Genomic DNA, 57,671 nt, shown 5'->3' on the forward strand with positions numbered 1-57,671 from the left:
CCCTGCCAGTAGACTGCAATTTTTAGTTTGCTGTTATTTTTGATCTTAAATGAGAGTGATACTGGGGTGTCGGGCTCATAAACGCGTCTAAAATTTTGCATACCAAACCATAACTTTTGCTGTATTTTGGTTGTTAATGACATTGCTTGGTTGTAATCATTACTAACAATTTCAGCGTGTTCTGTATTTTCAATCAGCCATTGGCGTTCTTCGGTTTCGAACGTGGCAAAGTTTTCAAAATCACTGCCATTAATTAAATTAGTGCCTAATCGGTAGGGGACAAGGGTATTGTTAACATGTACTGCCATTGGGCAGGCTTGCCAACCCAGTTTTTTGGTATTTATTATTGTTGTTTCTAATTTACTGAGTGAATGATACTTGGTGCTAGTTACCTTGCTTTGTAGGTTTTTACTTAAAACGGCATGCGCCCCTGAAGCGGTTAATAGTGTATTACGTCGTTTAGATAATGCACTTATACGTTGCAGTGTTTGGTGTTTGTGTTCGCCTACCGCAGGGGTTGGTTTGTAGCCTTTTAAGTAAATAGGTACCAATTCCGCGCGATGAAATTGCCCGTTATCCATCCATACGTATAAAATAAAGCTATGCTGTGTTGCTGAAAAGTTTTGATCAAAGATCAAATTACCCAGTGAATAGGCAAGTAGCTTATCGTTATAAAGCTCGATCCCCTGTGGTACGTGTGGATGATGAGCAATTGCTAATGCAGCCCCTGAGTCAAGTGCGTGTTTTAATCTTTGCTCTGTCACTAGGGTTGGTTCATCTGTGTATTCTTGACTGCCATGATACTGAATTATGGCGCTTGCTTGATTTTTTGTTGCAAGGTTAAGTGATTCAAGCAAGTTATTTAAATTGCCTAGTGTAGCTCCACCTTGACTGTGCGTAGCGACTTCTGTTGACTTTGATGTACCCGGCCAACCAACAAACCCTGAAAATGCGAATAGCTGATTATTTATGCGCTCAATATGTGGTTGAATAGCGTCTTTGCTATTTAACCCTGCCCCTGAATATGCAATGTCTGATGAGTCTAAATATTTAAACGTTTGTTCCAGCCCTTGTTGCTGAAAGTCATAGATATGGTTATTGCCTAAGGTTACATAGTCAACACCGGCCCATTTTAAGGCACTAAGCGTCTTTGGGTGAGATACAAAATTGATTGATTTGTCGGCCCTTGAGTCCATAACTTGCTCAGCGATAGTGGTCTCTAAATTTACAGATGTGAAGTCTGCAATTTCTAAGTACGGCTTCATTGCTCTGACAATATTTTTACTGTCTGCAAGTAAGCTTTCGGTGTGGAGTAAAGTCGGGTGATTAAAATAAGGCTGGTAATAGCGCCTAGTCATCATAGTATCTCCCGCAAAAGCGAGCATTACACGATCTTGTTGTTTTTTTACTAGTACAATGGGGATTAATTGGCCTTGAGAGTCATTAATTTCAGAATATGAAAAAGTGTGGATACTTTTATAAAAACCTTTTTTCTCAATTGTAAGTTGGTAGATATCCTGAGTTTTTAATTTAAGTGTAAAAGTGCCATTGTTTGTGGTCGTTACATATTCTGTTGCGCTGGTAATACTGACGCCAGTAAGGGGAATGTTAGCTTCGTCTGTTACTTTACTTGTTATAGATAACGCGTAAGCATAAGAGAAGTTAGTGAGGTAAATTAATATAGCGAACAGGATATTTTTCATTTTATTGCCTTAAGCTTTAAAGTAAAAAACACTCGTATTATTTCTTATAATGACGAGTGTTGTTTTGTTACTATTATTTGCCACCATTGCCCCACAAAAAGTGTGCTGGAATACTCATATAGCCTTGATCAAACAGCAGCCCATTTTCTCTGTCTTGACTAATTAATAGTGGGCCATCTAAGTCTACATATTTTGCTAGAGGAGCCAATAAGGCGATAGGTGCCATGGCTAAAGAGCTACCTACCATGCAACCTAGCATTATTTCAAATCCATGTTTCTCTGCTTGTTGTGCTAAATTGAGTGCTTCAGTTAGGCCGCCGGTTTTATCAAGTTTAATATTCACCACGTCATAACGATTTTTTAAATAAGTTAGATCCGCCGATGTATGGCAAGACTCATCTGCACATAAGGGAATGGGGGAGTTAAAGGTAATTAAATCGTGATCCTTACCAGCCGGTAAGGGCTGTTCAATTAAAATTACATTCATTGCTTTTAAATCATCCACACACTGTGCTAAATCGTCGAGACTCCAGCTTTCATTTGCATCTACTATAAACTGGCTATTAGGTGATGCTTGGTGAATTGAACGGATCTTTTCAATAATTCCTTCGTTGTCGAGTTTAATTTTTATGAGTGGGGCCGGTGTTATTTTTTTTATTGCGTTGGCCATAGCGCCAGCGCTATCGATACTTAAGGTTTGCGCTGTTATAAAAGGCTCAGAGCTGGGTAACTTAAGTAACTCAGCAACGTTCTTGCGTGTTTGCTTAGCCTTTAAATCCCATAATGCGCAATCTAATGCATTACGTGCTGAGCCCGCGGGTAATAGGCTAATTTGTTGCTCTAAATCGGATGCATACCGATTTTGAGAAAAAAACTGTTTTATTTGCTCAGAGACACTGCTAATCGATTCTCCATATCGAATGTACGGTACAACTTCAGCCCAGCCTGAGTGCACGCCATCGTAGATAGAGAGTTCAAGTACACTTGCTTCGGTGCGTGCGCCATGGGCTATACGAAAAACTTTCTTTAAAGGAAATAACCTATTTGTTAACGTAAAGGTGATTTGGTCGGCTTGTATTAATGCTTTCATAATAGTTGCAACTCATTCATGTTATCGACAATGGCTTTACTTGTATGGCGAATTGGGTCAATACAAGGCACCGCAAATTCTTCACTTAACTCTTCACAAAGCTTTTTGGCTTCGTCTTCTGATACCGATGAGGTGTTGATAGCAATGCCAAGAACTTTGGCCTCTGGGTTAGTGAGTTTAGCTGCTGTTAAATTTAAAGCTATGGTTTCACTGATACTCGGAAATGCGCTTTGCTCAATGCCACGCATATGGGTACGATTGAGTGCATGACAAATAATTAGCCCATCAGGTTGGCTGCCATGTAATAAGCCCAAGCTTACGCCAGCAAAAGCTGGATGTGATAACGAGCCCTGACCCTCTATTATATCCCAGTGGTCATGTTGATTATTCGGTGATAAGGATTCAGTGGCGCCAGAAATAAAGTCGGCAACTACACAGTCAATAGCAATACCTTCGCCTTTGATTAAAATCCCAGTTTGACCTGTGGCCCTAAAGTCTACATTGAGCCCTCGTTGTTGCATTTCTTTTGTTAAGCTTAACGACGCGTACATTTTACCCACTGAGCAATCAGTGCCAACGGTCAGTATGCGCTTGCCCGTACGTTTAATACCTGTGCCTGTGGTTAGCTTTTGAGTGGGATGGCGAATATCAAATAGTTGTCGATTATATTGCTTTGCTGTAGCGGCTATATCTGCATTATCAGCTAATTTTTGATGTAATCCGCTAACAATATCTAAGCCGTTTTTTAATGCCTCAATAATGTAAGGAACCCATTTAGGGTCTAAAATGCCACCACTGTTTGCCATACCTAATACAAATGATTTTGCGCCGTTTTCTACCGCTTGGGCAATATTCATTTGTGGTAGCCCAGTTGACACCGTGCAACCTTCGACACGATACTCTGCAATACACTTTTCAGGGGACCAATCGGCAGGCCCTTTGGCCATTTTTATGCTTAATACATCTGTGCTATCACCTAAAAAAAGTAAGTAAGGAAAAGAAATATTCATGCGTTTGTCCAATAATTAATAAAGATTAATATTGAGCTTATAGGTTGGCAGAAATTTGAAAAGTACGTTGTTTTCTGATGATTATAACCTAAGGTTATAATCGCATTTATAGGGTAAGATAGGGAATAAACTCGTCCATTACTTTGGTCTTTGTTTGGTTTTCTAAATGTACCGCACTGATATCAAAATAAATAGGCTCTTCAAATGATGCAAATGCAATGTTGTCATTAAGGTTACCCATTGCAGTATGTTTATCTACTATGCATATTCCCATGCCGTAACTGACCAGCCTGACAGCAATAAAGTAGGTCTGCACTTTTATAGATGAAGTTAAATTAACGTCATCTTGCATAACTTTAACCCACAATTTTTCTGCTAATGGGCCACTATCACGTATGTCAATGGTGTCTAAATCAGCTATATCAGCTAGAGATAGTGTGTTCGGCTGCTCTGGAAATAAGCTCTTGGGGTATACAATAACTAACTCAGATTGAGTTAATGGGGTAATGGTTAGCCCTGGTAAGGTGGGTGGAGAGAGCACAATAGCAAGATCACATTTATGCTCTAATAAAGACTGCATTACCGCATCATTATGGATAGTTTGTATATCAATATTAATATTGGGGTAATCTTTAATATAATTGGCAAGTACTCGCGGAATAGCATCAAATCCTAACGCAGGTGTGACGGCTAAACGCAGGCTGCCAAATTCTGATTTTTTAATATTCTTCGCTGTATTTTTTATAGAGTGCAGTTGTTGGTATATTTTGTCAACCTCACCAAACATCATCTCGGCTTCTTCCGTAGGAACTAAACGACCTTTAACTCGTTCGAATAATTTAAAACCAAGTTGCATTTCTGCATGCGACAACACTTTGCTAACAGAGGGTTGTGATACATGCAGAATTTTTGCCGCATTAGTGATTGAGCCTGTGGTGTAGATTGCGTGAAATATCTCTATATGCCGTAATCGCATTACTTTAGTCTTTGAAGCTTAATAAAAAGTTAAAAACAACTGTATAACTAAAGCATTAGTAATATCAATGAAAAAAGCACCGACTAAAGGCACAGTTAAAAACGCTTGGGGAGAAGGGCCGTAACGCGCTACGGATATTTCCATGTTAGCTACAGCGGTGGGGGNCCCCCCGCCATGATCGCTGAATCATAATTACTGCCCATTACGCGATAAGTAATAAAATAAGTGAATAATATTAAGACAATACATTGCATTAAAATCATAATTATTAGCGGCGCTGCGAGATTCAGTAATTCCCATACGCGTAACGACATGAGTGCCATTGTTAAAAAAATAGAGAGAGCCATGGTGCCCCATAAGTCAATACAAGTGCGACTTAATTTTATTTTAGGGAGTAGCTCGCTTACGTTGGTTAGTCCTACACCAATGAGTAGCGGGATTAAAAATGCCGGTAGAATAACACCAGCTTTGCTCAGTATTGTGTGGAGTTGTTGCCCTATAAACATACAGGTAAGAATAATGAGTAAGGTCTCTATCATTTTTTTTGGTGTGACAGTGTCTTTTTCGCTGGGGTTAAAGTGAAGGGCGGTTTTTAGTGTGTGGCTACTACTGGCTTTTAAGTTATGTTTTAACACCAGTCGCTTAGTAACTGGACCGCCTATGATACCACCGAGTATGAGGCCCAACGTTGCCGCGGCCATAGCAAGCTCAAATATGCTTTCGTCGGCATTATAGTGATTAATAAACAAATCCGCATAGGTGGCCGCGTTGCCATGTCCTCCAGAGAGGGTCACAGAGCCCCCAATCAGACCGTACAAATAATCAACACCTGCAACATGTGCTACACCTATTCCAACAATGTTTTGAATAAATAAATAGCCGGTTGCAAGGGCTAAAAATAAAATGACTTTAGGCCCTCCGAGTTTTAGAAGTTTTAGGCTGGCACCAAGGCCAACAGTGGTAAAAAATAAGATCATTAACGGGCTTTTTAACGTCATATCAAAATTAAAAGAGACATTGAAGTTACTATATGCAATCGCACTAATGATTGAAAAAACTAATCCTCCAACGACAGGCTCTGGAATATTATTGTTTTTTAAAAACATAACACGGCTGTTCAAAATATAGCCTAACAACAGAATGCCGAGTGTGATGATTAAGGTTTCATGCAATGTGAACTCAATTTTCATGATGGTAGACCTTTGTAATTTTTTGTTGGCTAAAGATATTAAAGAGAATTATGCATTATCAGCAGTTCAAAAATTTTAGTGAGCTATAACCTTAGGTTTTATGGATTATTTATTGGGGGGGGATATCTGAAGGTATAACTTATGGTTATACCCTATTAATAATTAGCTACTTTATAATTGATAGTTTGTTAGGCAATGTTGCAAAACAGTAAAATATTTATCTGTTGGCACAATAACATCATCAATGGGGATAGTTATGTATAAAAATAAACGTTGTAAGGTTAAGCATATTAATTTGTGTATTCTTGCTGCATTGGGCGGGCAGTATTTATTCACTAGCTCTGCAGTCGCTCAGACAGATGAGCTACAAAAAGATCTAGAACGAATTAGCGTTGTTGGTTCTAATATTAAACGAGCCACAGATATTGGTGCATTACCGGTTACGGCTTTAACTGAAAAAGATATTGAAAATACAGCTGCGATGACCGGCGATGAATTGTTGCGTTCTATCCCGCAAATTGGGGCTGTTAATTTTGGTGCAGCCACGGGTAATGGAGGGGTCAATGATGCCCGGGGTGATGTTGCTTCTATTAACTTACGCGGTGTAGGCTCAGGTAATACCTTAACATTACTTAATGGTCGTCGCTTAGTTAACCACCCTGGTACTCAGTCTGAAAACTTTGTTCCGGTCTCAACTGTTAATTCTAACACTTTGCCTGTTTCTGGATTGAGATCATTACAGGTTTTACGTGATGGAGCCGCTGCTATTTATGGTTCCGACGCTGTTGCTGGGGTTGTCAATTACCAGTTAAAAGATGATTACGAAGGTAACCAGGTAAAGCTGTCTCATGGTTTTTCTGAAGGTACTGAACTTAAAGAAACATCACTAAGCTTTTTAACAGGCTTTGATCTTAATGATGGGCGCTCACACTTAACAGCCTCGTTTAATTACTATAACCGAGACGGCATGATGGCATCTGAGCGTGATTATGCAAAAAGCCATGACTTACGTAATTATTCAACTTTGCCCGATGAGTTTATTGGTGATACCCAATTAGACAATCGTTCAACATCAACTCCTTGGGGTGAGTTTCAATCAGACAGTTTAGGGCGTTTTCATCTTCAGCCAAATGATGACAATTGTGTGGTAGCCCTTGACGGTGGGGTGTGCGCTGCAAGTGGTAGCCTATCAAGAGACTTACGTTTTGATAGAGGCACGACTCGCTCTTTGGTATCAGATGTAGAGCGAGTAAATTTTTATAGTTATTTTACTCATGAAATTAATCGCGATTTATCACTGTTTTCAGAACTGACTTATTATAGCGCTCAGGCTAACCGTACCCGTGAACAGACTCATAATTTAACCGCGCAACGTTTTACTATTAGTGCAGATGCCGCTTTTAATCCATTTAATGAAAGTGTTTTGCTAAGAAACTATAGGGCCGTAGACACCGGACCGCGCAATATTGAAGTTGATGATTTGAGCTATCGAGGTTTGATAGGGTTAAAAGGTGTTTATAAAGACTGGGATTGGGAGAGCGCTGTTTTTTATACCGAGGCAGAAACTAATGACGTTGCTAACCGTATTCAGGCAAGTAAATTTCAACAAGCTATAAACAGTACCGATCCGTCTTTGGCATACGATATATTCACCGGTGGTGATATTAATAACCCTAATAGTGGTGATTCTAGCCTGAATCCACAAACAGTTATTGCCCCATTTATGGTTAAAGTCAGTCGAGATTCTAAGACGAGCTTAGCCTCATTTGATTTTAAAGTTAGCAATGGCGCACTTTTTAGCTTACCGGCTGGTGATATTGGTGTGGCCATGGGTGTTGAGTATAGACGCGAAACGTTTGAGGATAACCGAGATCCTTTGCTTGATGGCAGTCAGCCTTTTATTGATCAAATAACTGGCGAGCTACTCTCTGGAAGTGATGTACTTGGTAGTAGCCCAACGCCAGATTCAAACGCTTCGCGAAATGTTGCTTCTGCCTATGTGGAGTTTATCGCCCCACTTATTGATTCAGGTTCTCAGTATGTGGAATTACAGCTAGCTGGTAGGTATGAACACTTTTCTGATGTTGGTAGTGCATTTAAACCAAAGATTGCGTTGTTTTGGGAGCCTGCCGATTGGGTTAGTGNGTGTGAGGGCATCCTATGCCGGTGGCTTCAGAGCGCCTGGTTTGCCGCAAGTGTCTGCCGAGGGAGTGCCACGCTCAAATACCCTTTATGATCCGGTGCTAGATAAAAGCTACAGTATAGTTGATGTGCGAAGTGGCTCAGATGATCTCTCACCTGAGGATGATCAGAACACGTCGATTGGGTTTATATTTCAACCCCTTGAAAACTTAACCTTTACTGTGGATGCGTGGAGAATTGAGCAAAAAGATTTAGTAGGTATTTTACCTGCTGCATCGCACCTTTTGTATGACTCATTATTACGCAGTGAGGGGTCGTCTAATAAGGCTGTTATACGTGATGCTAATAGTAATGAAGTTGTGCAAATTAATAATGAATACTTAAATCTAGGTGTTAGAAATATTGAAGGGCTTGATATTGGCCTTGTTTATGATGTGGATACTAATTTAGGTGATTGGCAATTTACTGTTAATGCTGCAAAACTCAGTAAATTTGAGCAGGCGGTTGACCCGATTTCAGCACAGTTAATTGCCGCTCAAAATGAGGGTAATGCTGCAGTACCTAGTGATAGAACAATTCAAGGTACGGGTGATTTAATTAAGCAAAATGGCCGACCGGAATGGCGTGTTCGTAGCTCCATTGATTGGCGTTTAAATAGTTGGGGCGCGGGGGTTAGTGCAAATTATGTCAGTAAGGTGACCGATACTAGCACTACAGCGACCGTTAACGATGAAGTAATAACATTACCAGTAGATAGCTTTACCCAAGTAGATATGTACACAGACTATCGTTTTACTGATGGTGACATATTATCAGGGACTAAAATGCGCTTAGGCGTCAGAAATGTAGGCGATAAAGAACCGCCACTAGCTGATGAGTTAGCACATGGTTATTTTGGCTCTCTGCATTCAAACAGAGGTCGCTATTTCTATCTGAATTTTTCATCTAACTTTTAATTAATGGCAAAAAATTAAATACGTTGTGTTGCATGCACAACGTATTTTTAGGAGTTTATATGCGCTATTTTTTTTATGCATCATTGTTCTTTATTATCTCTTGTAGTCAAACCAGGGAGGCTCCTGACGATAAAGCAAACGGCTGTATTAGCGACAACGTGTCTTTAACTAGCAGTTTTACAACCGGAAGAATGGATGAATGTGTACAGATTGAGAATAATCACTTTTTGATAACTTTAAAGCCTGAAAATGAACCGATTAATAACAGCCCTTGGTATGCATTTAAAGCTCAATCACAGGTGGAAAAAACAATTAAAGTGACGATTGCTGTCAGTGGTGACAGAGCTAATCGCTACTTACCTAAGTTTAGTTATGACAAACATACTTGGCATACGCTTACTGATTATCAGCAAGAAGAAAGGCTTAGCTTTTCTATACCGGTTTCAACTACACCTATTTACATTGCAGCGCAAGAAATTATTGATAATGATTACTATGTAAACTGGGCTAATAAACTGTCTTTATTATACAAAACAAAAGTGGATATTTTAGGCTACTCTTCGCAAAACAGACCAATCTATAAAATCCAAACTGGCGATGAAAATAAAGAGTGGGTGGTTGTTTTAGGACGTTTACACCCACCTGAGGTAACGGGGGCGCTGGCGTTGTTTCCGTTTGTAGAGAACTTACTGTCTGGGACTGAACTTGCGCAGCGTTTTCGCGATAAGTATAACTTGTTAGTTATTCCTAATCTAAACCCCGATGGTGTGGCACTAGGTAACTGGCGACATAACGCAAACGGCTTTGATTTAAATCGTGATTGGATCACATTAGCGCAACCTGAAACTAAGCTGGTACATAACTATCTGCAGGAGTTGGCTAAAAAAGGGCATAAAGTTAAATTTGCGTTGGACTTTCATTCCACCAAACATGATGTTTTTTATACTATGCCGGTCGATTATGGTGTTGCAGACAAATACTTTGTAAAACATTGGTTGGCAAATTTAGATGCTGCCACAGCTGACTTTACGGTAGTTCAAAAACCAGGCAACAAGCCTAATAACGGCGTGTCTAAGCAATATTTTGCCGATAATTATGCAGTCCACGCCGTTACCTATGAAATGGGGGATGAGACCAATCGCGATAAGATTACTAAAGTGGCATTAAAAGCAAGTGAGACTTTAATGCAAACAATTTTGAGTGATACCGAGCATGACAAAGAGTAGCGAATTATGAAAGATGTATTTAAAACTAAAAAGTTATTAGCGTTGGTCGGTTTAGTGATATTAAGCGGTTGTTCAAAAAAACAGCTTGAAGCTGATTATTTAATTATTAATGGTCAGGTTTATACCGCAGAGCAACCCCATGCTGAGGCGTTAGATATTGCTGTTTGTGGATCTAAAATTTGTGGCGTGTTTTTACAAGGCGAAAGTAACGTTATCGCTGAACAAACAATTGATGCTACAAATATGATTGTTAGTCCTGGGTTTATAGATCCGCATACACACACGCTTGAAGAGCTGTTAAGTAATGATAAGAATAATAACCTGAACTATTTAACTCAAGGTGTTACAACGGTTGTAAATGGTAATGACGGCGAGGGACCAGTAGATATTGCGGGTACAGCTAGTAAGTTACAAAAAAACAAAATAGGTACTAATGTTGCGTTATTAATAGGCCACGGCAGTGTACGTGAGCAAGTTATGGGCCGAGCACAACAACATGCCAGTGCTGAACAATTAGATGAGATGCAAAAATTGGTTGCTAAGGGCATGCAGGAGGGAGCGCTAGGATTATCGTCGGGGCTATATTACGTACCAGGAAGTTATGCAAATACTGAGGAAATTGTTTCACTGGCTAAGGTAGTTGCTGAGTATCAAGGTATATATGATACTCATATGCGTGATGAAAGTACCTTTAACATTGGTTTTTTAAATGGAATTAAAGAGTCGATTGAAATTGCTGAACAAGCACAGGTACATTTACATTTAGCGCATATTAAAGCGCTAGGCGTCGATGTGTGGGGGCAAAGCGAACAAGCTATAGAGTTAATTAAACAGGCTCAGCAAAAGGGTGTAAGTATCTCTGCAGATCAATATCCATGGCTGGCATCAGGCACTAAGCTGCATAGTGCTATTATGCCAAAGTGGGTAATGGCTGATTCCAGAGAGGCATTTATTGGCCGGTTAAACGATGCTATGTTAGCAGATCGCTTACACGCTGAAATAACTGAAAACATTAGGCGTCGAGGGGGGCCAGACTCTTTATTAATCACCGCATTTCAGGATGCTAATTTAGTGGGGAAAACCTTAAAAGAAGTTGCACAAGCTAGCAAGCAAAGTGTGGTTGATACTGCTATAGAGTTAGTAAAAAAAGGCGATGTAAGGGTTGCTTCATTTAATATGTCACAACAAGATGTTAATGCATTTATGCAACAACCTTGGGTTGTGACGTCGTCAGATGGCACTAATGGCCATCCGCGGAAATACGCCAGTTTCCCTCAAAAATACCAAGAGTACGTTGTAAATAAGCAGTTGTTAACAACATCTGAGTTTATAACGCAAAGCTCACGTAAAACCGCGGCTTATTTAGGGATCAAAGATAGAGGTGTACTTAGAGAAGGCTACGCGGCTGACATTATTATTTGGGATGCAAATAATTTTCAAGCGAATGCTGATTTTAGTCAATGGAATAAGTTCTCCACTGGCGTAAAGTATACGTTGGTAAATGGCCACTTAGTAATTGATAAATATAAATATCTAAATGAGTTACAAGGTGGATTTATCGCGCGGTAATGCTAGTGCAAACAACTAAAGCAGCGCCATTGTTGTTTTAGTTGTTTAAAGAATACCGAGCTGAATTAAAAAGTTTATATAGGCGGCTCGATAGTATTGGCTTACAAGTCTGAACTAATACATATGATTGAATATTTTTTGTGTAGCGAAAATTCAAAGCCACGGAGTGGCCTTGAATTACTGCCCGGATCCTAAAAATAAAGTGATATTTTAAATAGTGCTTTACTAACCAAATAAACCCCGTATTAAGCTCGTAGGTGTTTTTTATTATTTCAACGGGTTGTAAATAGGGGTAAGCTGGTTGTTTCTGTTTTTACACCCACTCTTGCTCTCAAATATCATATCTTTTTCTAACCAAATAGTATCAGAATAGCCTTGTAAAGGATGATGAAGAGCAATTTTAAACATTGGATATTTTGCTTCGATAACTCTCCCACAAAAAGTCTCATCACCAATTTTTAATATTTTTCGCCAGCTTGCTAGCTTTGCTAGCTCCAACCGACGTTTTTCTCTGCTTTCTTTTTGGTTACGTAATTTGGTTTTTTTCACAAACTTCTGTACTTTACCTACTAAATTCGCTTCATCTAGTCCTTCGTACTCTTTGATGAAATGTCTAGCAGAAGATAAGTCAGTTATAGCGTGGTATTCAGTTACTTGATTCTTAATATATAGTTTTTTTGACTTACTTAATTTTTCGTTAAACTCTGTTAACAAGGCAGTAGTTGAATTTGAATAATAATCTTGCATTTCTGCCTCAAGCTTTACCTTCAATGTATCAAGATCATCAAACGCTGACATTTCAATTTTATACGCATCAATACTCGCTAATTTCATTTTCTGGTAACGATTCAACACAGTTGTCTTTTTTGCTTTGAGTCGGTTCCACTTCCTAAAAAGGCGTTTATTTCTCTGTGATAGTTCCCCATAAGAGATGCTTGCGGAGGCCATGTAGTGAATGTAATTTTCCATTGAACCAAATTGTGCTTGGATCGCTTTTACTGTTTCTTCATAGAATGAATCGTGATTGAACTCGATCCAATTATTACTCCATACAGAACCGTGGCTCACTAAGTTTTTTGTACCTACTAGTAGAGCAAATGGTGTCCCCACTAAGATCGCTCCAGGAACACTTAGAAGATAAACGCCTCCTTTTGCTACATCAGTGGCAGAGATACCAGGCTTTTTACCATCTGCAACACGCTCCTGATAGGTGTCACCGTAATCACTTTTTGTTGAGTTTATTTTTAGAAATGGGGAGTTTACGTTGGTATATCGCTCACACTCATTTTTAGAAAGGTTACATTCGAATCGCTCAGATTTAAATGTAGGAAACAGAGTTTTCCCGTCAAATTGCCACTGAGTATTATCAAACATGCCTTTATTATTAACTTTTTCTATTGATAATTGTGGAGCAATAACAAAATTATCTTGTTGTCTTATCAAAGTAGCATTCAATTCTATTTGGTTTATTTTAGATTGAATTTCCATTGAAGCTTTTTTGTTTATGGCAGGGGTAGAGCTGCAACCAGCAAGTGTAATGAGCGAGATTACGCTAGCTAAAAGTTTTTTTTTCAATTTAATGACACTCCATGTTCTTAACTTATTCTTAAAAGCAGATTAAATGTAGAGGTTATTTGTGAGCTGGATCTCGGCAGGAGGCGGGGTTGATTTACACGCTGTTAATGAAGAAGCCAACACTGCAGCGGTCATTACTTTTTTAAACATACTTCGTCCTTTGTAGTAATAAAAAACTTGCACTTCCTGTGCCCTGTAGTTTGTGCAATAAAAGTACAAGTTATTAGATTTAAAATACATTCTAATAATATTTGACTACCTCATCAATAGATAAAGTGTATTTTTTCTTAGTAAAAGTCATAAATATTGTGGGTGCTGCATTGGCCTGTATTTCAACCTGTGAAGGCTATAACGCGTAATGGAATATCAAGCTACATGCAAAATACTTCCATTTACGAGAAGCTTGAGTAAGTCAAAAGTGTATTTTTACACATTTTTATCTCAGACTTTTGCGAGGTGGAAGTGTCTCAAAGAGCCATTTTCAGACGTTTTTATGTCTCATATGTAGAGTTAAATATGGCGGAAAGTCTTACTGTATAAGGGCTGTCTGGGAGGGGAGTGCTTTCTTCTAATAGCGGGAACTATCGGATCCGTTTGGAAGCGAGGAAGGTCTCTGATATTCATTAATATGTAAAATTGCCAGCCTTAAATGGGCTGGCAACAAAAATGGAATTAATAATCAATTTAGAATAATTATTTTAATTTAAAAGACGAATTTTCTTTAGTAAATAAATACATAGTGTTGTCATGAATTACATATGGTGCTGGAACAGTATATTTAATACCGCTTCCCCATACACCATAAGACTTTGGTACAACGGCAAAGCCGGCGGTCTTAACTGCAATACTATCATATCCCTCATAACCATTTAGAATTGTCATGGTTACAACCTCTTTATCTTCACCTTTATAATTGACTTTACCTGTAACCTCTATCTTTACAGCAGATGAGCACGAACCGTTAAATAACTCAGGGTCGTAATCTATAAATAAAGGGTGTGGTTCAGGCGACGTATAGTTGGCATGCACTCTTTCTGAGTGGCACAATTCCCCACCTTTGTAAAAATACATGAAATTATTCGTAAGATGTGAGCTTCTACTTCTGGCTATACCAACGTACTGAGTCCCCTCTATATTATTGAAGGTTTCAGTTAGTCCTTTTTCGACAATTTTTAAAGCATCAGCATCAACGGTTTTCTCATTTACATCACCTAAAAACACAAGCATAGGCTTCCAGTTAAAGGCTCTATCGGCCTGTGATTGAGCACCCATACTACCCGCTAAATCAACTAAGCCACCAGTTAAAAAAGACATAGCGTATTCAGCGCCTACTAAGCCACTATTAGCTTTGAATTGTGCATCTTCTGGTAGCTCTACATCTGATAACCCCGCTGTTTTACGTGTCATTTGAGCTACATTTAACGCAAAGCTCGCGTTATCATCAAATTGATAAACCTCGATTGACTCTTGTGTAATAACTGGAGGCTGGGTAGACATACATGCCGTAAGAGAAAGTACCGATAATGCCAAAAAAGAGTTTTTAATTGATTTCATGGTTGTATACCGCTTTTATGTGTTTTTCAAAAGTGAATGTATTTAAATATATTCTTAAAACTAGACTGCTGAATTATGAGTTAAGTTACCAAGTTTCATGTATTCGCCATACTTCTTCGGCAGTCATAGTCTCATCAGTATATGTATCTTTTAAAGCACCACATTCTTGCACAGAAAGAATTAAAACTCGGCGTAGGCCAATACTTTGTGGTTATTTTATGAATAGCGGGTTGTTGCCGTTGTCCCAAGTGAATAATACTCTTCAAGCCCTTCATCATTTCTTTTCTTACACACATCAGAGAAAAGTAGCTTTATGTTGAAGTCAGCCAGATCTTTGGTGCCCGAAAGGACATAGCACGCTGCCTTAATGTCGCTCGATTTTTGGGTAATGCTTTTTAACTGTGGCAATACCTTTTAATGCAGTGCTATGTAATACAAGCTCATTCACTGACTCTTCTAGATTTGTATAAGGATGATATCACCTTTAAAAAACGAGCATTTAAAGATTAGTCATCGCGCTACCTAGTAAATAAGAGTTTTACCGACGGTGTGACGGCGAGACTAATTTCCATACCTACGCTTTTCATGCTTCTAATGTTAACTTTTCTTTGCAAGTCAGCGCTCATTTTTATCGCGCGAACTAACATTGCCACGACAGGTTTTTCTTTAACTTTTTCTTCTAGTTCTTCCATTGATAGCGTCGTTTCACTGTTCATTTTAATAATTACATTCACTTTTGGTGATACACCGACTTCCATTTCAAGGTCTTCGATAATGTATCCTGCGTTCTCCAAATAGGGTATGGATGAATTTATTTGTACTACTGACTCTTGTAATTTTACCATGCCGATTGTTTGTGCTCTTTTTAGTTGCTCAAAGGCTACTTTTTGTGCTTTTTGTGTAAAAGCGTTCGAGTTAATAAAGCTAGGCGTTTGCTCTTCGACGACATACGCACCTGACACTAGATCATGAAACCCTCGACGCTTAGAGTTGAAGAAGATGCTTATCGCTGATATGAAGAAAAAAGCTAAGCCTACTAAGAAGGAAACGGATCTGATGAAGGCGTTAAGTAAGCTTGGTGGGGCTGAGTGCTCATCTACGACTTTTATTTTTAACAACCTTGCACCAACTGTTTGTCCGCCCGATACACTACTTGTCATTAGCGTGAAATAAATAAGGCTGAATATGAATCCAAGGTATTTTAGGCTTTCAATTGAGGGTGAGAATAAGGTCATTATTAAATACGTAATGACGAACGTAAATAGCATGGTGATCAGCTGATCAATACACACGGCTGCAATGCGTTTCCATGGTTTAGCTATTAGCAAGGTGTCTACGTTGGCGGTATCATTTTCCTGGGTGGCTTCTTGATCAGCAGCGGAGGCTGGAGCTGCCCCTATTGTCGAGATGTCTTCAACCACAGCAACGGTTTCAATTTCTTCTGTAGCTAAGTCATCTACTTCTTCAATTTTTTCAAGATCAAAAAGATCGTCATTATTATGTTTAAATTGAAGCTCAACTTTACCCCCAAACTTGATAATAGCGAGCTCAATTTTATTGGCTTTTTCTTCGTCTAGATCAGTAAATAGAAGGAGTTCATCTTGCTTTAAATAGTCGATTAGATCAGCTTTAGATGCGCCAGGAAAACAGCGCTTAAGAATGCTTGCAAGGCTAGCGATATTATTTTTATGACTGATCCCTTTGTAGATAACATCACATTTCATCATGTTTTTATATCCCTATAATATTTAGTTTGTAATCGAATTCTATTTGATTAATGCCTGAGTGAACCATGGCTCGTTGATTAACAAAGCATCGGCCAATTTTTTCTAAATCGCGATCATATGGGTACATCTTGGATAGGGATATTGGGAAATGACTATGCTTTACTTCCATGTTAACTCATCATCCAATTTGATAAGTACTACAACCGACTAGCCTTAAAATTGTATATATTTCTACTGCCTATTTCAAATTAAATTTATTCGGATAAACAATGTACTAGCTCTATTTCCGTCTAAAAAATAATAGGTTTTATATGGGGGTAGGTTTACGAAGGTCCGATCGCGATAAAAATCAACTCTGATTCTATCAATCCGTTTTAGAAAGAGCAGTTTTTAAACTAAGAAAACTAAGCCTGTGTGACTACTTACATTGTTATATCTATTATAATTTTACTAAACAAAGCAGATAGATACTGTTGATTTGTTAATTTTTTTTAATTAACATGGTAGGTTAATGTTAACTGAACGCAAGGGATTGCGTTAGTTGAAGGTCTTTGAAAAATTGTTTTCAAATTACGACTTTCTTGCGTTCATATAAAGGAAGATACACATGAAGTTCAAACAGCTATTTATATTGCCACTGTGTAGTTTAGCGTTGGCAGGTTGTGGAGGATCTGATGATAAACCTGCCACTCAAGTAGAGCCCCTCCAAGATACGACTCCCCCCACCATTACACTTACAAGTGGCGCTGAAATTGAAGTCGAAGTTCATACAGACTTTGTCGAGCCGGGATACTCCGTATCAGATGATACAGACACTGATGTAACAGTCTCAATTGATAGTAATGTTGATAGTAGTATTCTTGGTAGTTATACCATTACTTATTCAGCAACAGATAAAGCTGGAAATAGCATTGAAGTAGTAAGAACGGTTAGGGTCGTTGATACAACAGCCCCTGTTATAACCTTATTAAACGAAGAGCCGCTTACGCTTGAGCAAGGAACAGAATACCGCGAATATGGTGCACAGGCTGTCGACAATTACGATAATGAAGTTGAAGTTACAATTTCAAATAGCATTGATTTGGCACAACCTGGTAATTATACCGTTGTATATTCAGCCACCGATAGTTCAAACAATACCGCAACAGTTGAAAAACAAGTAAAAGTTTCACCTGTTACAGTCACAGTAACGATAGACTCATTTGGTGAGGGGAGTGTTGAACTATTAAATAATGCTAGCCCATTAATATGTTCAAGTAGTAATGTCTGTTCAATTGATATTGATCAAGGGACTGCGCTATCGCTAAAAGCTACTCCTACGAATGATTGGCAGTTTTTAAGTTGGCGAGGCTGCGAAACTGCGCAAGATGCTAATGTGTGTCAACTGACACCTCACCGCGATACTTCTTTATCTTTAACCTTCTCTCCGAATGAATCTGGTGTTGACTTAACTTTAGCCGACAACGTGGTTGTACTTGATGAGCAGCAAAAAGCGTCAATTAGAGATTACAATGAGACCACAGGGGTGATTACGTTCGATGGGAGCACAGATCTAAGTAACGTAGTTATTGGAAGTATTCTAGTATCAAACGGAATAAATGACGGGGAAGGATTAAAGCACTTCTTCTTAAAAAGAGTTGTTGAAATACTGGGTAACCAAGGCTCATTAAGGGTCATAAAGACTGAAGAAGCGACCTTGGATCAATTAATCACCGAAGGTACGATTGTTTATCAACAGGTATTAACAGCAGATAGTGTGCAACAGTCGACATTGCCGCAAGGTATGAAAGTACTACCAGTACAGCAGACAGCAGAACCACAAAATGAAGTAGCGAGTGCGACACCCATTGAATTTGCGGTTACTAACCTCATACTGCACGATGCTGACGGTGATATAGGTACTAAAGATGATCAGATCAGTGCAACAGGTGGGATAAAGTTAACGGTAAATCCGGACTTCTCTTTAAAAGTAGATTTTCCATCTACTATAAGTCACTTTCGAAGCGTTGCACACATAGATGTAGACAGTGAACTTGGTTTAGATATTGGGGGCCCCGTAAATGTGGCTGCTTTGAAAGAGAATGTGACATTGCCGATTCGGTTCTCACCGATTACGCTGGGTATTATTGTCATTCAGCCTGAAGTGCAATTATCTTTGGTTGCTGATGCATCCGTTGGAATGACACTGAAACCACGTTTAGTGGCTAAGTTAGACATCGTTGCTGGAGCACAATATACAGAAAGTAAAGGGTTTGAGGGGATTGAAGGGTTAGACTTTGATGTGGATGCAAATGATCCATTCACCACCGTTGAGTTTAAAGCAGAGGCGAAAGCAGGCCCAGAGGTTGCTTACTTTAGTCGCTTATATGGTATTGCAGGGCCAGGTGTTGGAAACTCATTAAAGCTAGGTGTCGAAGCGATCCCATTAGTAAATAATAATAACTGTGTTTTTGATGTGAATACTTTTCTTGAGCTGGATATAAGCTTTAAAGGCTCTTTTAGTCTGATCACAAAAAAGTTTGATTACACATCTAGCTTATTTAAATTTAAAAAACAGATAGACAGCCTTAGTCGTTCGTGTGGCACTACAGAGCTTAATGCGCCAACAGAGTTAACGGTAACTACAACAGGTAATGAGAGCTTTATTCTTGATTGGGACTTTATTGATAGTGATGCTGATATCAGCTACAAAATTTATAGAGATAGCGTATTTTTAGAAAATGGTATTTATGGCTCACAATATGAAGATTCAAATGTGGCTGCTAATAAGCAATATTGTTATTTTGTTATTGCAGAAGATGATTTAGGTAATGAGTCACCGGCGTCTAATGAAGTATGTGCGATTGTTACAGCGTTAGATAGTACGAAACCAACGGCACCAACGCAAGTATCAGCAGAGCCACTTTCATCAACAGCGATTAAATTAACATGGAGCGGAGCGACTGACGAAACGGGTGTTACAGGGTATACAGTCTATGCATACGACGGTGGTACGACGTATGCCAAAGAAGTATCTGTAGATCCTATGGCGACTATTTTGCAATTAGCACCAGATACTGAATATTGTTACTCTATCGCTGCTTTTGATGCACGAGGAAATCGCTCTGAGCTATCACAATCAGCTTGTGCAACAACAAATACGAAAGAAGAGTCTGAGTGGAGCATGTTTATTGCGTGTGCTGGTAGAGATTATGTTGTTGAGGAGCAATTCGATTTAGACCAGAACCTAACCTCAGAGGTTTTTGTTTTCGGCAAAGCGCAGGATTACGATGGCTCGCCAATGAACTATAGTTTATTTGGTGTGTACACAGATACATCAGGTACTTTTAATGGCGAAATAAACTGGTCTTTTGAGGATTCCAATAATCTTAGAAAAGATGAGTTCATAGTCGACTTATCTTCTGGTGACACAGGTGATGTTGCAATGGATCAGACTCTCGTGACTGGGTGTGATGCTGTGATCCGCTTTATGTCAATTAAAGAGCAAGAGCCTGCAAATATACCAGAGGTACGCTCGATGAAAAATAATAACCTAGGAGAGACAATTGGTGGACTTGGATACCAATAAGTCTACCCAGAGGGGCTCATTAGAGCCCCTTAATATGGGTGGAACACTTCATGTTACACACACTGCACAGGAGTCTGATGCACAATTAATACTCACACCGTCACGCTCAAGCAAATTAGCCTATACCAGCTGTTTATTTTTTGGCGCAGGTATATTAATTGCTAGCGTGTATACGCTTTTTGCCGTAGTTGATGTATTTGCTGCATGTGCTTTATTTATAGGAGGGGGTACATTAATTTGGCTAGGGGGGGTAGTTAAAAAAGGCAGTAAAGAATACAGGTTTATACAATCTGAAAAAAAATTAATAGGATTAGAGAAGACAATTCCATTTAAAGAAATCGCGGAAGTAGAGTTAATAAAAAAAATTGTAAATGCGAAACGTCAGGAAGAGCCGTTTCAAAGTGGTGAAATAAGAATTTTAACTAATCAAGGAACACGCTATCTACTTGCCGAAGGAGCGAATCGCACGCAGATGAAAAAAATTGCAACGTTAATCGCAGAATATATAAACGTCCCTTTAGTGAGTGATGAAACGCTTTATAGGGTCTGAAATTACCTCCATGCTTATCAGAGTCTGCGAAAAGCCACACAGTTTTCTGCACAGGAGTTGTCAAACTCCATTCAGCCACTATTTACCTATTAGCTGCTAGTTTATAGACACTTAATCACTTATAAAGGACTACCTATGAAAGCTGTAATTCCTGTTGCTGGGCTTGGCACGCGTATGCTGCCTATGACCAAAGCAATTCCAAAAGAGATGCTCCCCATTGTAGATAAACCGCTTATTCAATACATTGTTGCTGAATGTATTGCCGCGGGTATTAAAGAGATTGTACTGGTCACACATAGCTCTAAAAATGCAATTGAAAATCACTTTGACACAAGTTATGAGCTTGAAGCCACCCTTGAAAAGCGTGTTAAACGTGCCTTGCTTGAAGAAGTGCGCTCTATTTGCCCTGCTGATGTAACCATTATGAGTGTGCGCCAAGGTGAAGCAAAAGGCTTAGGGCATGCAATTTTATGTGCAAAGCCTATTGTGGGTGATGATGATTTTATTGTTTTATTGCCTGATGTAATACTAGATGCATATACGGCAGACCAAAAGACAGAGAATCTTGCAGCGATGTTAAAGCGCTTTAGCGAGACACGCGCAAGCCAAATTATGTTGGAGCCTGTAGCGCAAGAAGATGTAAGTAAATATGGTATTGCTGATATCGATGGTGTGCAGCTCACTCCTGGCAATAGTGCAGCTATTAAAACCATGGTTGAAAAACCGGATGCAGACAAAGCCCCCTCTAACCTAGCGGTGGTAGGGCGCTACGTACTGAGTAAAACTATTTGGCCACTACTTGCTAAAACACCGGTTGGCGCAGGTGGCGAAATACAGTTAACTGATTCAATTGATGAGCTAATGAAACAAGAAACGGTGGAAGCCTTTCATATGAGTGGTCGCTCGCACGACTGTGGTGATAAGCTGGGTTATTTAAAAGCGATTGTTGAATACGGTATGCGTGATGAAAAGTTAGGGAGAAATTTTTCTGATTATATCAAGCAACTCACAAAACACGATAAATAAGCGCTAAATACACATTCACGCTTTTTGCGATAACACACCCCAGGTACCGCTCGGGTGTGTTATAAAAGGGATATTTTTTAATTACGGTTTTGGTTGTTCGTTTTCCCTCCTCGCTCTGATAAAATAGTAAAAATATTTTTAAACATAAAGGAATACCATGAAAATTGCTGTGGTAGGGACGGGCTATGTAGGCCTTTCAAATGCAATGCTTTTAGCACAACACAATGAAGTGGTGGCATTAGACATTGATGAACACAAAATTGCGCTTTTAAACGATAAGACATCACCAATTGTTGATACTGAAATTAGTGAATTTTTACTGCGTGATGATTTAAACTTCACAGCAACCACCGATAAAAAAGTGGCCTATGAAAACGCAGATTTTGTTATCATCGCCACTCCAACGGATTATGATGTAGAAACAAACTACTTTAATACGCGCTCGGTTGAAGCGGTTATTAAAGATGCTGTGGCACATAATCCTAATGCGGTTATGGTGATTAAGTCGACTATTCCGGTTGGCTTTACGGCTGATATTAAAAAGCAGCTTAAGGCTGATAATTTACTATTCTCACCTGAGTTTTTACGTGAAGGTAAAGCGCTGTACGACAATTTGCATCCGTCACGCATTGTTGTGGGTGAGCAAAGTGAGCGCGCCACTATTTTTGCTAATTTACTGAAGCAAGGTGCAATTAAACAAGACGTTGAAGTGCTATTCACTGACTCAACGGAAGCGGAAGCGATTAAGTTATTTTCTAACACCTACCTTGCTATGCGAGTTGCTTACTTTAATGAACTTGATAGCTACGCAGAAGCACACGGCTTGAACTCAAAGCAAATTATCCAAGGTGTAGGTTTAGACCCACGTATAGGCAATCATTATAACAACCCGTCGTTTGGTTACGGTGGTTACTGTTTACCAAAAGACACCAAGCAATTACGCGCGAATTATCAAGATGTGCCAAATAATATTATAGGTGCGATTGTAGATGCAAACACCACCCGTAAGGATTTTATTGCAGGGTCAATATTAAAGCGCAATCCGCGTGTTGTGGGTATTTACCGCTTAGTTATGAAATCGGGCTCAGATAACTTCAGGGCTTCGTCTATTCAGGGGATAATGAAGCGTATAAAAGCCAAAGGCATTGAAGTGGTTGTGTATGAGCCGGTGCTTGAAGAAGAGGAATTTTATCACTCACGGGTAATTAAAGACTTAAACGAGTTTAAGCAACTCGCTGATGTGGTTGTATCAAACCGTATGGTGGAAGAGTTGAGTGATATAGCAGATAAAGTGTATACGCGCGATTTATTTGGTAGTGATTAAAAAATAGCACTATCAGGGTTTTAAATTATTCTATTTAGATGAAAGACTCCCTCAGTACGAAGCGCACCTAAAGAGCAGTTAAACTGCTCTTTAGGTGGAGTGAATCAATAGCTTTAAAAGTTAGCAAATACACTTAAGCGGGCAAATGTTTCGCCATAAACATCTTTACCTTGGTAAAGCTCTGCTCCCAAACTTTGTGCGCCCATGATTGGTTTTGCCAGTTTACGAGTATAGGCTGTTTGTAGTTCGTAGCCAGTTTTATAACCATCGTTTTTGTTTTCAAGCGAACGAATAGTCGTATTGAGTGTTTCTATTGGGCTTAACTGCCAATGCCAGTTGACGCTCATTGATTTAGCTGCTGTGTAATCAGTATATTCGTGCTCATCACCTGCCCAATGCCCAATGACATTCCCCGAGTTTCGGTTTCCATCAAGGTACAAGTGGTTACCATACCAACTCGGCTGCCAATTGCTGTGCTCAAATCGTAAGCTGTGGTCATTACTAATAAACGGTAGGTAGAGCCCAAAACTGTACGCGTTATTTCGGGTTCCGCCTAGTGTGTCTTCTAGGGCAATTTCACCATATAATTCAAATGGCAGTGAGTAGAGGCTATTATTGTATTCAAAGCTAATTGCCCCAAGCTGATCGCCCAGCTCGTATTCATCTCCTAGCTCATCTGCATCTGCAGTTGTTATGTTGTCTTTACTACCAGGGGTAAAAAAGCCTTCTGCAAAATCTTTAAGGGTGACAGTACGTGGCCCCCCTCCAAATTGCATTAAGCGGCTTAAACCAATAGTTAAATTATCGGTAGCAGCAAAGCTTGTATGAAGACCAAATAAGTAGGGTTTACCCGGCTCATAAACTCTTTCTACGCCTGTCTGCTGACCTTCTTTTAAAATCCCACGTTGCTCTGTCATTTGGCTGATAAACATATCATATCTAATGTTAAAGCTAGTGATAGGCTCTACGTTACTTATTGTTATAGAGGGCGTTGTTTTAGCTTGTGTGCTTAATAGCATGGCGCTGTCTTCAAAGGGAGAGTACCAATGTTCACGGTAGCCAATATCTAGTTGGGCGTATTTATAACCTAGGTAAACAAAGCTTTGTGTTGGCAGTATTTCGTCTTCATTGGCTATGCCAGCCACACTTACACCNAGTTAGCGTATGCTTCACCTTCAACAATTAAGTTGGTTTTTGTGGTTTGCCCGCGCTGGTTTGGCAGCGTTTTATCTTTCGTGCCTGCTGCAAGGGTTATTTTGGCAAAGGCGCCCGCGTCGCTTTGTACATACGGACTTAGCTGATACGACAGGGTTTGATATAGTGCAGGGTATGTATGTCTGATGGTTTGTAATACATTGTAAATATCATGCGCTTTATAGGGTTTGCTTATTATATGTGTATTTTTACTTACAGCTAAAAGACGTTGTATTTGATGTTCAAGCACAGGCGCTTGGTTTAATGGTAAGTAAGGAGAAACACCGCCTTTAGCCACTGCACTTGTACTCATTGCCATCCCGACAAGCAGTGATATTTTTTTTAGCATAATTATTCCGTTAGCAAAAAATTGTTTAAGTAAAAAACGTTAATGCGAGGTTAGCAATAATCGCATAAGTAATAAAGCGAAAAGCACGCATGCCCAGCAAGATAATTTCAGTGGGAAGCCCACCCGTAATGGCAAAATATGAAGGCAGCTTCATGAAGCCTATGGCTATTTTTCTTGCATAAATGTTGTTTTTTGTTAACCTACTGGCCTTCCTTCTTTTGCTTGTAGAGGTGTATATGGCGTTGTTATCTCGTGCGATATTGGCGTTGTGTTTTGCTTTTTCAAGTTCGAGTGTACTCGCTCAAACTCAATGTGATGTCGAGTTGAGCCATGGTTTAATCATTACCGACGATGTTATTCGTATTCTAGATAAAGGCCAAACCCGTGTACAAATTAATAATAATAACCAGCTTTTTATACGGGGCTATTGGGTCGATTTAAGTACTGAAGAAAGTAAAGTGCTTGAGCAATTTAGCAATGGTATTCGCCATACGGTGCCAGAGCTTGTAAATTTGGCGACCGATGGCGTTAATTTAGGTTTAAGCGCGATTGAACATGTGGTTGAGGGAATGTCTGACAAAGAGCCTGAGGTATTAAAAACCCAGCTCCAGTACGTAGAGCGCGCGCTGATGGACAAGTTTAAGCGCGGTGATGATTTCTTTTTTATCGCGCCACAGTCGCTCTCGCAAATAGATGATTTTTTCACTAAAGAAATTAGCCAGCAAATACACTCTGCCGTACATGGCTCGTTAGGAGCTATTTTAATGTCGCTTGGTGATGCGTTTAAATCACGCGAAGGTAATATTGAAGACCGCATTAACGATATGGGGCAACGTATGGATATTATCTCTAAAGAAATCGATAAATCACTACAAAAAAAAGCCCAGCAACTCGAGCTTAAAGCCTCTGAATATTGCGAATGTTTAAACGCACTCGATGTGACCGAATCGCGCCTGCAAGCGATTGTCCCAGGCATGGCTGATTTTGATTTAGTGCAGATAAAATCGTAAAGGAAAGTAGGAAGTTATTAGCTGTTAGCTATTTGGTCCGTTATCTGACCCCGATAAAGTAGACTCTAGGGTTTAATGAGCAATATCGAAATGCAAAATTGATAACACCTTTTTAATATTACATTGTTAGCGCGCGACTTGCCGGCGTTTTAAAAGTGATTATGTCACCACTGAGAGCCCAGAGAAGTAAAGGAGAAGAACTTTTTCTCAGTGCAGCGCGCAGCGCCTCAGTGCCCTCGGTGGTAAGTTTTTTAACAAACACCTAAAGTGGTTTTATCACCACAGAAAACATGCAGCAGTGAAGAAGTAATAATTAGTTGTAGACGCGCATCTTGCTGGCGTTTAAAAGCAGCGCTTTTACGTTGTGTTAAACCCCTTTGATAAAGCTATGAGAAGCTTCGCTTCTACGTGAGCAAGCTCTACGTCTCCATTAAAAAATTAGCGCGGTAGCAAAATTGTTTATAGGTGATTTGCCTGCTTGTGAAACAGGCAAAATTTATAAAGTATTTTTTAATTAGCTTTTATAACCATTAGGGTTATTTGATTGCCAACGCCATGTGTCTTCCATCATGGCATCTATTCCACGCACCGCTTTCCAGCCTAGCTCATTAAGTGCTTTTTCTGGCGCGGCGTAACATGCAGCAATATCGCCAGGGCGACGAGGCGATACTTGATAAGGAACGTCTTGGCCGCTGGCTTTTATAAAGGCGTTAACCATTTGCAGTACAGAGTAACCATTGCCTGTGCCAAGATTATATACAAGTGCGCCGGTATTGTCGGCAATTTTATCAAGCGCTTTTAAGTGCCCCATCGCTAAATCTACAACGTGAATATAGTCGCGCACACCAGTGCCATCAACGGTGTCGTAGTCATCACCAAATACAGCAAGCTGCTTTAATTTACCTACTGCAACTTGGGCAATAAATGGTAATAAGTTATTAGGAATACCATTTGGATCTTCGCCAATTAAGCCTGACTCATGTGCGCCCACTGGGTTAAAGTAGCGTAAAATAGCAAATGCAAAACGCTCATCTGATTTAGCAATATCTTGCAGCATCATCTCAACCATCAGTTTTGATGTGCCGTACGGATTAGTTGTGCCACCTACCGGGAAGTCTTCTTTAATCGGTAAGCTTGCAGGGTCGCCGTAAACTGTGGCTGATGAGCTAAATACTAATTTAAATACGCCTGCATCACGCATGGCATCTACAAGTGTAAGCGTACCTTGTACGTTTGTTTGATAGTACTCAACAGGTTTAGCTACCGACTCACCCACTGACTTTAAGCCTGCAAAATGAATAACGCTCTCTATGGTATGCCTTGTAAAAATGGCATCTAAAAAAACTTTATCAAGAATGTCGCCTTGGTAAAACGTGGCTTCTTTGCCTGTGATTTGCTTTACGCGTGCAAGCGACTCTTTTGATGCGTTACTTAAATTATCAACAACAACAACTTCGCTGCCTTGCTGTAAAAGTTCTAAAACGGTGTGTGAGCCTATGTAGCCTGCGCCGCCTGTTACTAAAATTGCCATGAATGCTCCGTGGATACCTTTTTCAATTATCTTAATTTCATCATATATTCTTACTATTTACATGCTTTATTTTAAAAGCGTATTAAAATAGGTTAATTAAGTAATGGTTAATAAACTAGTGTTAAACTTGTATGGTCTATTACTGGGCTAAGTCTAAATAATTAGTACTGCCCCTTTGGAGAATGCTATGAATTCAGTTAAAACAATCGCTATGGCAATGTGTATTACATTACCTGCATTTGCACACGCTGGAGAATCTGTAGTTAAGTGGCAAGATTTTAAAGACTACCGCGATGTGCGCGCTTCTAGTCAGGGTAAAGCGTCGTACCATAAACAAATTGCTACTCAGTTCGAAAAACATTTTTCTAAACTGGCCGAGCAATTGCCAAAAGGCTACAAGCTAAATTTAGAAATAACCGATATCGATTTAGCAGGGGACGTACGCTATGGCGGTATGGATGAAATACGCGTAGTAAAACCTATTTATTTTCCGCGCATTAAGCTCAATTACTCGCTAAGCGATAATAAAGGGAGTGTAGTGAGTGAAGAGGACGATGTAGAGCTTAAAGACATGGGCTTTATGGATAAAATTAAAATGGGTCGCGACGAGCCGTTTTTTTATGAAAAACGCTTAATAACCGAATGGTTTGGCGAGCAAATTTTAGCAAGCATTGATTAAATTAAACTTGCCACCAACAATGGCAAGTTACAAAATCAAAATGACTTAAAGTAAGCAACTATTGCAGACTAAAAAAGCGATTTATAGTTTTCCTTATTAAAATTAGTTTTATCAAGCGGAGCTTAAATATAAGTAGGCTTTTTTATCATTTTGATTATGCGTACAAAGAGAGTTATTAGCTTTTGCATTTCAAGCTGGCAATTAAGTGATTAAATTACTTTTTGATTGTGTTTTTATCAATATAGGGATGTACCCAACTTTACATTAAAAATTTTTGCTGCTAATTTAAACTAATGTCATCAGTGTAAGTGTTCTGGTTTATTGTTTTAAATTGAATGTGTTGTACTTGCGTTGACTTTTGATAGTTCACATGGAGAAGATTATGAAAAGTTTAAAATTACTAACGTTAGTAATGGGTTTAAGTTCTATTGGTATTGCACAAGCTGGTGAGTCTGCAGTTAAATGGCAAGATTTTGACAATTACCGCGATGTGCGTGCAGCAAATCAATCACCAACTTCTTTTGAAAAGCAAATTACTATTAACTTTGAAAAGCATTTTGCGAAGTTAGCTGAAAAATTACCAAGTGGATATAAATTAAATGTAGAGGTTGCAGATCTTGATTTAGCAGGTGCTATTGAGTTTTCTGGCGCTAAAAAAATAAGAGTAATTCAACCATTTCATTACCCACAAATTAAGCTGTCTTACACGGTAACTAATCCGCAGGGTGAAGTTGTGAACCACGCCACAGAAGTGTTATTAAAAGATAGAGGCTATTTAGATAAAATTAAGCGCTCAACCTCTAGATCATTTTATTATGAAAAACGCTTAGTAACTAACTGGTTTCATTCAAAAGTTTTATCTAATATAAGTTAAATACAGTTACAGAATAAATAAAAATGCCGATAAACATTATCGGCATTTTTTGTATTTGATGTTTACTAAATTAAACTTTAATTTTTAGCTACTTAAACGTAGCGAGCAGGGTAAGTAACTGTTGTAGCTTAATAACCGTTGTTTTAAGCTTTTCTTCATCAAAACCATCTGTGCTTAAGCTTTCTACATCGGCTGCTACATCAAGTACGTATGGCTTAAAGCGTTTAGCTTCAAAACTAAATCCGGCATCAGCTGGGAACAAGGCTTTAAATTTACCGTGGCCTTGTTGCTGTAGCTCATCTAGTTTTTTGTCGGCATCAAGTGCTTGGCGATAAACAATTTTTAAGTTAGCGTTGAGTTGTTCAATTATAGAATCCATGGTTTTCCTAAAGCTTTGTACTGCATTGCCGATATAGTACTTGGATTACATTTAAATGTCAGGTTGATTAAGGCTTATAACGATGAATATATCAGGTGGAAATCTACCCGCTATGTCTAGCTCTGGCCAAGGTGGTGAAGTATATACCGCTGCTTTGTCTAAAAAGCAGCAATTAGCAGATGGCGCAGCAGCACTTGCACTAATTGAAGGTGCTGCCCAGCCAACAAGTGCGCAATCACCGGCTCAGTCGGTCACTGCAACACTGGGTAACAATGTGAATATATACGTTTAAACTAACTTAAGGTCGATAGGTGTTTTGCTTTTTTGACCGCCTATTTCTCTTACTAATTTAGGCACTAAAAATCCAGGCAGGGCTTTTAATAGTTCTGCCATTATTTTTATTGCCTGTGGCTCTTCTATATCAAAGTGGCTTGCGCCTTCAACCTTATCTAGCAAATATAAATAGTAAGGCAGTACGTCTGCATCAAATAACGCCTCGCTTAAATTTATTTGTGCCTCAACGGTGTCGTTCACCTCTTTTAAAATAACTGCCTGGTTTAATAACGTCACGCCTGCTTGCTTTAGCTTTTGCATGGCGGCTTTAAACTCGTCATCTATTTCGTTGGCGTGATTTATATGGTTAATAAATATAATTTTTAGCGGTGATTGCTTTAGCCTCGCGCACAGCTCATCGGTAATTCGCGCAGGTATAACAACAGGCAAACGGCTGTGTATTCGCATGCGTTTAATTTGAGGTAATTGTTCAAGCTCATCTAAAAACCAGCTAATGGCATCGTCTTTGGCCATAAGTGGGTCGCCACCACTTAAAATCACTTCGTTTATGTTGGCATCTGATTTTATATAGCTCAGCGCATCAAGCAGGCTTTTTTTATTAAGCTGGTTTTCTTGATACGGGAAGTGGCGTCTAAAGCAGTAACGGCAATTTACTGCACAGCCAGTTTTAAACATAATTAAAACACGGGATTTATATTTATGTAAAAGCCCTGGCTGCTCGTTGTCTTGCTCTAGTAAAGGGTCTTTATTAAAACCTGTTTTGGTTAAAAACTCTTGATGGCGTGGCATAACTTGTAGCAATAAGGGGTCGTTTGCATCGCCCTTGCGTATTTTTTTTATAAAAGGGACTGGCACGCGTACCGGAAATAAACTGCGGGCTTTTAGGTCGTTTTCATGGGCTTGGCTCGATAAACCGACCATTTCAAGCAAGGTTTTTGGGCAGGTAACTACATTTGCTAATTCTTTTTGCCAGTTTTTATGCAAATTTGCTTCATTTCTTTGTATCATTGGCACGTAGATTACTCGAAAAAAATTAAATAGAGGAAACGATGGCGAATTATAGCACCAACGAGTTCAAGGGCGGCCTAAAAATTATGATGGACGGCGAACCTTGCAGTATTTTAGAAAATGAAATGGTAAAACCTGGTAAAGGCCAAGCGTTTAACCGTGTTCGTATCCGCAAACTTATCTCTGGTAAGGTGCTTGAAAAAACCTTTAAATCGGGTGAATCAGTTGAAGGCGCCGATGTAATGGATACCGACTTAGCGTACCTATACACAGACGGTGAGTTTTGGCATTTCATGAACAACGAAACATTCGAACAAATTGCCGCTGACGAAAAAGCACTTGGCGATGCCGTTAAATGGTTAGTTGAAAACGATGTATGTACTATTACATTATGGAACGGTAGCCCAATCGCGGTTACTCCACCTAACTTTGTTGAGCTTGAGATCACTGAAACTGATCCTGGTCTTAAAGGCGATACAGCGGGCACAGGCGGTAAACCTGCAACGCTTAGCACTGGTGCAGTAGTACGTGTTCCATTATTCGTACAAATTGGTGAAGTAATTAAAGTAGACACCCGTAGCGGTGAATACGTAGGCCGTGTTAAGTAAGCTTGAGTACGGTTTATAAAATCCCGGCTTAAGCTGGGATTTTTTTTGGAGAAAATATGTCAGCAACACCTTGGGCACCTAGTGCAAGCATAAACACCCTTAAGCAACGTGCAGCCATACTGCGAACCATTCGTGAGTTTTTTTATACGCGTAATGTAATGGAAGTAGAAACACCGAGCTTAAGCAGTGCCAGTGTAACCGATGTGCATTTAGCAAGTTTTAATACACAGTTTGTAGGCCCAGGCCACGCTGGTGGCTTGCCTCTTTATTTACAAACATCGCCTGAATTTGCAATGAAGCGTTTGCTAGCAGCAGGCTCAGGGCCCATATTTCAGCTTTGTAAGGCATTTAGAAACGAAGAAGCGGGGCGCCATCATAACCCCGAATTTACCATGCTTGAGTGGTATCGCCCTGGGTTTGATGAGTTTGCATTAATGGATGAAATGGATGAGCTAATGCAGCTCACTTTAAATGTAGAACCTGCAGAGCGACTGACTTACCAGCAAGCATTTGAGCAAGTGTTAGCGCTTGACCCATTAACAGCTACGCTTAGACAATTGCAAACACTTGCCTGCGATCACGGTTTTGCCGATATAGCCGAAAACGAAACCAATAAAGATACCTTGCTGCAGCTGTTATTTTGTATGAAAGTAGAGCCAACTATAGGGCAAACTAAGCCGTGTTTTGTGTATCACTTTCCGGCATCGCAAGCGGCACTGGCACAAATTTGTGAGCATGATAACCGCGTAGCAGGGCGCTTTGAGCTTTATTATAAAAATATGGAATTAGCGAACGGCTTTAATGAGCTAACTAATGCTAAAGAGCAGGCAAAGCGCTTTGATGAAGATAACGCCTATCGCGCTGCTAATGGGTTAAACCACGTGCCTATGGATACCCGGTTAATCGCCGCTCTTGAGCACGGCTTACCTCAATGTGCAGGCGTTGCTATGGGTATAGACAGGTTAGTTATGCTAGCCACCGCTAGAGATACAATAAAAGAAGTCATCGCGTTTGATGTAGATAGGGCGTGATACTAGGCCTGTAGGCGCCTTGCTGCTGGCGCCTTGATATAAAATCTATTTGCGCTTTTTATTTTTGGCGTGAGCAAGCTTCACGCCTACCAATAAAAAAGCACCGCAATTGTCACAAATGCGGTGCTTAATAATGTATGTTTGATTACTGAGTATACAGCTTACAGCTTGGCAAACACGTCTTGTAGTGGTGGCACTACTTGCTTTTTACGGCTTAATACGCCATCNTAGCCATACTTTATCTTCGCTCGGCTTTTCACCGTAAGCTTGCTCTACAAGGTTTGCATCATCTGAAGCGATCAGCATTTGTGAGCCTTCTTTCATGATGTCGGTAAGCAGTAAAAATACTGAGTGGCGGTTGCCTTCAATTTTTAGCTTAGCAATATCGGCTTCTAAGTCTGCTTTAATTTCGTCAAACACTGCAAGGTCAATAACCTCTAGCTGGCCAATACCCACTAGGTGACCGTTCATGTTGAAGTCTTTGAAGTCACGCATTACTAAGTCACGCACAGGGGTGTCTTCAACAGCTGACTTAACACGGAACATGTCCATGCCTAGTTCTTTAAAGTCTTCAATGCCGGCAATTTCTGCTAGGGCTTCTACACATTTAATATCAGCCGTTGTACAGGTCGGCGATTTAAAAATAACGGTATCGCTTAAAATTGCACATAGCATGATGCCAGCAATATCTTTAGGGATTTCTACGTTGTAGAAGTCATACATCATTTTAATAATGGTGTTTGAACAGCCTACCGGACGGATCCAGCACTCAAGCGGTGTAGATGACGTTAAATCGCCTAGTTTATGGTGATCGACTACGCCAACAACACGTGCTTGGTCTATATCATCTGGTGCTTGTGTTTTTTCTGTGTGGTCAACAATATATACATCTTCGCCAGCGTAGCTTAATTTAAGCTCAGGTGCTTCGAAGCCAAATTTATCTAGGATAAATTGAGTTTCTGGTGACACTTCACCAAGGCGTGTTGGAATTGCTGGCTCATCGATTTGGTTTTTTAAATAAGCAAGTGCAATTGCACCACAAATAGAATCTGAATCTGGGATTTTATGGCCCACTACATACATAGACATTGACGGAACTCCTTTAAATTTGCCGATATTCTACCAAAGTCTGTGGCCTTTAACATATAGACAGTGCAATTAAGTTTTAGTTACACTTTAAAATCTTGAATTTACTGGGTGTATAAATATGCGACTGGGCCGCAAAGGTTGGAACAACGTTATTATTTTTTCGATGTTGATTATGATCTTCTTTTTAAATGGCTGGCATAAACAGTTTTTAGGGGGCGAAGACGAGCCTACATTACAACCGGTACTGCCATTACAAAGTTTTGTGTTAACACTGAGCTTTGTTGATCAGAAAATTGAACGTATTGGTACAAGTTGGCGTACAACCGCATTAAAAGAAAATACGCCCGTGAGGTGGGATGCATCACAGCAGCAATTAGCTGAGCTAATTAACCATTGGCAAACGGCTGCATTGATGCAGGTAAATGAGTCTGTTGTATTTAATCCAAACTCACCATTGTACGTGGCCACCTTTGAGTTGGCTGGCGAGCGCTTACCTTGGGTTTATTTACTGTATAAAGGTAACGGTAAGTATTATTTGTTGGAAAAAAATAGCCAGCGCGTGATGGGGCTTGATTTAGCGACTGCAAAGCAGTTATTTCCAAGTGTTGATTTTTCAAAAAGTGAGTTGCATTAATGCCTGAATTACCAGAGGTAGAAGTAAGTAGACTGGGGATCACCCCGCATGTAGAAAACCAGGTAGTGACGAAGGTAAATATTTATAATGCCAGCATGCGATGGCCTGTGCCCGATGATGTTTATCAGTTAGAAGGGTTGAGGGTAGAGCGAATTGAGCGCCGTGCAAAGTATTTATTGCTGCACTGCGAATTAGGGAGTGCTATTTTACATTTGGGAATGTCGGGTAATTTGCGCGTTGTGGATAAACGCGAGCCGCTTAAAAAGCATGATCATGTTGAGTTTGTTCTTAGTAATGACAAGGCGCTGCGATTAAACGACCCTCGCCGGTTTGGTTGCTGTTTATGGCAAGCACCGGGGGATGTTCATAAGTTACTCTCAAAACTTGGCCCTGAGCCGCTAACGGATGATTTTTTTGCAAAGCGTGTATACGAGCAATCGCGAAATAAAAAAGTCCCCGTGAAGCAATTTATTATGGATAACGCGGTGGTGGTGGGCGTAGGTAATATTTATGCCAATGAGTCGTTATTTAAGGCGGGAATACACCCAAAACGCGAAGCAGGAAAAGTATCGCTAAAGCGATATCAAAACCTGATCCCTATTATTAAAGACACTCTAGCAGCGGCAATAACACAAGGCGGTACAACCCTTAAAGACTTTGCCCAAAGTGATGGCAAACCAGGTTATTTTGCACAGCAGTTGTTAGTGTACGGGCGAAAAGGAGAGGCGTGCGTAACGTGTAAAACGCCACTTGAAGAAATTAGGCTAGGGCAGCGCAGTACGGTGTTTTGTAAGCACTGCCAAAAATAGCCGTGTTATAGCTCAAATGGCGCCACGCCGACGGCTTTCATTTTATAGCCCACTTGGGCTATTTCACCAGACCAGGTTTCGGTACTGATAACGCCGGTAACAACAATCGCATCATACAGGCTCTCTATGGGTACGCCGCCTTTTACTGTTACATGAACGATTTGATTTGGCGGCGGGGGCGGTACGTGAATACACGCGCCAAAGTATGGCACAAGCAAAAACTCAGTAATAACTTCACTGTCGCCCTCAAGTGGGACAACAAACCCCGGTAAGCTCACTGATTGGCCATTTAATGCTTCAACCACAGGAGCATCTAGCTCTGGTTGCACCCAGTTTTGTTCACTGCCTTCGTGGTTAGCCTGTGCTTGGGTATCTATTTGTACATGCCCTTGTGGGATTAAGTCTTCCCAAAAAATTTCTTTCGGCGGGTTTGCACTACTGACAAAGCTAATAAGTAGGCAGCTTACTAGCGTGCAGTAATAAAGCGCGGATTTAAAAAGTATCATGAAATTCCTAAAGTTAAGTTTTTATACTCATACCATCGCTAAGCGAATAAAAGTAAGCGCGGGTGGCTGGTATTAAGCCAATTATAAACCCAGCGGCCATAATAACGCCTATTAAAGTGAGTTCATAGTAAGAGAGCATGGCAATATTAACGCTTATGCCTGCATGGCTTTGCAAATAGCTGCTACTGATAAGCATAACGCCATAATACAAACCACAGCCAACTAGGCAGCCTAATAACGTTGTAAATAACGACTCCATGCTTATTAGTGTAAATAGCTGCCATGGCCGTGCGCCGACTGAGCGCAATATAGCAAGTTCTCTTCGGCGTTGATTTAAATTGGCCAGTAGTGTGGTCAACATGCCCAATAAACTGACTAATATAACAACGCCTGAAAACAGTAAGAGTACTTTTTCGACAATGGCGAGCATTTGCCACAGCTCTTTTAAGGTCACTGTGGGCATAATGGCCAGAAGTGGCTCTTTTTTGTATTGGTTGATATTACGCCTAATTTGCAATGTGTATAAAGGCGAGTCGAATCCCATTAAAAACGCAGTAATTTGGCTTGGCTCACCGATTAGGTTGTTATGCTCATCGTGCTCATCGTGCTCATCGTGCTCATCGTGCTCATCGTGCTCATTATTCGCAGAATGTGAACCACCATGTATTAAATCAATAGCTGCTAGAGGTATGTGTAAGGTTTTATCTACTGGCGTGCCAGTGGCGTTTAAAATACCGATAACAGTAAACGGGTTGTCTTTATGATGATGAAAGCTCGTATTACCCATGCCGTGTGAGATTACTACGTTATCACCTAGTGTATACCCTAAACGGCTCGCTACATCGCTGCCAAGTACCACCTGGTTTAAATGCTCAAACGCGTGGCCTTGTTGAAAACTTAACGTTTGCTTTTTACCAAAGCGATAGTGGGTAAAGTAATCGCGGCTTGTACCTAGTACAGCTTGGCCTTTGTGGCTGTCGCCTAAACTAATAGGAATGCTCCATTTAACACCACGCTGAGCTGCGATGTACTGATAACTTTGCCAGCTCACCCCATTATTTGCGTAACCTATTCTAAATACAGAGGAAAGCAGTAATTGAATATCGCCGGTGCGGGCGCCTACAATTAGGTCTGTCCCAGAGATGGTATTACTAAAGCTGGTTTTTGCATCCACGCGAATTCGCTCAATACTTAGTAAAAGCATCACGCTAATGGCAATGGTAAACAATGTGAGCAGTACACTTGCTCGGCGATTTAGCAAACTTTTATAAGCTAACTTAGTCAGGATCATAACTGCTCCTGTAAGCTAACTAGGCTAATAGCACGATTAAATAGCGGTTTTAATGTTTCGTCATGGCTTACAAAAACTAACGTACTGTTGGCGCGCTTAGCCTGTTCGAATAACAGCTTTATAAAGCTTTCTCTATTTGCGGTATCGAGTGCCGAGGTGGGCTCATCAGCAATTATAAGCTCTGGGCTGCCAATAAATGCGCGAGCGGCGGCAACCCGCTGTTGCTGACCAATGCTGAGCGAGGCAACATCTTTACTATGATAAGACTCACTTAAGCCTAATGCTGTTAATAAGCGTATCGCTTCTTTTTGTAAGCTTGGCTTGGGCGCTGTTGTTTGCTGTAAGACTTTTTGTTTTCTGCTTTTTGAAAATTCACAGCCAAGCGTGACATTCTCAATGGGTGTTAAATACGGTAATAAATTAAAGTTTTGAAAAATATAGCCAATATTCTCCGCTCTAAATACATCTCTTTGCGTATTGCTAAGTGTATTTAAATCGCGATTTAAAATACGTATGTTGCCACTACTTGGTGTGTTTATACCTGCCAATAGCGCAAGCAGGGTTGATTTACCGACGCCGCTGGGACCATGTAAAAAAATATGCTCGCCTTTATCAATTCTAAGGGTTGGGATATTTAGCGTAGGCTTGGCATCATTTTTATGCCATTTAAAGGTTACATTATCAAGCTCAATCATACAGTGTGGTGTTACCAACCCCAATACTTGAGGTCTTTACGCATTTTAAAGCTTCTAATTATATTTATTGGCTTTGGTTTAAGTTTGTCGCTTTTGTGTAAAAACTCATTAGCTTCGTTAAGCACGCGTAAACTAGATTTACCGTCGCTATAAGGGTGAATATCTAGACAATAATTTTCAATATGCTGCATTAAATTTTTAGGTCTCGTTAATGCGTGCTCTATTGCTGCTTCTATTTTATCAGCCTCTGTCACATTGATTAAATGAGGCTGAGGCTTTTGATTTCGAAATGTAACAACGGGCTTTCTTAGTAATAAAAACATTAATAGCACCGATGATGTATCACACAGCATTATATCAGCCGCTTTGAGAAGAGGGATCACATTATCGGTTTCTATAAAGGTTAAGTTTTTATTATTTAATGCTTTATATTTATCTACCCATTCTTGGGGCATTTTAGGATGAAATTGCATTAAAATACGCCACTTCCCTTGCAGGCTAAATTGCTTTATTTGTTCATATAGTTTGGGAGCTAGTGACAGGTTTCGTGAAAAAGTAGAGCAAATTAGTAGTGTAGGACGTGGATCATTATTTACATAAGGGTTGTTTAGCGTATTACTAAAAAGAGGGTCTAATGTTGGCCAGCCTGTTTCTACTACTTTAAAAAAACCATATTGTCGCGCCAACTCTTTAAACTTGGTGGTGGTATTGGGACCCTGCGTACAGTATAAGTCGAAACACCCACGAATATTAAAGTGATCTTCTTTCCCTCTTCTATTTAGTTTTCCTGAATTAAAACCATGAAAAACAGCTACTTTTTTACCAGGAATAAAACTTGGAACAATATTACCAGGAATAAAAACTAAATCTGGATTCCATTTCTGGGTAGCGGGAATCGAGTTTAAACGCTTTTCATCATCATCTAAAAAGTCGGGGTTTACTTCATTACCCGCTAAAAACCACCGAACTTCTCCACCATGGGCTAAAATTTGCGCCTGAAGCGGCCTTAAAATAGCGTATGAATAATTTTGCGAAATATACATTAGGTATTTTTTATTTGCGGTCGCAGTTAGGTAGTCCAAGCGTTACTCCTCTAGTTAGCAAGCTAAGTTTACCGCATTATTACAGCCATATAAATATTGCGTGGCTATTTAACCTGAGCTCTGGGTAATAAACCTATCTCTAGCAGCTATTTTCAACGCTAACTGCGTTGAGTTTACTTACAATAGGCCAGCTATTGTAAGTAAATTCGCCTTGTTTTCATTGAAAATCTCTGGCTAGAGAAAATAAATTTAAATATCACCATAATACAACACGCCCTAGTCAGTCTCTTAACCAGAGTTCAGGTTATTTAGTTTTCAGTGCTGATTGAGCTTTAGGGCAGGCTGATTTATTATATAGCGCTTATAACCCCATACCATACTTTGCTCTATGAGCATCCCTAACCCCGGAGATAGCATGACTAGCTATAAAGTTTTAGACGTAAACGATGACTTACCCATTCGCACTAAAGGTGCTGTACACAGCGGTAAAGTTCGTTCGGTTTATTGGCTAACAGATGAAGACAGCGCACGCCTCATTAAAGAAAAAAACTATAAAGTTCCGCAAGGAACTGAGCTGGCAATTATGGTTATTTCAGACCGTATTTCTGCTTTTGATTGTATTTGGCAAGGCGAAAATGGCTTAAACGGCGTGCCGGGTAAAGGTATTGCGCTTAACTCTGTTGCATCTCATTGGTTTAAGTTATTTGATAAAGCTGGCCTTGCGGGTAACCACATTGTTGATATTCCACACCCTTATGTATGGATTGTACGCAAAGCAAGTACCGTAAAAGTAGAAGCGATTGCGCGCCAATATATAACCGGCAGCATGTGGCGTGATTACAGTAAGGGGGTTCGCAACTTTTGTGGCATAGACTTACCTGAGGGCTTAAGAGCAAACCAAAAGCTTGAAAACGTACTAATAACCCCTTCTACAAAAGGTATTATCGAAGGCGTGGTTGATATTCCACCTGTTGATGATGTGAATATTACGCGCGCTAATATCACTGATAATTTAGACGTATTTAATTTTAAATCGGCAGAGGATGTGACTAAATACGAAAAGCTATTGGTTGAGGGCTTTAAGCTAATTAGTGAAGAGCTGGCAAAGCTTGATCAAATATTTGTAGATACAAAATTTGAGTTTGGTTATGTAGAGGATTTAGACGGAAACCAACAGCTTATTTATATTGATGAAGTAGGCACCCCAGATTCTTCGCGCATATGGGATGGTGCGGCTTACCGCGATGGTAAAATAATCGAAAACTCTAAAGAAGGGTTCCGCCAGTTATTAATTTCTACTGTGCCAGAAAGTGACGTGCTGTTAAATAAAGACCGCATGGATGAGCGTGAGCAGCTTGCTAAAGACTTTATTTTACCAGAATCGGTCATGCTTGAGGTGTCTAACACTTATGTAGGCATTGCCAGTAAAATCATTGGTAAAGAGATTGTAATTCCAGAAGATCCTCGCCAAGAAGTAATTAATATTTTAGATACTGATTACGGTCTTATTGTAAAATAGTACAACTAAAGTATTAAAATAAACAAAGCCCAGTCTTTATTTTTAGTTACTGGGCTATATTCCTTGCAATTAGTGCTGGTCTCTAATTAACTTAACCTAAGATTAACTTTTAGGTATTGATATGTTTAGGCAAGTGCAGCAAGTTTTTAATAAAAGAGGTTATTTACTCGCCGCTACTTTATTTTTTAGCCAAGGCGTACTGGGTGCAAATATTGATTTAGTAATTCAAGACCAGCATGGTCAACCACTAAAAGACGCAGTCGTTGAGCTTTATAAGGCGACAAAGTCAGAGCGCACTACGTTACCCGTTGCGGTAATGGACCAAGTACATAAAGCGTTTTTGCCTGATTTACTGGTGGTGCAAAAAGGCCAGCAGGTTAACTTTCCTAACAGCGATAATATTCGCCATCATGTTTACTCTTTTTCTCAGGCTAAGCCCTTTCAGCTAAAACTCTATTCAGGCCAACCTAAAGAGCCTGTAATTTTTGATCAACAAGGTGTTGTTGTACTAGGCTGTAATATTCATGACTCTATGGTTGGCTATATTTATGTAGCCAATAGTGAACACGTTTATAAAACGAATAATACGGGTAAGTTATCCTTAGACATAACGCCGTTACCGACTACGCTGAGTGTGTGGCATGCGCTACAAACTGCACCGTTGGAAAATAAAAAAATGATAACAATAAACAATAATAATGAGTTACTAATTAAGGTTAATACCTCCACCCCAGCACCGCGAAATACTTTTGGTAGTAAGTTTAAGGGCGGTAATGACTAACAGTTTAAAAAACCGCATTATTGTTTTATGTGTAGGCTTAGTGTTACTGACCACTATGGTGAGCATTGTTAGCTTTTGGTGGTCTACAAGTAAATTTCAAGAAGAAAAAGTAAATCAAGATATTAGCGTAGCGCAAAATGTATATAAGCAATATCTGAGCGCAAAAGAAAGCCTACTGCTTACTGCTGCTAAAGTACTCACTGCCGACTTTGGCTTTAAGCAAGCGGTTGCCACTCGCGATGCAGGCACCATAAGTAGTGTGTTGTTTAATCACAGCCAGCGTATTGATGCAGAGCTTATGCTACTGATTGATTTATCAGGTAAATTAATTTCAGCCAATACTAATGCAGATTTGTACCCTCAAAATTTAAAGCCGTTACTGGATGAGTTATTAACTTCGCCAGAGCAATCGAGCTTTGTTGTTCTTAATAATCAGCTATATCAAGTTATTTTACTACCTGTAAGGGCGCCTAGAACCGTTGCATACAGCTTAGTGGGTTTTAAAATTGATGACGAAGTCGCCCTCGAGCTTAAAAATCTAACAGGAATGGATGTCAGCTTTATTGCTGAGCAGGACAACCTCGTAAGAAGCTCGTTGCTTAATCGCCCAGAGGTTTTTTCACCTAAAAACTACTTTAACACTACCACTACAACGCGTTTGTTTGGTGATTATCCTGTATATAAAAACCAAGATATTATGTTGCCCTCCCTACAAGGGGATGCGGTAACAATTTTGCTCAGTGCTGATTTAACGCAAAGCTATAACGATTTTGAAAACTTATTGTTTACGCTAATTATTATGGCCATTTTAACGATGCTGGTGGGGGTTATTACCAGTAGTTTACTGGCAAATAACTTAACAACCCCACTCTCACAGCTTGCAGTTATTGCCAGGCAATTTGCACAAGGTAATTACGCATTTGAATTTAATGCATCTAAACAAAGTACCGAAATAGCAACCCTTGCTAACGCCTTTGATAACATGGGTAACGATATTAACGAGCGTGAACAAAAAATTAGTTTTCAGGCACGCCATGATTCGCTTACAGGCTTTTATAACCGCTCGGCTATGCTTGAAGTACTCGATGGTGAGCTGACTCCCTCTACACAATACACCCTAGTTGCTATTGATATAAAAGGTTTACGGCATATAAACGATAAGCTAGGCCCACGCGTAGGCGATGAATGTTTAAAAGCGGTTGCCAATCGAATTAGTGGCTTTTCGGACGAACTTGGCGGCTTTCATGCGCGTATTGGTGGCGATGAGTTTTTAACTGTGTTTCCAAGTGCCGCTGCCAGAGAGAAAAAAAGCGGTATAGTTGGTTTAATGGCACAGCTATTAGCGTGTTATATCATTAAAACGTTAAAAATTAACTTACGCTTTAGCGCTGGGGTTGTCGAGTATCCTATGCAAGGCCTTGCCAGCGATGATTTAATGCGACGCGTACTTATTGCCGTAGACAATGCAACAGATAGCCAAGACAGTATTCATTATTACCAAAATGGTGAAGACGAAGCGCATTTAGAACGCCTTAAAATGTTAGATGAGCTTAAACAAGCCATTAGCGATGATGATGGGCAATTATTTATGACCTATCAGCCTAAACTGCATTTACACACACAAAAAATAAATAAAGTCGAATCACTGATCCGCTGGCAACGTAAAGATGGCAGCTGGGTAAACCCAGAACTGTTTATTGATTTAGCCGAGCAATCGGGGCTTATTGTTGAGCTTACATCATGGGTTGTTAACACTGTGGTTTCTCAGGTGGCTGATTGGCAGGCTAAAGGGATTGAAATGCAGGCAGCAATTAATGTATCAGCACAAGATATTGCCTCACCGAGTTTTCATTCAGCGTTAGTGCGTACTCTAAAAAAATACAATGTTGATCCAACCCTCATTACTGTTGAATTAACTGAGCGCGACATGATTGAAAATGAGGAAAAAGGCATAAAAGCATTACAAAACTTAAAAGCCATCGGTGTAAAAATTTCATTGGATGATTATGGCGTAGGGCAAACATCACTGGGGAGATTAAAAATGCTGCCTATTGATGAGCTAAAGTTAGATAAGTGCTTTATTTTAAAGTTAGATGAGTCGCGCAAGGATCAACACATAGTGCAGTCGTCTATTACCTTAGGGCATCAACTAGGCTTTAGCGTTGTTGCAGAGGGCGTTGAAAACAGAGATTCGTTAGACTTACTTAAACTTATGCATTGTGACCATGCTCAGGGTTACTACCTAAGTAGGCCTTTAAAAGCAGAATTATTAGAACAGTGGCTAAAGGAATATTATGAAAAAAGTTAAGTGTTTATTACTTGGGTTATTACTTAGCTCGAGCTTTTCTGGTTTAGCAAGCGATGGTAAATTATTAGCGACCCCCGGGGTTTCGCAAATAGAAGGCAGTGGGGGCGGCGGTATTGTGCCTTGGGCACAGCTTGCAGGTTACGCCAGCGAAGACGAGTTCTCTGTGAATGGCTTTTGTAGCCGTGCAGATGTAACAGACTACACTTTAGATGTATGTGGAGCACAAGTTAACCTATTTAATCGTGTAGAACTTAGCTACGCTCAACAACGTTTTGACGTGCCTGCACTTGATACCGAAATAGAGCAATCTATCACGGGCGCTAAAATTCGTTTATACGGCGATATAGTTTACAGTGACTGGCCGCAATTGAGTGTGGGTATACAGCATAAATCCCTTGATGATGGCGCTGTTGCGACCCTCGTAGGTGCACAAGATACTAGTGGCACTGATTACTACCTTGCAGCGAGTAAACTCCACTTAGGCGCTGTAGGGGGGCTTAACTGGTTTTGGAACGTCACAACTCGCTACAGTGAGGCTAATCAACTCGGTTTGCTTGGTTATGGTGGGGCAAATGATGATGCAAAAATTTTATTTGAAGGCAGCACGGCTGTGTTTTTGAGCCGAAGTGTTGCCGTAGGTATAGAGTATAGGCAAAAGTCTAATAACCTTAATTTGGGTGAACAAGACTGGAAAGATTTATTTGTTGCTTGGATGCCAAACAAGCACGTGAGTGTCACCGCCGCATACTTAGATTTAGGTAGCATTGCAGGTGCGAGCGATCAAACAGGGTGGTACTTATCGGTAACAGGGTATTGGTAATGAAAAACGTTGTCATTTTATGGTTGTGTTTAAGTGCCCTGGCAGGGTGTGCAAGCTCAACAAATTTATCGCTTTATCAACAGCTTGATGGCCGAGCGGGGCTTACGCGTATTGTAGACAGTTTTATTTACCAAATAGGTAATGATGAACAAGTACTGCATTATTTTGAACACAGCGACATAAGCCACTTTAGAGAAGGCTTTATTATGCATATGTGTATGCTAGTTGATGGCCCATGCAAGTACAAAGGAGATTCTATGGTAGATATTCATACTGGGATGCACATAACTGAGAAAGATTTTAACCATGTGGTGGACTTACTTGTCAATGCGATGGAAGAGCAAAATATTAGCCATAGCATACAAAATGAGATTCTATCTAGGATGGCACCGCTGCGTAGTAAAATAATAAGAATTTAGGTAACATCTGTAAATTATTTACTCGTAGCAGTGAACCTTACTTTTGTAATAGTGTCCACTTAGTATTATTTCCTATAAACAATAATTGGCGCGCACAGATTGTATGTCTTACCTATTTATATCCCGCAAAAATGTACACGCAAAGTACTATAAAAAAATAATCAAAAAGCTGAGTATGGATTGCCAACTGCATGTTATGGGGGCGCCAAAGCTTTCAGCTATACACTATTTAAGTAAAGCGTTTAAAGTTGATTTTAACGATGTTATTAATGCACAACTAAAACGTAAGCGCGCCCGTAATAACCTTTGGAACAATGCTTTAGTATCGGCGGTTTACAAAGTGGGGCTGTGCTTTTTTGAGCGTTTACGTTACGCAAAATATTTAGCTTTATTAACGGAAGTTAACCCTGATGTAATGGTGATATGGAATGGAAATAAACTGCCTAATACTACCGTTGCTATGGCTGCCAAGGCACTGGGTATTAAGCAATTTTATTATGAAAATGGTTTGCTTCCGGGTACCACCAGTTTAGACCCTCAAGGGATTAACTTTAATGCGTCGCTAAGTCGAGATCCTGATTTTTATTTAAATTTTAATGCAAATAATGCCTTAAACTTTGATGCACCGGCGCTTGTCCCACGAGAAAACCATAAAAAACGCTGTGATTTTGCAGCTGAAAATATACCTGAACGCTACATATTTGTGCCTTTTCAAGTGCCTCACGATACGCAATTAGCGAGCTTTTCGCCATGGATTGACTCAATGGAAATGCTATACGATGAAGTTGTTAGCGCAGTGAAAGCATTGAACGACCCTAGTTTAAAGGTCGTTTTTAAAGAACACCCGTCGTGGCACAAGCATTACACCCATTTATACGATAAAGACCCAATTGCACTATTTGCAAACGGCAATAAAACCTGTGAACTTATTGAATGCGCAGAAGCGGTGATCACTATCAACTCTACGGTCGGTTTAGAAGCACTGTTACTAAATAAGCGCGTAATTACTGTAGGGCAGGCTTGTTATAATATAGAAGGCTTAGTTAAGCATGCTGATACTCGTGAGGGCTTAGCTGCCCAAGTAGCAGATGTAGCTCAAGGATGGCAGTTTAATCCGCAGCTACGTGATAAGTTTTTTTGCTATTTAAAGCATGTGTATAGTGTGCCGGGCGTTTGGAAACACGCCGAAGAAGAGCATATCAAAGCAATTGAGTTACGTTTTAAAGGGGCGGATAAATTTGCACAATACAGCAACAATGTGCCCAACGAACTTATTTAACCGCGTATTGTATATCAACATGTTGTGATTTAGCTGTAAGGACAATTTTTACAGCCATTTTTACAGCATGTACCTCGCTTTAAAAAAAACCATTTACTAAACACCATGTAGCCATTTTGCATGGTGTAGTCTAGCCCTTCAATTAAATTGTCATTACCTCTAAATTTTTTAGCAAACTCAATTTGTGCTTTGATTGGCTGAGTATAAATATGCGCTAAATAAGCGTTTATTTTATTAAGCGTACATTGCGGGCATAAACAGCTTGTTGCTGACTCTTCAAGCGGTAAAATAGCAGGTAGTTGGTTACACCAGCATGCGTTTATATCGTTTACATTACAACTAAGCGCAGTGTGGCATTGTGAGCAGTTTAATCTCGTCATTTTAAGTCTTATCAGCAGTAGAACAGCAAGAATAACAAATATTATGAATATACAAAAAGCATTGGCCGAATTTATTACCTTTGGTGAGCAAAGAGATGATGCTATTAGCGTGATTATTTCTACTCCAGCAGAGGAAAGTGCTCCCGGTTATACACTCACAAAGCCGGTATTGATTGACGTGCTAACACGTTGTGTAAACCACGAAATAGAGATAGATGATTTAGAGTTATGGGCAAATGTGGTTGAATCGCGAGATGATATAAATTGCGCCGAACACGAAGGGGTTATTTTTGCGCTCAGTAATAGCGAGCAAATGGGTGAACTTGATAAGCGTAAGCTGACTATATTGTTGAAGCTGCTACAGAGCTAAGCGTAATTTAGTAATGATTGTATTTAAACCGTTTTAAATTATCATCAGGTGCAGCGAAATCAAACTTAGCTTATAGATTAACATTGCTCTGAACTCAAAACCGTGAACTACGAGAACAGAGCAATGTGATAAAACGTCTTTATTCAGAGGGCTTACAGCTCTTCACTTTCTTTAATTGTTGCAAATGCGGTGTTTAAACGCGTTACTGTTTCAGGCAGTTGGTCGTCTAAAATGTCTGCTTTATCAGCACCCCATGCTAGTACCACTGTTGAGCCTAGTTTAAAGCGGCCCATTTCTTCACCTTTTTTAAGGGTAATGGCGTTTTCGCCTTTAGTAGGGTAGTTCCAGCTAAACACATCGCTACCGGCGGGTGGTGTTACTGTGCCTGCCCAAACAGTTTCTATGCTAGCTACAATGGTTGCGCCTACTAGTACCATAGCAAGTGGGCCAATTTCGGTTTCAAAAATAGCCACTACACGTTCGTTACGAGCAAATAAATTAGGGACATTTCGCGCTGTAAGCGGGTTTACCGAAAATAAGTCGCCCGGTACGTAAATCATTTTACTTAGTGTGCCGTCTATAGGCATATGAATACGGTGGTAGTCTTTTGGCGCTAAATAAATGGTAGCAAATTTTCCGCCTAAAAATGGTGTTGTATCATCTTCAGAGCCACCTAATAGTGCTTGTAGACTGTAGTCATGACCTTTTGCTTGTATTAGCTGCCCATCAACAATGTCGCCCAGTTGGCTAATAGCACCATCAACAGGGTGAGTAATTACGTTCTCGCCTTGCGCCATTGGACGCACACCATCTTTTAATGGGCGAGTAAAAAATTCATTAAACGTTTTGTAGTGCGCTGGGTCTTCATACAAAGCCTCGTTCATGTCTACTTTATATTGTTTAATAAATAGTTTAATGAGCGTTGTAGTTAAAGCACCTGCTTTTGCTGCTGCTAATTTACCTACTACGCGTGAAATAAAGTGCTTTGGCATTGCATACTGCATTGCAATTTTAAATTTGTCTAAACTCACAGATTGTTTCCTAAATTAAACGCGAGGTGCGCGTGCACCAGCACGGCCATCGGCCATTGTTTCTAAAATACGGTGGTAGCTGTCGAATCGCAATTGCGAAATATCGCCATCGGCTACCGCTTGTTGAATTATACAGCCTGGGTCGTTTAAATGCTTACAGTCTCTAAAACGACATCCACCTATAAACTCTCTAAATTCTTTAAAGCACCAGGTTACCCGTTCAACATCTAAGTGCCATAAACCAAACTCACGTATTCCCGGTGAGTCAATTAGGTTACCACCACTTGGTAGGTGATGTAAGCGCGATACAGTGGTGGTATGTTGCCCTAAGCCACTGTTTTCTGATACTTCTTTAGTTAATATTTCGGCATCAGGAAGCACAGTGTTAACTAAGGTTGATTTACCTACGCCACTTTGACCAACAAAAATATTATTTTTATCAACCAGTACGTTTTTTAAATCATCTATGCCTTCGCCGGTTACACTACTTACAAGCAGTACCTGATAACCAAGGCCTCGATAAATATCGAGTACTTTTTGAATTTCATTTAGGCCTTCGTCGTCGATTAAATCGATTTTATTAAGTACTAAAATAGGTTCTATACCCATGTCTTCACAGGCAATTAAGTAACGGTCGATAATACTGGGCGTAAACTCTGGTAGTACCGCTGAGACCATTAAAATTTGATCAATATTTGCTGCGATTACTTTTACGCCATCGTAAAAGTCGGGACGCGTAAGCTGAGAGCGGCGCTCTTGTGTTGCTTCAATAACGCCTGCTAAGTCGCCTTCACTTACTTTTGCGCGGCGAAATAGTACTTCATCACCACACACTAAGTTAGTAACGGTACGGCGAATATTACAGCGTAATACGTCACCTTCTTGTGTTTCTACATCGGCGTGTTGGCCAAAACGGCTTATCACGACAGCGTTTTCGGTTGCGCCCAAATTATCTGTTTGCCACTCTTGTGCGCCACCTTTTGCCAATTTTGTATCGGCATTATTTAAGCGCTTTTGATGATTAGCCTTGATCCTGCGAGATTGGCCTTTACTTAATTTTTTCTGTTTTGCCACTTTTGGCCTATAACCTTGGTTTAAATGTCGGCTTTGCGTATAAAAAAGCTTTAGCTCGACGGTTGATGCTAATATGATATATCGAAATGCGTTGGATCTAAAGAAAAGCACTGTTTAAGGTTACTATGACTATTAATGAATCTAATTTAATTTGGCTTGATCTGGAAATGACTGGACTTGAGCCGGCCACAGATAAAATACTCGAAATTGCAACAGTAGTAACTGATGCCGATTTAAATATACTCGCGGAAGGGCCTACTATAGCTATTCACCAAAGTGATGAGCTGTTAGATGGCATGGACGAATGGTGTACTACACAGCATGGGAAATCAGGTTTGACGGCCCGTTGTAAAGCCAGTACATATGATGAGGCTTATGCGGTTGAACAAACGCTTAATTTTTTAAAGCAGTGGGTACCTGCGGGTAAATCACCTATGTGTGGTAACTCAATAGGTCAAGACAGACGCTTTATGAATAAGTATATGCGCGAGCTTGAAGACTTTTTTCATTATCGAAATTTAGATGTAAGCACAATTAAAGAGCTTGCCCGACGTTGGAAGCCTGAGGTACTAGAGCAGGTAAATAAAAAAGGCTCTCATTTAGCTCTCGATGACATTAAAGATTCTATTATGGAATTAAAGGTGTATAGAGAAAAATTCTTTAATTTGTAAAAAACACTTGCAAACACATTAGATTATTGTAGAATCCTGCCCCGCTCAAGACGATAACCCTCGCGGGGTTGGTGTGTTTGAGTGGTTTAAATACCATCAGTAAGTGCGGCTCTAGCTTAGTTGCCAGAACGTAGGACGCGACCTGTCGCGCATCAACGGACAAATTACTGACAATCTTTAAAGCGGCACTAGCTCAGTTGCCAGAACGTAGGACGCGACCTGTCGCGCACCAACGGACAAATTACTGACTAACTATGAAGCGGCACTAGCTCAGTTGGTAGAGCGCGACCTTGCCAAGGTCGAGGTCACGAGTTCGAGCCTCGTGTGCCGCTCCAATTTCTCACCAAAGAAATTGGAGTATTGAATGAAATGTAATGCGGCACTAGCTCAGTTGCCAGAACGTAGGACGCGGCCCGTCGCGCACCAACGGACAAATTACTGACTAACTATGAAGCGGCACTAGCTCAGTTGGTAGAGCGCGACCTTGCCAAGGTCGAGGTCACGAGTTCGAGCCTCGTGTGCCGCTCCAATTTCTCACCAAAAGAAATTGAAGTATCGAATAAAATATAAAGCGGCACTAGCTCAGTTGGTAGAGCGCGACCTTGCCAAGGTCGAGGTCACGAGTTCGAGCCTCGTGTGCCGCTCCAATCTCTCTAAATATCCCACTAAAATAAACACCTCTAAAACAATATTTTGATCTGATTTATACCTACGAAAATTATTTATAAATATTAAACGCACGAGTGGCCGCATGCCGCCGCGCGATATAAAGGGTTTTAATTAATGCGAGGTGAGGTGGGTAAAAGCAAGGGAGGAGAGGTCAATACAAGGTTAAAAGGTTTCGCCTTGCAAGGTCGCTATAATACGTCTTGCACCGCCAGCGTCGCGATGCTCGCCTAAGTAAATACCTTGCCATGTACCTAGCGCTAAGCGACCATTGCTTATAGGAATACTTAATTCACTCCCTAACGTACTGGTTTTTATATGGGCTGGCATATCATCATCACCTTCGTAATCGTGACGATAGTAAGGTTGGCGCTCGGGAACAAAATGGTTAAAGTGGCTTTCCATATCCATGCGGACTGTAGGATCGGCGTTTTCGTTTATGGTTAAACTTGCCGATGTGTGCTGAATAAACAAATGTAATAGGCCAACTTTATAATTAGCCAGCTCGCTCAGCTGCGCGAGTATTTCATCATCTATTAAATGAAATCCTCGAGCGCGCGGTTTTAAGGTTATTTGAGTTTGTTGCCAGCTCATAACTTATCAAAGCTAACTTCTATATTTGCATCGCCTGCATCACAGCTAAATGGCATAATTATTTTTTTGCCCTTACTTTTATGTGTGATGGTGTGGCCTTTACCTGCAACTACAATTGGCGTAGCCATATCAAAGTCATAGCCTTTTTCGCCGAGTAAGTTTTTAGCTCCACCGGTAACCATATTAGTAATTTCCCCAACCATATCAGTTACTTCATCGTCTATGTTGTCAGGGCGCTCACCAAGCATGCGTTCCATGATGGTCAGAGCTAAGTTTTCATCAAAGGTAATTGAAAATGAGCCACGAGTTTGCGCGCCTACCATGCCAATTAAACCAGATACATCGCCACAGGCGACTTCGTCTGTTTTTATACGCGGCTTACCTGGTTTTAACTCGGTTTGTGCCATTGTAGATAACACATTGATCAAAGAAGATAAAAATGGATTAATGAACTCAACATTCATGTTAGGTACTCTTAAAATTGGTGCTAAAGTGGCTATCTAAATATGAGTATAGCTTTAAAACAAACTTTGGGTTTAGCTTCTACAAGACTCACACTTACCGTGTGCTTCAATAGTTTGCCCTGATACAACAAAGCCGCTTTCTGCTGCTAAGTTGTTTAGCTCGTGAGAAATAACCGTAGAGTGCAGCTCTTTTACAAAACCACAACTGTCACAGATTAATAGCTGCACAGGATGAATATGATCAAAGTGATGGCAAAGCATAAATGCATTGGTGCTTTCTATTTTGTGAATAAAGCCCAGCTCTGATAAAAAGTCTAGCGCACGGTAAATTGTTGCAGGTTTTGCGCCTGTTTCTGTTACTTTTAATTGCTCAAGTAAATCGTACGCCCCAACGCCGCCTTGGGCGCTAGCTAATAGGCGAAATACTTTTTCGCGGATAGGCGTAAAACGCGCACCACGGTTGTCACAAACTTGTTTTGCTTTACTTACGAGTGATTCTATATTCATCATTCTCTTATCCTTACGCTACCGTGATATACTAACATACTGTGTTGTACTTGCAGCGTTTTTATTAAACACTTTTTATCTAGGAACCCCATTAATGCATGAACTGGTAGCTATATTTATTTTCTTTTTTGCGGTGATAGACCCTATAGGTACAGTGCCTGTATTTATTGCTGTGACACGTGGGGAAGATGAAAAGTTTAAACGAAAAGTTGTTTTTAAAGCCGTGGGTGTATCCGCTGTGGTTTTACTCTTTTTTGTTATTGCCGGTGAGCAGCTATTAAATGCAATTGAAATACCGCTGTCGGCGTTTCAAATAGCTGGGGGCATAGTCCTGCTTATTTTTGCGCTTTCAATGATTTTTGGTGAAAGTAAGCCCGAGTCTGAGATTAAAAGTGTGCGCGACAGCACAGAAACCGCGATTTTTCCGCTAGCCATTCCCTCTATAGCAAGCCCAGGCGCCATGCTTGGCGCAGTACTGATGACCCGTAACGAAGAATACTCGTGGGTTGAGCAAGTTACTACATCGTCGATGATGTTGGTTGTATTAGTTGTTGTGCTTGTGCTGTTGTTACTCGCAAATCATGTACATAAATTAATAGGCGACAGTGGCGCAAGTATTATAAGTAGAATCATGGGGTTAATTTTAAGCTCTGTGGCAGTTACAAATATACTCAACGGTATCGCGCATTATTTTGGTTTACAAATATACAGCTAACATTGATGCTAATTAGGCTTTTGTGTAAAATACAGCGCCTTTTTATGGGCGTATTTACTTATAATCCCCGAGGCTTTTACATTGCAAAAACGCACATTAGATAATCCAACGTTAAACAGACGTTTTTCTGTTGCACCCATGCTTGATTGGAATCATATATGCGAAAAATAACTTAAACCACTGATTTATTAGGATTTAATTTTTAATGGCAAATTTCGCTGTCTACTTATTGTCACTCCACTTTAATGAAATAAACAGAAATAGCTAGAAACCCACGCTAAATTAAGTCACTCATTTCTGTTATTTGATCCACTTCTGCACTTAACTCTTCAATCGATTCACCAATGATTTGAATACAGGTATCAACATGCTGTATTTCAGAATCAGTTAGCTGTTGTTTAAGCGTATCGGTTTTAGCTAAATCAACAGAGCTTTGCACTTGTTTGATCATTTGCCTCATTAACAATTGCAGACGCGCGAGTGATATTCCAAATTCTTGGGCAAAATCTGCCAACATATAAGCTGTAAACGGGTGATTAAAATTACCAGCACTGCCTGCACCATATTCACCTATCGACATCGCGAAATGGTTTGCCATGCCTGTAGCTATTGCCACATTAGATTTTTCATCAGCTTGCCTTGCCTGGATCTCTCGAATGATAGCTTCGATATTTACTAAATCGTAAAATGGCGTAAGACTTAGACCCTGTTTACCCACAAAGAAACTGATGTTCTTACCGTGAGCATCATAGTTACGCACTAAAATATTAAAGGTCATCCAGCGTATAAGTTGCGTTTGATACGCTTCGGCATTGGTTGTTTGTACATTAAACAGCTTCACAAAAGACACACCATCACGAATATAAATACCGTCGCCTTCATCGCCGTGTTGACGCTCGTATTTGTATGATGGAGGTAGGTTGGTTGCTTGGCAGCCATCGATAATGTGACGGCGCATAACACGCTGTTGTTCAGCTATTAACTTACGGTCAAAACGGTCAATGACAAACGCGCTGACTTCTCCATATTTTCGTACTGCCACCTCTGGTACATCAATACCCGAATGTTTTGCCAATAACATGGTAAATAACTCATTCACAGCAATAAAAGGCGCTTTTCCCGTTTCAAACTTAAAGATCTTATTGGAGCAAAGCTGGCCTTCACCAAATCCTAATTTGCCATCTATCTCTAATAAGTTAAGTTTATCTTGTACACCCGCGACTGATAGCCTTGTATGACCATCCCAATAGGTAATTGATTCTCCAGCATTCTTAAAACGAGCTAACTTTTCGATTAGTTCTTCATTAGTGACTTCTCGAAATGAAGTTTCAGTTTCTTCATTGCTTTTGGTTGTAAATGACAACGCGCCAGATGTGTCTGCGCCGATGATCTTGATGAGCCCAAAGGTATTATTTTTGGAGATAGTGGTATTACTGGTGATCTCTTCTAACCCTTTACCTTCAGGTAACAAGTTTTGTAGGAAGTTTCGAACCGCTCTGTGATCAAACTCACCATTCAAAGGTAAGTGTGGAGAGATAGCGAAACCCTCTCTAATCCAGTCATGATTATAAGTTAAGGTTAGTTCTGTTTCAGAGCCTACAGGAATGGCTATTGCCGCAATTTTACGATCATGACCGATATAAACGTTCAGGGTATTTCTATCAGTACCAGTCATCACTTACCCCTGTTTCTTCTTTGGAAGTAGCATCATCGGAAAGAAGGCTAAATGTAAGACCAAGGTATTCCATTACCTTGAGAAGGTTCGCTAACTTTACATTGGTATCGCCTTTTTCTATTTTCACCAGCGTTGGCTTTGAAATAGACAATGACTCAGATACATCTACGAGAGACAGCTTCATACCCGTTCGCTTTGCAGTGATCGCCTCAGCGAGCTGAGTAGGGGTAAAGCGTTTTGATAAGTTAGGCATCACTGTTGCCTTAACCGATTTACCTGTTCTGTTTGTCTTGGCAAGATTACTCATATAAGTTAACTATTATTTACTTTTAAATATAAAGTAATGCCGAAATAGATATAAGTCAAATATAATTAACTTATAGCCTCTAAAAGCCTTTTTCTCATTAAAAGTCACTTATAGTTTACTTTTAATGTTCTAGATAAGAGTCTAGGGAAGCTAGTTCATTTTTATAAACATTAACTATTCCCTTTGCTGGCATCTTTAAACTCACTGATATGCTTTTGGAGCTCTTTCGCGCTCGCTCTCGTTGCCGTTCGACTAACTCGGTCAGATCATCAACATGAACGAACAGTTTACCTTTTTGTGAATCCGCCAACCTAAAAGTTACAAATGGTAATCCACCAGATTTTATTTTTCTGGTGGCGACATCATGTGAGCAGCCAAGATGTTTTTGCCGAATATCATCAAAGTCGATGATTGCAGTGCCGTAAAACTCATAAAGTCCAATAAGCTTCAATAACAGATTGTTGATTACAGTGTACGCCAAGTAGTGACTTACCAATTCGAAGCACTTTTCTTATTAAGCTTACATCGATACTTATTGTTGCAGGGGAGGGATTATGTTCTGAATTTTTGCGTTGTAAACAAAACTGAACAATATCATGGCTCTGTATTTTAGAAGAAACTAACTCGGCAATAGGATGTTTTATAATCGTTTTATAGCCGTAACTAGCTGTACGACCCAGAGGGCGGTTCGATTTTTCTTTTCTTATCATATACTCATTAATTAGATCTCCTAATGTCATCTCTTTTGGTCCTGGGTGGTTCATCGCTTCATTTATTTCTAATTGACTGACTAAGTTTTTGGCCCACTTAGCAGCAGCCGTTTTAGATGAATGTGTTTTAGATTTTGAAAAAGTAATTATTCCTTTATTTTTCTGAATAACTGACGCACAAAATACAGGTTGATCTGCGCGAAATCGTTTTCGGATGGTATAATGAGCCATAGTTTTGTCTGCCTATTGTCTTCCTGAGGGTTAAAAATCAGCGGAAATAGCCAGAAATCGTCAGAATTTTAGAGAGTTAAAAAATTGTGAAATTTAACATAAGTCATTATAAATCAATGGGTTCAGAGTGATGGTCGCAAATGAAGTAGATCGCAGATTTTCTGTTGCACCCATGCTGGATTGGACTGATCGTCATTGTCGTACTTTTCATCGTAAGATGAGTAAGCACGCTGTTTTATACACTGAGATGATCACCACGGGGGCGATTTTATTTGGTCGCGGCGATTACCTACACTTTAATCAGCACGAGGGGCCGGTTGCTTTGCAGCTGGGGGGTTCTGATCCCGAGGCGCTAGCAAAGTGTGCAAAACTTGCGGGTGAGCGCGGTTACGATGAGATTAACTTAAATGTAGGCTGCCCTTCAGATAGAGTACAAAACGGGCGCTTTGGTGCATGCCTAATGGCCGAGCCTGAGCTGGTTGCACAGTGTGTTGCGGCAATGAAAAGCGAAGTTAGTATTCCTGTTACGGTAAAAACACGCATCGGTATTGATGAGCAAGACTCGTATGAGTTTTTATGCGCATTAATTGAAGCCAGCCATAAAGTTGGCTGTGATGACTTTATTATTCATGCCCGTAAAGCGTGGTTAAATGGTTTAAGCCCTAAAGAAAATCGTGAAGTACCGCCTCTTGATTACCCACGCGTTTACCAACTAAAAAAAGACTACCCACAGCTCGACTTAAGCATTAATGGCGGCGTTAAAACAATTGAAGAAAGCCTAGCGCATTTAGCGCATATAGACGGCGTTATGATTGGTCGCGAAGCATATAGTAATCCATTTATGCTTAATGAGGTGGATGAAAAGATTTACGGTGAGGTGGCCAATACTCAGACTCGTCACGATGTGGTGCGCGCTATGTATGATTACATAGAAGAAGAAATGCGTTTAGGTGCTAACTTTTGGCATATAGCACGCCATATGCTGGGGATTTTTCAGGGGCAGCCAGGGGCGCGCGGATTTAGACGTCACCTTTCAGAAAACGGTCACGGTAAACAGGCTGATTTGTCGGTAATGGATAAAGCATTAAGTTTTGTGCCTGAGTAATACTAAAGCATTGACCAGTTATAAAAAAACCACTTTTTAAAGTGGTTTTTTTATAACTAAAATTTAGTCAAAAGATAAATAAATTAGTGATTTTAGCTTATTAGCATTCAGTTTTTAGTTAGTTTAAAATAACTTATTACCTGTCTAACTAATTGAATATAAAGGATTATAAATAAATTTTTGTTACTTGGCATAACTCTTGGAATCCTGTTGTTGTTATCAATTAAAAACAACAGGACAAAACAATGAGTATATTTAATCGCGTAAATGATGTTATCCAATCCAATATTGCTGCCATGCTGGATAAAGCAGAAGACCCAGAAAAACTCCTCAACCTTATGCTAAGTGAAATGCAAGAAGCGCTTAACGAATGTAGAAGCACGGCCGCAGCCTTGCTGTGCGAAGAGAAAACGCTTAAACGCCAAATTGCACAAAAACAAAAAGACTTAACTTTGTGGCAAACAAAAGCTGAGCTGGCAGTTGCTAAAAACCGTGACGATTTAGCCAAGTCTGCGTTAGTAGAAAAACAGCGAGTAGATGAGCAAATTGCAGCAAAAAACACTCAGCTAAATACTCTAAAAGAGTCGATAGAGAAAATTACAGCAGATTGTGAGCGTTTACAGCAAAAAATGGCGCAAGCTAAAAGCAAACAAGCTCAATTAATAAAACGCCACGATATTGTTGCTGCACGTGAAAAAGTGAACATGCAATTACACAGCGACAACGTCGCAAATGCTTTGTCTCGCTTTGAAATGATAGAGCAAAAAGTGGAAGGCATAGAAGCACAGGTTGATGCTTATGAACTTACAAATACAGCGCAATCAACCGCTGAGCAAATTGAGTCTTTAGTTAAAAATGAAAAAATAGATGCAGAGCTGGCTCGTTTAAAAGCCAGTGTTAAGCAAAGTAATACCAATACAACTGCGCGAAGCGCTTAAGGAGTAGAGTATGAATAACTTTAAAACACAGCGTGGTTGGTACAAAGATTCACTGAATAAAAAAATATCGGGCGTATGCAGTGGGTTAGCGCGTCGCCTTGATTTTCCAGTGTGGTCAACACGCTTAGTAACAATTTTATTATTTATAAGTTTTCCGTTTGCAGTAGCGCTTGGTTATTTGATTGCTCACTGCTGCCTTAAAGAGCGTGCGTATTAGGAGAGGGATATGAAAACCTTAGCAATATGTGTTGTCGTATATGTGTTACTTTTTACTGATACTGTGTCGCTAATACATTTTGATTCATGGCAGTTTCCACTTTGGATTGCAGATATGAGCTGGGTGGGGCTTGAGCTGGCTGGCNGTGGTAGCCGTAATGGCTTTAGTGACCATGGGGTTAATAGGCGCAGGGATTGTCGCGCTGGTTGGCACCATTTTGGCACTGTTATTTGGTTCAGTGATGATAGCCTGGCCATTATTATTTGTAGCTGTACTGTGCTGGTTGGTGCTCGATAACAAAAAAGTAACCTCTTAAGCCTTAATTTAACTGACTATTATTAGTTAACTATGTTAAATTTAAAGTGAAATTTTATGCTTTCACAAGGAATAAAGCGATGATGAAGCAGTGCTTTTTTATGGCCTCGGCGTTAATGATTAATGTGTTTTCGTCATCGGTTGCTGCACATGCTGGGCACAGCCACGATACAGACGAAGCTAAGCTTGAAGTAAGCCATGCACAAGTAAGGGCATTTTTGCCTGGTAGTAAGTCGAGTGTTGGCTATTTAACAATTTCTAACCACGGTGGTGGTGTTGCTAAATTAACTAAAGCGACCATCGAAGGTTTAGGCCGTGTAGAAATACATGAGCACAAACATGTCAATGGCATGATGAAAATGCAA

The 57,671-nt window shown here is 40.0% G+C and carries 55 protein-coding genes, 3 tRNA genes and 2 pseudogenes (1 of these 60 running past the window's edge); 33 read left to right on the forward strand and 27 right to left on the reverse strand.

Annotation, left to right across the window (positions count from 1 at the left end):
- The 5 genes from L650_RS0111810 to gltS all read right to left on the reverse strand — a co-directional run.
- Positions 1–1,703 (reverse strand): CapA family protein (locus L650_RS0111810; RefSeq protein WP_029773248.1); only part of this gene is annotated, 1,703 nt, incomplete at its 3' end.
- A 73-nt stretch (positions 1,704–1,776) separates the two neighbouring features.
- Positions 1,777–2,793: an N-acetyl-D-Glu racemase DgcA gene (gene dgcA, locus L650_RS0111815; RefSeq protein ID WP_085065480.1), complete on the reverse strand. Its 1,017-nt coding sequence runs from the start codon at positions 2,791–2,793 to the stop codon at positions 1,777–1,779.
- On the reverse strand, positions 2,790–3,803 hold the full coding sequence (dgcN, locus tag L650_RS0111820; protein ID WP_029773250.1) for an N-acetyltransferase DgcN: 1,014 nt from the start codon (positions 3,801–3,803) through the stop codon (positions 2,790–2,792). Before dgcN ends, dgcA begins: the two co-directional genes overlap by 4 nt.
- Positions 3,804–3,909: 106 nt before the next feature.
- Positions 3,910–4,779, reverse strand: a complete 870-nt coding sequence (locus tag L650_RS0111825) for a LysR family transcriptional regulator (protein ID WP_029773251.1) — start codon at positions 4,777–4,779, stop codon at positions 3,910–3,912.
- Between the two features lie 149 nt (positions 4,780–4,928).
- Positions 4,929–5,969: a sodium/glutamate symporter gene (gltS, locus tag L650_RS0111830; RefSeq protein ID WP_223230576.1), complete on the reverse strand. Its 1,041-nt coding sequence runs from the start codon at positions 5,967–5,969 to the stop codon at positions 4,929–4,931.
- Positions 5,970–6,225: 256 nt separating this feature from the next.
- Between gltS and L650_RS0111840 the strand changes: the two genes are divergently transcribed.
- From L650_RS0111840 to L650_RS0111850, 4 genes are read left to right on the forward strand one after another with little or no spacing between them, the layout of a single operon-like run.
- Positions 6,226–8,205: a TonB-dependent receptor plug domain-containing protein gene (locus tag L650_RS0111840; RefSeq protein WP_223230577.1), complete on the forward strand. Its 1,980-nt coding sequence runs from the start codon at positions 6,226–6,228 to the stop codon at positions 8,203–8,205.
- Entirely contained in the window at positions 8,165–9,067 is a 903-nt protein-coding gene (locus tag L650_RS24560) for a hypothetical protein (RefSeq protein WP_223230578.1), read from the forward strand. Before L650_RS0111840 ends, L650_RS24560 begins: the two co-directional genes overlap by 41 nt.
- Positions 9,068–9,126: 59 nt before the next feature.
- The gene (locus L650_RS0111845) at positions 9,127–10,293 is read left to right on the forward strand and encodes a M14 family metallopeptidase (protein WP_029773252.1); all 1,167 of its coding nucleotides are present in this window, start codon (positions 9,127–9,129) and stop codon (positions 10,291–10,293) included.
- 6 nt (positions 10,294–10,299) lie between these two features.
- On the forward strand, positions 10,300–11,862 hold the full coding sequence (locus L650_RS0111850) for an N-acyl-D-amino-acid deacylase family protein (RefSeq protein WP_029773253.1): 1,563 nt from the start codon (positions 10,300–10,302) through the stop codon (positions 11,860–11,862).
- 267 nt (positions 11,863–12,129) lie between these two features.
- On the opposite strand, the gene L650_RS0111855 is transcribed toward L650_RS0111850, so the two are convergent.
- From L650_RS0111855 to L650_RS23785, 3 genes are all read right to left on the reverse strand, one after another.
- A complete protein-coding gene (locus tag L650_RS0111855; protein ID WP_128081064.1) occupies positions 12,130–13,437 on the reverse strand; it encodes a hypothetical protein in 1,308 nt (435 codons plus the stop codon).
- A gap of 693 nt (positions 13,438–14,130) precedes the next feature.
- A complete protein-coding gene (locus tag L650_RS0111870) occupies positions 14,131–14,934 on the reverse strand; it encodes a hypothetical protein (protein WP_223230579.1) in 804 nt (267 codons plus the stop codon).
- 575 nt (positions 14,935–15,509) lie between these two features.
- Positions 15,510–16,718, reverse strand: coding sequence for an RDD family protein (locus tag L650_RS23785; protein WP_085065482.1), 1,209 nt, complete (start codon positions 16,716–16,718; stop codon positions 15,510–15,512).
- A 607-nt stretch (positions 16,719–17,325) separates the two neighbouring features.
- Here L650_RS23785 and L650_RS0111890 point away from each other — a divergent pair.
- From L650_RS0111890 to L650_RS0111905, 4 genes are all read left to right on the forward strand, one after another.
- On the forward strand, positions 17,326–20,286 hold the full coding sequence (locus tag L650_RS0111890) for an immunoglobulin-like domain-containing protein (protein ID WP_029773257.1): 2,961 nt from the start codon (positions 17,326–17,328) through the stop codon (positions 20,284–20,286).
- 34 nt (positions 20,287–20,320) lie between these two features.
- Positions 20,321–20,836, forward strand: a complete 516-nt coding sequence (locus L650_RS0111895) for a hypothetical protein (protein WP_029773258.1) — start codon at positions 20,321–20,323, stop codon at positions 20,834–20,836.
- Positions 20,837–20,971: 135 nt separating this feature from the next.
- The gene (gene galU, locus L650_RS0111900) at positions 20,972–21,862 is read left to right on the forward strand and encodes a UTP--glucose-1-phosphate uridylyltransferase GalU (RefSeq protein ID WP_029773259.1); all 891 of its coding nucleotides are present in this window, start codon (positions 20,972–20,974) and stop codon (positions 21,860–21,862) included.
- A 157-nt stretch (positions 21,863–22,019) separates the two neighbouring features.
- Complete coding sequence (locus L650_RS0111905) at positions 22,020–23,186, forward strand: nucleotide sugar dehydrogenase (protein ID WP_029773260.1); 1,167 nt, start codon at positions 22,020–22,022, stop codon at positions 23,184–23,186.
- A gap of 113 nt (positions 23,187–23,299) precedes the next feature.
- Here L650_RS0111905 and L650_RS0111910 read toward each other — a convergent pair whose 3' ends face one another.
- Complete coding sequence (locus L650_RS0111910; protein ID WP_223230580.1) at positions 23,300–24,331, reverse strand: capsule assembly Wzi family protein; 1,032 nt, start codon at positions 24,329–24,331, stop codon at positions 23,300–23,302.
- A 634-nt stretch (positions 24,332–24,965) separates the two neighbouring features.
- Between L650_RS0111910 and L650_RS0111920 the strand changes: the two genes are divergently transcribed.
- The gene (locus L650_RS0111920; protein WP_029773261.1) at positions 24,966–25,739 is read left to right on the forward strand and encodes a YggN family protein; all 774 of its coding nucleotides are present in this window, start codon (positions 24,966–24,968) and stop codon (positions 25,737–25,739) included.
- Positions 25,740–26,253: 514 nt separating this feature from the next.
- Here L650_RS0111920 and galE read toward each other — a convergent pair.
- Entirely contained in the window at positions 26,254–27,270 is a 1,017-nt protein-coding gene (galE, locus tag L650_RS0111925) for a UDP-glucose 4-epimerase GalE (RefSeq protein ID WP_029773262.1), read from the reverse strand.
- Positions 27,271–27,457: 187 nt separating this feature from the next.
- Here galE and L650_RS0111930 point away from each other — a divergent pair, with 187 nt between their 5' ends.
- Both L650_RS0111930 and L650_RS0111935 read left to right on the forward strand, forming a co-directional pair.
- On the forward strand, positions 27,458–27,949 hold the full coding sequence (locus L650_RS0111930) for a DUF3016 domain-containing protein (protein ID WP_004587951.1): 492 nt from the start codon (positions 27,458–27,460) through the stop codon (positions 27,947–27,949).
- 382 nt (positions 27,950–28,331) lie between these two features.
- The gene (locus L650_RS0111935; protein WP_029773263.1) at positions 28,332–28,823 is read left to right on the forward strand and encodes a DUF3016 domain-containing protein; all 492 of its coding nucleotides are present in this window, start codon (positions 28,332–28,334) and stop codon (positions 28,821–28,823) included.
- Between the two features lie 88 nt (positions 28,824–28,911).
- Here the strand turns inward: L650_RS0111935 and L650_RS0111940 are convergent, their stop codons facing one another.
- Positions 28,912–29,202 (reverse strand): hypothetical protein, encoded by a 291-nt coding sequence (locus tag L650_RS0111940; protein WP_004587953.1) that lies wholly within the window; start codon positions 29,200–29,202, stop codon positions 28,912–28,914.
- An 82-nt stretch (positions 29,203–29,284) separates the two neighbouring features.
- On the opposite strand from L650_RS0111940, the gene L650_RS0111945 reads away from it, so the two are divergent.
- Positions 29,285–29,494, forward strand: a complete 210-nt coding sequence (locus tag L650_RS0111945; RefSeq protein WP_024031488.1) for a hypothetical protein — start codon at positions 29,285–29,287, stop codon at positions 29,492–29,494.
- Here the strand turns inward: L650_RS0111945 and epmB are convergent.
- The gene (gene epmB / locus L650_RS0111950; protein WP_029773264.1) at positions 29,491–30,504 is read right to left on the reverse strand and encodes an EF-P beta-lysylation protein EpmB; all 1,014 of its coding nucleotides are present in this window, start codon (positions 30,502–30,504) and stop codon (positions 29,491–29,493) included. The two genes, L650_RS0111945 and epmB, sit on opposite strands and share 4 nt — an antisense overlap.
- Positions 30,505–30,545: 41 nt before the next feature.
- Here epmB and efp point away from each other — a divergent pair, with 41 nt between their 5' ends.
- Positions 30,546–31,112 carry an elongation factor P gene (gene efp, locus L650_RS0111955; RefSeq protein WP_004587956.1) on the forward strand — a complete coding sequence of 189 codons (567 nt, stop codon included), beginning with the start codon at positions 30,546–30,548 and terminating at the stop codon, positions 31,110–31,112.
- Positions 31,113–31,168: 56 nt separating this feature from the next.
- Positions 31,169–32,143, forward strand: a complete 975-nt coding sequence (gene epmA, locus L650_RS0111960; RefSeq protein WP_029773265.1) for an elongation factor P--(R)-beta-lysine ligase — start codon at positions 31,169–31,171, stop codon at positions 32,141–32,143.
- 161 nt (positions 32,144–32,304) lie between these two features.
- Here the strand turns inward: epmA and L650_RS0111965 are convergent.
- Positions 32,305–33,232, reverse strand: a pseudogene (locus L650_RS0111965) (manganese-dependent inorganic pyrophosphatase).
- A gap of 118 nt (positions 33,233–33,350) precedes the next feature.
- On the opposite strand from L650_RS0111965, the gene L650_RS0111970 reads away from it, so the two are divergent.
- Positions 33,351–33,866: a hypothetical protein gene (locus tag L650_RS0111970; RefSeq protein WP_004589064.1), complete on the forward strand. Its 516-nt coding sequence runs from the start codon at positions 33,351–33,353 to the stop codon at positions 33,864–33,866.
- Positions 33,866–34,675 carry a bifunctional DNA-formamidopyrimidine glycosylase/DNA-(apurinic or apyrimidinic site) lyase gene (mutM, locus tag L650_RS0111975; RefSeq protein ID WP_029773266.1) on the forward strand — a complete coding sequence of 270 codons (810 nt, stop codon included), beginning with the start codon at positions 33,866–33,868 and terminating at the stop codon, positions 34,673–34,675. Before L650_RS0111970 ends, mutM begins: the two co-directional genes overlap by 1 nt.
- 5 nt (positions 34,676–34,680) lie before the next feature.
- On the opposite strand, the gene L650_RS0111980 is transcribed toward mutM, so the two are convergent.
- From L650_RS0111980 to L650_RS0111995, 4 genes are read right to left on the reverse strand one after another with little or no spacing between them, the layout of a single operon-like run.
- Complete coding sequence (locus tag L650_RS0111980) at positions 34,681–35,181, reverse strand: DUF3299 domain-containing protein (protein WP_004589066.1); 501 nt, start codon at positions 35,179–35,181, stop codon at positions 34,681–34,683.
- A 13-nt stretch (positions 35,182–35,194) separates the two neighbouring features.
- Complete coding sequence (locus L650_RS0111985) at positions 35,195–36,472, reverse strand: ABC transporter permease (RefSeq protein ID WP_029773267.1); 1,278 nt, start codon at positions 36,470–36,472, stop codon at positions 35,195–35,197.
- The gene (locus tag L650_RS0111990) at positions 36,469–37,167 is read right to left on the reverse strand and encodes an ABC transporter ATP-binding protein (RefSeq protein ID WP_029773268.1); all 699 of its coding nucleotides are present in this window, start codon (positions 37,165–37,167) and stop codon (positions 36,469–36,471) included. Before L650_RS0111990 ends, L650_RS0111985 begins: the two co-directional genes overlap by 4 nt.
- An 11-nt stretch (positions 37,168–37,178) precedes the next feature.
- A complete protein-coding gene (locus tag L650_RS0111995; RefSeq protein ID WP_029773269.1) occupies positions 37,179–38,249 on the reverse strand; it encodes a CDP-glycerol glycerophosphotransferase family protein in 1,071 nt (356 codons plus the stop codon).
- Positions 38,250–38,625: 376 nt separating this feature from the next.
- Between L650_RS0111995 and L650_RS0112000 the strand changes: the two genes are divergently transcribed.
- The 6 genes from L650_RS0112000 to L650_RS0112025 all read left to right on the forward strand — a co-directional run bounded on the left by L650_RS0112000 (position 38,626) and on the right by L650_RS0112025 (position 45,336).
- Positions 38,626–39,729: a phosphoribosylaminoimidazolesuccinocarboxamide synthase gene (locus L650_RS0112000; RefSeq protein ID WP_029773270.1), complete on the forward strand. Its 1,104-nt coding sequence runs from the start codon at positions 38,626–38,628 to the stop codon at positions 39,727–39,729.
- Positions 39,730–39,850: 121 nt separating this feature from the next.
- Positions 39,851–40,510, forward strand: a complete 660-nt coding sequence (locus L650_RS0112005; protein WP_029773271.1) for a methylamine utilization protein — start codon at positions 39,851–39,853, stop codon at positions 40,508–40,510.
- Complete coding sequence (locus L650_RS0112010; protein ID WP_029773272.1) at positions 40,503–42,818, forward strand: EAL domain-containing protein; 2,316 nt, start codon at positions 40,503–40,505, stop codon at positions 42,816–42,818. Before L650_RS0112005 ends, L650_RS0112010 begins: the two co-directional genes overlap by 8 nt.
- On the forward strand, positions 42,805–43,638 hold the full coding sequence (locus tag L650_RS0112015) for a DUF3034 family protein (RefSeq protein ID WP_029773273.1): 834 nt from the start codon (positions 42,805–42,807) through the stop codon (positions 43,636–43,638). The genes L650_RS0112010 and L650_RS0112015 overlap by 14 nt, the downstream gene beginning before the upstream one ends.
- Positions 43,638–44,057: a group I truncated hemoglobin gene (locus L650_RS0112020; RefSeq protein WP_029773274.1), complete on the forward strand. Its 420-nt coding sequence runs from the start codon at positions 43,638–43,640 to the stop codon at positions 44,055–44,057. The genes L650_RS0112015 and L650_RS0112020 overlap by 1 nt, the downstream gene beginning before the upstream one ends.
- A 175-nt stretch (positions 44,058–44,232) precedes the next feature.
- Positions 44,233–45,336: a capsular biosynthesis protein gene (locus tag L650_RS0112025; RefSeq protein ID WP_085065483.1), complete on the forward strand. Its 1,104-nt coding sequence runs from the start codon at positions 44,233–44,235 to the stop codon at positions 45,334–45,336.
- 29 nt (positions 45,337–45,365) lie between these two features.
- Here L650_RS0112025 and L650_RS0112030 read toward each other — a convergent pair whose 3' ends face one another.
- On the reverse strand, positions 45,366–45,716 hold the full coding sequence (locus tag L650_RS0112030; RefSeq protein WP_029773276.1) for a DUF5522 domain-containing protein: 351 nt from the start codon (positions 45,714–45,716) through the stop codon (positions 45,366–45,368).
- Positions 45,717–45,759: 43 nt separating this feature from the next.
- Between L650_RS0112030 and L650_RS0112035 the strand changes: the two genes are divergently transcribed.
- A complete protein-coding gene (locus tag L650_RS0112035) occupies positions 45,760–46,086 on the forward strand; it encodes a hypothetical protein (protein WP_029773277.1) in 327 nt (108 codons plus the stop codon).
- A 152-nt stretch (positions 46,087–46,238) separates the two neighbouring features.
- Here L650_RS0112035 and asd read toward each other — a convergent pair whose 3' ends face one another.
- Positions 46,239–47,117, reverse strand: a complete 879-nt coding sequence (gene asd / locus L650_RS0112040; protein ID WP_004589055.1) for an archaetidylserine decarboxylase — start codon at positions 47,115–47,117, stop codon at positions 46,239–46,241.
- A 15-nt stretch (positions 47,118–47,132) separates the two neighbouring features.
- Positions 47,133–48,191, reverse strand: a complete 1,059-nt coding sequence (rsgA, locus tag L650_RS0112045) for a small ribosomal subunit biogenesis GTPase RsgA (protein WP_004589056.1) — start codon at positions 48,189–48,191, stop codon at positions 47,133–47,135.
- A gap of 125 nt (positions 48,192–48,316) precedes the next feature.
- On the opposite strand from rsgA, the gene orn reads away from it, so the two are divergent.
- The 4 genes from orn to L650_RS0112065 all read left to right on the forward strand — a co-directional run bounded on the left by orn (position 48,317) and on the right by L650_RS0112065 (position 49,509).
- Positions 48,317–48,862 carry an oligoribonuclease gene (gene orn / locus L650_RS0112050; protein WP_004589057.1) on the forward strand — a complete coding sequence of 182 codons (546 nt, stop codon included), beginning with the start codon at positions 48,317–48,319 and terminating at the stop codon, positions 48,860–48,862.
- Between the two features lie 259 nt (positions 48,863–49,121).
- Positions 49,122–49,197: transfer RNA gene (locus L650_RS0112055), tRNA-Gly, on the forward strand.
- A 118-nt stretch (positions 49,198–49,315) separates the two neighbouring features.
- Positions 49,316–49,391 (forward strand) — tRNA-Gly (locus L650_RS0112060).
- A 42-nt stretch (positions 49,392–49,433) separates the two neighbouring features.
- Positions 49,434–49,509 (forward strand) — tRNA-Gly (locus L650_RS0112065).
- Between the two features lie 184 nt (positions 49,510–49,693).
- On the opposite strand, the gene L650_RS0112070 is transcribed toward L650_RS0112065, so the two are convergent.
- The 3 genes from L650_RS0112070 to L650_RS0112080 all read right to left on the reverse strand — a co-directional run bounded on the left by L650_RS0112070 (position 49,694) and on the right by L650_RS0112080 (position 51,093).
- Positions 49,694–50,122: a secondary thiamine-phosphate synthase enzyme YjbQ gene (locus tag L650_RS0112070; protein ID WP_029773278.1), complete on the reverse strand. Its 429-nt coding sequence runs from the start codon at positions 50,120–50,122 to the stop codon at positions 49,694–49,696.
- A complete protein-coding gene (locus tag L650_RS0112075) occupies positions 50,119–50,586 on the reverse strand; it encodes a chemotaxis protein CheX (protein ID WP_029773279.1) in 468 nt (155 codons plus the stop codon). Before L650_RS0112075 ends, L650_RS0112070 begins: the two co-directional genes overlap by 4 nt.
- 72 nt (positions 50,587–50,658) lie before the next feature.
- Positions 50,659–51,093 (reverse strand): transcriptional repressor, encoded by a 435-nt coding sequence (locus L650_RS0112080; RefSeq protein ID WP_029773280.1) that lies wholly within the window; start codon positions 51,091–51,093, stop codon positions 50,659–50,661.
- 94 nt (positions 51,094–51,187) lie between these two features.
- On the opposite strand from L650_RS0112080, the gene L650_RS0112085 reads away from it, so the two are divergent.
- Complete coding sequence (locus tag L650_RS0112085; protein WP_029773281.1) at positions 51,188–51,808, forward strand: MarC family protein; 621 nt, start codon at positions 51,188–51,190, stop codon at positions 51,806–51,808.
- 277 nt (positions 51,809–52,085) lie between these two features.
- On the opposite strand, the gene L650_RS0112090 is transcribed toward L650_RS0112085, so the two are convergent.
- From L650_RS0112090 to L650_RS0112105, 4 genes are all read right to left on the reverse strand, one after another.
- Positions 52,086–53,486 (reverse strand): HipA domain-containing protein, encoded by a 1,401-nt coding sequence (locus L650_RS0112090; protein ID WP_085065484.1) that lies wholly within the window; start codon positions 53,484–53,486, stop codon positions 52,086–52,088.
- Positions 53,470–53,790 (reverse strand): helix-turn-helix domain-containing protein, encoded by a 321-nt coding sequence (locus tag L650_RS0112095; protein ID WP_029773283.1) that lies wholly within the window; start codon positions 53,788–53,790, stop codon positions 53,470–53,472. The genes L650_RS0112090 and L650_RS0112095 overlap by 17 nt, the downstream gene beginning before the upstream one ends.
- 121 nt (positions 53,791–53,911) lie before the next feature.
- On the reverse strand, positions 53,912–54,241 hold the full coding sequence (locus L650_RS23790; protein ID WP_164835561.1) for a pyocin activator PrtN family protein: 330 nt from the start codon (positions 54,239–54,241) through the stop codon (positions 53,912–53,914).
- Positions 54,219–54,731 (reverse strand): hypothetical protein, encoded by a 513-nt coding sequence (locus L650_RS0112105; RefSeq protein ID WP_029773285.1) that lies wholly within the window; start codon positions 54,729–54,731, stop codon positions 54,219–54,221. The genes L650_RS23790 and L650_RS0112105 overlap by 23 nt, the downstream gene beginning before the upstream one ends.
- 130 nt (positions 54,732–54,861) lie before the next feature.
- Here L650_RS0112105 and dusA point away from each other — a divergent pair, with 130 nt between their 5' ends.
- The 5 genes and pseudogenes from dusA to L650_RS0112130 form a co-directional block, all read left to right on the forward strand.
- Positions 54,862–55,836: a tRNA dihydrouridine(20/20a) synthase DusA gene (gene dusA, locus L650_RS0112110; protein ID WP_029773286.1), complete on the forward strand. Its 975-nt coding sequence runs from the start codon at positions 54,862–54,864 to the stop codon at positions 55,834–55,836.
- Between the two features lie 245 nt (positions 55,837–56,081).
- Complete coding sequence (locus tag L650_RS0112115) at positions 56,082–56,774, forward strand: PspA/IM30 family protein (RefSeq protein WP_029773287.1); 693 nt, start codon at positions 56,082–56,084, stop codon at positions 56,772–56,774.
- 10 nt (positions 56,775–56,784) lie between these two features.
- A complete protein-coding gene (locus L650_RS0112120) occupies positions 56,785–56,991 on the forward strand; it encodes a PspC domain-containing protein (RefSeq protein WP_029773288.1) in 207 nt (68 codons plus the stop codon).
- Positions 56,992–57,000: 9 nt separating this feature from the next.
- Positions 57,001–57,307, forward strand: a pseudogene (locus L650_RS0112125) (hypothetical protein).
- 79 nt (positions 57,308–57,386) lie between these two features.
- A protein-coding gene (locus L650_RS0112130; protein ID WP_029773289.1) for a copper chaperone PCu(A)C crosses the window boundary here: on the forward strand, positions 57,387–57,671 show its 5' portion. It continues 228 nt past the right edge of the window; 285 of the gene's 513 nt are visible here — the first part of the coding sequence; the start codon lies at positions 57,387–57,389; the stop codon falls past the right edge of the window.

Origin of the sequence: Pseudoalteromonas sp. TB51, from assembly GCF_000498055.1 — a bacterium.
Classification (GTDB): domain Bacteria; phylum Pseudomonadota; class Gammaproteobacteria; order Enterobacterales; family Alteromonadaceae; genus Pseudoalteromonas; species Pseudoalteromonas atlantica.

What these genes read in the sequence shown, in the direction of transcription:
- dgcA (WP_085065480.1), bottom strand. Translation starts at nt 2,793, where the DNA reads ATGAAAGCATTAATACAAGCCGACCAAATCACCTTTACGTTAACAAAT.
- dgcN (WP_029773250.1), bottom strand. Translation starts at nt 3,803, where the DNA reads ATGAATATTTCTTTTCCTTACTTACTTTTTTTAGGTGATAGCACAGAT.
- L650_RS0111825 (WP_029773251.1), bottom strand. Translation starts at nt 4,779, where the DNA reads ATGCGATTACGGCATATAGAGATATTTCACGCAATCTACACCACAGGC.
- L650_RS0111845 (WP_029773252.1), top strand. Translation starts at nt 9,127, where the DNA reads ATGCGCTATTTTTTTTATGCATCATTGTTCTTTATTATCTCTTGTAGT.
- L650_RS0111850 (WP_029773253.1), top strand. Translation starts at nt 10,300, where the DNA reads ATGAAAGATGTATTTAAAACTAAAAAGTTATTAGCGTTGGTCGGTTTA.
- L650_RS0111870 (WP_223230579.1), bottom strand. Translation starts at nt 14,934, where the DNA reads ATGTCTACCCAGCCTCCAGTTATTACACAAGAGTCAATCGAGGTTTAT.
- L650_RS23785 (WP_085065482.1), bottom strand. Translation starts at nt 16,718, where the DNA reads ATGATGAAATGTGATGTTATCTACAAAGGGATCAGTCATAAAAATAAT.
- L650_RS0111890 (WP_029773257.1), top strand. Translation starts at nt 17,326, where the DNA reads ATGAAGTTCAAACAGCTATTTATATTGCCACTGTGTAGTTTAGCGTTG.
- L650_RS0111895 (WP_029773258.1), top strand. Translation starts at nt 20,321, where the DNA reads ATGGGTGGAACACTTCATGTTACACACACTGCACAGGAGTCTGATGCA.
- galU (WP_029773259.1), top strand. Translation starts at nt 20,972, where the DNA reads ATGAAAGCTGTAATTCCTGTTGCTGGGCTTGGCACGCGTATGCTGCCT.
- L650_RS0111905 (WP_029773260.1), top strand. Translation starts at nt 22,020, where the DNA reads ATGAAAATTGCTGTGGTAGGGACGGGCTATGTAGGCCTTTCAAATGCA.
- L650_RS0111920 (WP_029773261.1), top strand. Translation starts at nt 24,966, where the DNA reads ATGGCGTTGTTATCTCGTGCGATATTGGCGTTGTGTTTTGCTTTTTCA.
- galE (WP_029773262.1), bottom strand. Translation starts at nt 27,270, where the DNA reads ATGGCAATTTTAGTAACAGGCGGCGCAGGCTACATAGGCTCACACACC.
- L650_RS0111930 (WP_004587951.1), top strand. Translation starts at nt 27,458, where the DNA reads ATGAATTCAGTTAAAACAATCGCTATGGCAATGTGTATTACATTACCT.
- L650_RS0111935 (WP_029773263.1), top strand. Translation starts at nt 28,332, where the DNA reads ATGAAAAGTTTAAAATTACTAACGTTAGTAATGGGTTTAAGTTCTATT.
- L650_RS0111940 (WP_004587953.1), bottom strand. Translation starts at nt 29,202, where the DNA reads ATGGATTCTATAATTGAACAACTCAACGCTAACTTAAAAATTGTTTAT.
- L650_RS0111945 (WP_024031488.1), top strand. Translation starts at nt 29,285, where the DNA reads ATGAATATATCAGGTGGAAATCTACCCGCTATGTCTAGCTCTGGCCAA.
- epmB (WP_029773264.1), bottom strand. Translation starts at nt 30,504, where the DNA reads ATGATACAAAGAAATGAAGCAAATTTGCATAAAAACTGGCAAAAAGAA.
- efp (WP_004587956.1), top strand. Translation starts at nt 30,546, where the DNA reads ATGGCGAATTATAGCACCAACGAGTTCAAGGGCGGCCTAAAAATTATG.
- epmA (WP_029773265.1), top strand. Translation starts at nt 31,169, where the DNA reads ATGTCAGCAACACCTTGGGCACCTAGTGCAAGCATAAACACCCTTAAG.
- L650_RS0111970 (WP_004589064.1), top strand. Translation starts at nt 33,351, where the DNA reads ATGCGACTGGGCCGCAAAGGTTGGAACAACGTTATTATTTTTTCGATG.
- mutM (WP_029773266.1), top strand. Translation starts at nt 33,866, where the DNA reads ATGCCTGAATTACCAGAGGTAGAAGTAAGTAGACTGGGGATCACCCCG.
- L650_RS0111980 (WP_004589066.1), bottom strand. Translation starts at nt 35,181, where the DNA reads ATGATACTTTTTAAATCCGCGCTTTATTACTGCACGCTAGTAAGCTGC.
- L650_RS0111985 (WP_029773267.1), bottom strand. Translation starts at nt 36,472, where the DNA reads ATGATCCTGACTAAGTTAGCTTATAAAAGTTTGCTAAATCGCCGAGCA.
- L650_RS0111990 (WP_029773268.1), bottom strand. Translation starts at nt 37,167, where the DNA reads ATGATTGAGCTTGATAATGTAACCTTTAAATGGCATAAAAATGATGCC.
- L650_RS0112000 (WP_029773270.1), top strand. Translation starts at nt 38,626, where the DNA reads ATGACTAGCTATAAAGTTTTAGACGTAAACGATGACTTACCCATTCGC.
- L650_RS0112005 (WP_029773271.1), top strand. Translation starts at nt 39,851, where the DNA reads ATGTTTAGGCAAGTGCAGCAAGTTTTTAATAAAAGAGGTTATTTACTC.
- L650_RS0112010 (WP_029773272.1), top strand. Translation starts at nt 40,503, where the DNA reads ATGACTAACAGTTTAAAAAACCGCATTATTGTTTTATGTGTAGGCTTA.
- L650_RS0112015 (WP_029773273.1), top strand. Translation starts at nt 42,805, where the DNA reads ATGAAAAAAGTTAAGTGTTTATTACTTGGGTTATTACTTAGCTCGAGC.
- L650_RS0112020 (WP_029773274.1), top strand. Translation starts at nt 43,638, where the DNA reads ATGAAAAACGTTGTCATTTTATGGTTGTGTTTAAGTGCCCTGGCAGGG.
- L650_RS0112025 (WP_085065483.1), top strand. Translation starts at nt 44,233, where the DNA reads ATGGATTGCCAACTGCATGTTATGGGGGCGCCAAAGCTTTCAGCTATA.
- L650_RS0112030 (WP_029773276.1), bottom strand. Translation starts at nt 45,716, where the DNA reads ATGACGAGATTAAACTGCTCACAATGCCACACTGCGCTTAGTTGTAAT.
- L650_RS0112035 (WP_029773277.1), top strand. Translation starts at nt 45,760, where the DNA reads ATGAATATACAAAAAGCATTGGCCGAATTTATTACCTTTGGTGAGCAA.
- orn (WP_004589057.1), top strand. Translation starts at nt 48,317, where the DNA reads ATGACTATTAATGAATCTAATTTAATTTGGCTTGATCTGGAAATGACT.
- L650_RS0112070 (WP_029773278.1), bottom strand. Translation starts at nt 50,122, where the DNA reads ATGAGCTGGCAACAAACTCAAATAACCTTAAAACCGCGCGCTCGAGGA.
- L650_RS0112075 (WP_029773279.1), bottom strand. Translation starts at nt 50,586, where the DNA reads ATGAATGTTGAGTTCATTAATCCATTTTTATCTTCTTTGATCAATGTG.
- L650_RS0112080 (WP_029773280.1), bottom strand. Translation starts at nt 51,093, where the DNA reads ATGAATATAGAATCACTCGTAAGTAAAGCAAAACAAGTTTGTGACAAC.
- L650_RS0112085 (WP_029773281.1), top strand. Translation starts at nt 51,188, where the DNA reads ATGCATGAACTGGTAGCTATATTTATTTTCTTTTTTGCGGTGATAGAC.
- L650_RS0112095 (WP_029773283.1), bottom strand. Translation starts at nt 53,790, where the DNA reads ATGAGTAATCTTGCCAAGACAAACAGAACAGGTAAATCGGTTAAGGCA.
- L650_RS0112105 (WP_029773285.1), bottom strand. Translation starts at nt 54,731, where the DNA reads ATGGCTCATTATACCATCCGAAAACGATTTCGCGCAGATCAACCTGTA.
- dusA (WP_029773286.1), top strand. Translation starts at nt 54,862, where the DNA reads ATGGTCGCAAATGAAGTAGATCGCAGATTTTCTGTTGCACCCATGCTG.
- L650_RS0112115 (WP_029773287.1), top strand. Translation starts at nt 56,082, where the DNA reads ATGAGTATATTTAATCGCGTAAATGATGTTATCCAATCCAATATTGCT.
- L650_RS0112120 (WP_029773288.1), top strand. Translation starts at nt 56,785, where the DNA reads ATGAATAACTTTAAAACACAGCGTGGTTGGTACAAAGATTCACTGAAT.